Source organism: Nocardia takedensis NBRC 100417 (genome assembly GCF_000308695.1).
Classification (GTDB): Bacteria; Actinomycetota; Actinomycetes; order Mycobacteriales; family Mycobacteriaceae; genus Nocardia; species Nocardia takedensis.
Map to the genome: position 1 here is coordinate 1 of NZ_BAGG01000046.1, position 56722 is coordinate 56722.

Genomic DNA, 56722 nt, shown 5'->3' on the forward strand with positions numbered 1-56722 from the left:
CTACGCCGTCTCGGACCGGGGTGGGGATGTGTCGATTCGGGGGCGCGAGGGTGTCGTCGCGGGATGACCGCCGGGACGCGGCCCCATTGACGAAGGTGATCTGGAATCGGTGGGGGCACATGCGGATTCGGGGCGCAGGGTGTCGTCTGCGGGTATCGGTGGGTTGAGGGCGGGATCGCTGGGTATCGCAGCAGATGTTGTGTTCGGTGCTGCCGTGCCGGGCGGTGGTCGTGTGGGAGAAGGGACGGTGCGCCTACGCCGGGGCAGCGGCAGGTGAGAGAAAGGGGCATGGTGGAGTGATGTCACCGTGGCACGATCGACACCCGTCCACGATCTCGGACTGGGACGACGAACGGCGCAGGGCCCGTTTGCGCGAGTCCCGTCTCGGTCACGACCGGCAGACCCTGCGGCGAACCAGGAGGGTGCTGCTGCGCTTGCTCGCGGTACTGGTCGCGGGGTTGATCCTGTTCGTCCAGTACTGGTCGAACGACGTGCATCCCGAGCAGATGCGGTTGGCGCGCACGGCGCCCGCGGTGCTGCCCGTCGCCGAACCGGCGGACGAACGCGATTGGGACACCGTCGTGGTCGATCTGGTCGGCCTGGGCGGTCTGGACGCCAGTGACACCGCCGAGAGTCTGCCCGCGCTGCGGGACATGGGCGTGGTGTGGGCGATCAAATACGACAACGAAGGTATCGATACCGAGGTGATCGCCGATCTGATCACCCGCGCGGCGTTGATGTCGGGGATGAAGAACGTGATCCTGGTGGGCCACAGCATGGGCGGGGTGATCGCGCTCGAGGTCGGCAAGCACATCCACACCGACAGCGATCGGCGGTTGGTGGCGGTGCTGTTGGACTGCACGCCGGTGGATCTGAACGCGGTGCGCCCGGAGAGTCGCGGTCGCGGCGAGGACATGGTGCGCTGGATGCGCTGGCTGCCGGGCGCGCGGGAGAGTCGGGCGCTGCGGATCGCGGTCGAAACCTACGCCCGCCGTGAGCAGTTCATGGATCGGCACTGGTCGGGGTCGCCGGGTGTGCGGGGTGAGCGCCTGCACGACGTGGTCGAGGAAGTGTTGCAGGACAAGATCTTCTCCACCGACGCGGCGAGCAACGGTCTGATCGAGGCGCAGTTCCTGGCGATCGTCGCCGGGGGCGCGGTCAACGATCTGCGGGCGCTGTCGGAACCGGCGGACGGGAAACCGCGGCCCGCCATCGTGTATCTGCGTCCGCGAAACGCGGCATCGGACAACGTGGTCGACGTGGCCTATTCGCACCGGGTGCTGGTCGACGAGGTCGGCGGGGTGGACGGTGCGCTGCTGGTCGCCTTCCCCCGCAACACCGGCCACGCGAATCCGCGGCAACGGCCGGGGGAGTACAACCGGGTGATCACCGATCAGGTGTTGCCGTTCGTGCAGCGCTATCAGACCCAGGCCCGCTCGACCGAGAGCGCGGCCGCCGCCCCTCGGTGACTGCCGGTGCGCGAATTCCGAGGTCGCAGCGGCGCGGACAGGGTTCGAATCAGATGAAATCAAACCGTATGCTCGCCTGGCACAGGCTGGTTCAATCGCGGTCATGTATCGACCAACAACGTTCCTCTCCGGCCTGCGTGGCCGCACGACAGCCGCGTTGCTCGCCGTGGCTACGGTTGCGAGCCTGGGACTGATCGGGTGCGGGAGCAATGACTCCGCGGTCGGTGCCGACACGGCGAACACCCCGTTACCGACCGAGGTTCCCCAGGGCACCACGCTGATCGTCGCCGATCAGCAGGAGCGGTTGCAGTCGGCGTTGCGCCTGTCCGGCGAGCTGGACAAGCTGCCGTTCAAGGTGGAGTTCGCGAACTTCATCGGCGGACCCGCGATTCTCGAGGCCTTCCGTGCCGGGGCCGCCGACGTCGCGCCGGTCGGCGACGTGCCGCCGATCCACGCGCTCGCCGCCAAACAGGACGTGCCGATCGTGGCGGCCTACCAGACCGCGCCCGAGGCGATGAAACTTGCGGTGGCGCCGGGCCGTTCGATCACCCGACTGGCGGATCTGAAGGGCAAGAAGATCGCCTACGCCGAGGGCACCGCCCAGCAGGCGGCGGTGCTGCGCGCACTGGACAAGGCCGGTCTGAAGACCGGTGACGTCGAGTTGGTGCGGTTGCAGCTCGCCGAATTCCTCGACGCGGTGCGCACCGGTCAGGTGGATGTGGCGCCGCTGCTCGAACCGAATGTGACCCGTTTCCTGCGCACCCAGGGCACCTCGCTGATCCCCGACGCGGAGACCGCGAACATCTACCCGGGTCTGGCCTACCTGTACGCGCGGCGCGAGGTGGTGCGGGATCCGGCGAAGGCGGCGGCGACCCGCGCGCTGGTCGCGGCGTATGTGCGCTCCTACCAGTGGGTGAACACCCATCAGGCCGAGTTCGCGCAGAAGTACTACGTGGACAACCAGAAGGTCACCCCCGAGGACGCCGAGCGCATCGTGGATTCCTTCGGCCAGTTCACCTTCCCGCATCTGGATCAGGCGCTGGTCGACCGGCAGCAGTCCACCATCGATCTGATCGACGCCGCGGGTGAACTGCCCAGGAAGATCCAGGCTTCCGACGGGTTCGACCTGCGTTTCGACGCCGTGATCACCCAGACGGTCACCGAATCGGGGGCCTCGTTCGAGCGAGGGAAGAGCTGATGGCCGTTCGTACCGCCGACGCCGGAGTGTTCGGGCGGGTCCCCCGGGTCCGCCGGTCGACCGCGTCCCCTGTCCTGGCGCGGCGCAAGACCTCGCGGCCGCGACTCGGTCCGGGACGTCCGATCCCGTTCGGGCTCGCGATCGGACCGACGCTGCTGGTCGGCGCGTGGGTGATCGGTTCGGCGACCGAGTCGATCGATCCGGAGACGCTGCCCGCGCCGTGGACGGTGGCCCAGACCGCCGGTGACCTGTGGGCCGACGGGCGCTTGCAGTCGAATCTGCTGACCTCCTTGCAGCGCGCGGCGCTGGGCCTGGGCATCGGCGTGGCGCTCGGACTGGTGCTCGCGCTGGTGGCCGGGTTGAGCCGGATCGGTGAGGCGCTGGTCGACGGACCGGTGCAGATCAAGCGCGCCATCCCGACGCTGGCGCTGATCCCGCTGTTCATCGTGTGGTTCGGCATCGGCGAGGAGATGAAGCTCATCGTCATCACGACCAGTGTCGCGGTGCCGATCTACATCAACACCCACGCGCATCTGCGCAGTGTGGATGCCCGCTACGTGGAACTCGCGCAGACCGTGGGACTCTCGCGGTGGGATTTCGTCCGCAAGGTGGCCCTGCCGGGTTCGCTGCCCGGCTTCTTCACCGGTCTGCGCCTGGCGGTGACGATCGCGTGGCTGGCCCTGGTGGTCGTGGAACAGGTCAACGCCACCAGCGGCATCGGCTACCTGATGACCCAGGCCCGCACCTACGGGCAGATCGACGTGATCGTCGTCGGCCTGGTGATCTACGGCCTGCTCGGCCTGTTCGGCGATCTCGCCGTGCGCGCCTCGGAGAGGAGGGCCCTGTCGTGGCGACAGACGTTGGGCGACTGACCGGCACCGGAGTGGTGCGCCTGCGCGAGCTGAACCGCGGGTTCGGCGAGCGGGTGGTGCTGCGCGGCATCGACATCGATATCGAGGCGGGCGAATTCGTCGCTCTGCTGGGCCGCAGCGGGTCGGGCAAGAGCACGCTGCTGCGCGCGCTGGCCGAACTCGACCACGACGTGCCGGGATCGGGCGAACTGGTCGTCCCCGCCGAACGGGCGGTGGTGTTCCAGGATTCGCGACTGCTGCCGTGGCTGCGGGTGCTCGACAACGTGACCCTCGGCCTGAACGGGGCCGACGCCGACGCCCGCGGTCGCAACGCGCTCGCCGAGGTGGGGTTGGCCGGTCGCGAGAAGGCTTGGCCGCGTGAACTCTCCGGCGGTGAACAGCAGCGTGTCGCGTTGGCGCGCTCACTGGTCCGGGAACCGGAACTGCTGCTGGCCGACGAACCGTTCGGCGCGCTGGACGCGTTGACCCGTATCAAGATGCACGCCCTGCTCCAGGAACTGTGCGCCGAGCACAAGCCCGCGGTGCTGCTGGTGACCCACGACGTCGACGAGGCGGTGGTGCTCGCGGATCGGGTGCTCGTGCTCGACGACGGCCGCATCATTCTCGATCAGCGCGTCGATCTGCCCCGTCCGCGCCGCCACGGCGATCCGGAGTTCGTCCGGTTGCGCGAGGTGCTGCTGGCCGGACTCGGTGTCGACACGGCGCGTGCCACCCCTTCTCGCGAGGAAGCGAAGAACGCCTCATGACCGAGCTACGTCAGCTCAGCCTCAACGCCTTCATCTACCCGTCCGGACATCACGAGGCGGCTTGGCGGCATCCGTGGAGTCAGCCCGAGCGCATCTACGATGTGCGCTACTACCAGGAGATCGGCCGGATCGCGGAGGCCGCGACGCTGGACGCGGTCTTCTTCGCCGACGGTCCCGCGCTGCGCACCGACGTCAAGCACAACGTGGCCTCCGGGCTGGAGCCGATCACGCTGCTGACCGCGATCGCCGCCGCCACCACCCACCTCGGACTGATCGCGACGGCCTCGACCACCTACTACGAGCCCTACAACCTCGCGCGGCTGTTCTCCACCCTCGACCACATCTCCGGTGGTCGGGCCGGCTGGAACATCGTCACCACCGGCACCGATCTGGCCGCGGCCAACTTCGGTCTCGACAAACACCCCGAGCACGCCGAACGGTACGCGCGCGCCCGGGAATTCGTCGACGCGGTGGTGGCGCTGTGGGACAGCTGGGAGGACGACGCGATCCGCCTGGACAAAGAAGCGGGGATCTACGCCGATCCGGACAAGATCCACCCGATCGATTTCGTCGGCGAGCACCTGCGCGTGCGGGGGCCGTTCAACGCGCCGCGCACCCCGCAGGGCCATCCGGTGCTGGTGCAGGCGGGCGCGTCCAACGACGGCCGGGCCTTCGCGGGCAAGTACGCGGAGGCGATCTTCACCGCCCACCAGCGGCTCGAGGACGCGCAGGCGTTCTACGCCGACATCAAGAAGCGGGCGGGCGAGTTCGGCCGCGCCGCCGACCAGGTGAAGATCCTGCCGGGCATCAGTCCGTTCATCGCCGACACCGAAGCGGCGGCCAAGCGGCTCGAACGCGAGTTCAACGAGCTCACCGTGCCGGATTACGGGCTCGAGCAGTTGGAGAGCATCGCTCAGACCAGTCTGCGGCACCTGCCGTTGGACGGGCCGATCCCGCTCGAATTGTTCAGCGACGCGGGCGATGTCACCGACAACGAGCGCAGCCGCCGTCAGGTGGTGGCGGGCATCGTGCAGCGGGAGCGGCCGACCGTGCGCGGTCTGCTGCACCGCCTGGCGGGCGCGCGCGGACACCGGGTGTTCGCGGGCACGCCCGAGCAGGTCGCCGACACCATCGAGGAGTGGTTCCGCAACAGGGCCGCCGACGGTTTCAACGTCATGCCGCCCTACTACCCGGGCGGTCTGGAGATCTTCGCCGAGACGGTGGTGCCGATCCTGCGGGAGCGCGGCCTGTTCCGCACCGAGTACACCGGGACCACGCTGCGCGATCACTTCGGGCTGGCCCGGCCGCAGAGCCGCTACGCACCCGCCCTGGCGCGGTGAGCGAAGGCTGCTGTCGTCGCGGTGACGTGCTCCGCGCGCGGAGAAGATCGGCCGTCGCGGTGCGCGGTCGCGGCGGTGCGGCGGCGTCCGCGCGGGAGCGGGCCGACGCCCTCGGCGCGTCGAATGGGGTTCGCGCCGTGACGGTTCCGCGATGACCGGATCGGTCACCGTGGAACCGTTCGCGCCGCGCACGTTGATGTGGACGGTCTTCGTGCCGATGGCGGTCTACAGCCTCGGCTTCGGCGCCGCCGCGCCCATGTACGTGCTGCGCGCGCTGGATCTGGGCGCTTCGCCGGGGACGGCGGGGCTGATGGTGGGGCTGACCGGGTTCGGGATGGTGTTGGCGGATCTGCCCGCGGGGTCGATCGTCGCCAGGATCGGCGAGCGCGGCGCGATCGTGGTCGGTTCGGCGGTCGGGGTCCTGGGTGTGATCGCGGCGCTCTGGGCGCCCGGACTGGGCGTCTTCGCGCTCGGCATGGTGCTGATCGGGGTGTCCGGCGCGGTGTGGGGGTTGGCGCGGCAGTCGTATCTGGTCGCGGTCGTGGCCCCGTCGCATCGGGGACGGGCGCTGTCGATGATGGCGGGCGCGTCGCGGTTCGGCACGTTCTGCGGGCCGTTCCTCGGTGCGTTGCCGGTGCACGCGCTCGGCCCGGACGGTGCGCTGTGGATGCAGTTGATCACCACGGTGATCTCGGCCGCGGCCATGATGGCCATCTCCGTGGACGGGGATCGCGCCGGGGCGGACACGCGGTCGATGCGGGTCGTCGTCGTGGAGAACCGCCGGGTGCTGGCGACCTTGGGCTCCGGTGCGCTGCTGGTGGGTGCGGCGCGTTCGGCCCGGTTGACGTTGCTGCCGCTGTGCGCGGCGCAGGTCGGCGTCGGTGCGGCGGCCACGAGCGTGATCTTCGGCATCGCGGGGGCGGTGGACGTGCTCATGTCCTATCCGGCCGGCGTGTGGATCGACCGTGGGCCGATCATCGTCGGCGTGATGAGCGCGGTGACGGTGTTGGGCGCGGCGGCGGTCACGATGGCCGCGACCTCCGCGGCGGGCGCGGAGTCCATGCGGCGCTGGTTCCCCGACGTGCCGGAGACGCGAGCCACGGACGCGGGCGCTCGGCGCTGACGATCAGCGCACGCGCGCGCCGAGCAGGTTGCGGATGCCGCCGAGGAACAGGCGCAGGCCGAAGTCGAAGCGGGCGGTGGCGTCGGTGGGGTCCGCGAGCGGGGAGGCGTGCTCGGGCAGCGCGCCGACGGAGTCCATCTGCATGCGCGACTGTTCGTCCACGGTCTGACCGAGGACGTAGTAGAGCAGGGTGAAGGCCGCGGATTCGGCCTCCGGGCGGGTCATGCCCGCGCGCAGGGCCGCGCCGACGACGCGTTCGCGGCCTTTGCTGGTGGTCAGCCGGGAGGCGTAGGTGGCCGAGACCAGTTCCGCGCCGTCGCGGTAGGCGAGCAGGCAGTCGCGCAGACGGTGGGCGAGTTCGGTGATCTGCTCGGCCCAGTCCTCGCCGGTCACGGGCTCGTCCATGGGGGCCAGGATGCGGTCGGCGACGGCGCCGAGCAGGGCCTGCTTGTTGGGGAAGTGCCAGTACAGCGCGCCGGGCTGGACTCGCAGCGAACTCGCGAGCCGACGCATGGTCAGATCCGCGAGGCCGTATTCGTCGAGGATGGCGATCGCGCCCTCGACCACATCCGCCCTGTGCAACTGCACCGATTGCCTCCCGTGTTGACTCGCTGTCCACCGCTACCCTAGCCTGAACGCCGTTCAAGTTTCCTTGAACACCGTTCAAGTCGTGCGGCCCGCTCGGCCGCGGGAGGGATTCGCGTCGTGACCCAGGCACCCGTGACCACCGATATCCTGGCCGTCGCCCGCGAGCAGGTGCTCGTGCGCGGCGAAGGGCTCGATCAGGCGCAGACCCTCGACGTGCTGCGCCTCGGCGACGACCGCCTCGAGGACCTGCTCGCGCTGGCCCACGAGGTCCGTATGCGCTGGTGCGGCCCCGAGGTCGAGGTCGAGGGCATCATCTCGCTCAAGACCGGCGGCTGCCCCGAGGACTGCCACTTCTGCTCGCAGTCCGGCCTGTTCCAGTCCCCGGTGCGCGCGGCCTGGCTCGACATCCCCAGCCTGGTGGAGGCCGCCAAGCAGACCGCCAAGTCCGGCGCGACCGAATTCTGCATCGTCGCCGCCGTGCGCGGACCGGACGCCCGGCTGATGGCCCAGGTCGCCGCGGGCGTGGAGGCCATCCGCAACGAGGTCGACATCCAGGTCGCCTGCTCGCTGGGCATGCTCACCCAGGAACAGGTCGACCAACTCGCCGCGATGGGCGTGCACCGCTACAACCACAACCTCGAGACCGCCCGCTCGCACTTCCCGAACGTCGTCACCACCCACACCTGGGAGGAGCGCTGGGACACCCTGCGCATGGTGCGCGAAGCGGGCATGGAGGTCTGCTGCGGCGGCATCCTCGGCATGGGCGAGACCCTCGAGCAGCGCGCCGAGTTCGCCGCCGACCTCGCCTCGCTGAACCCCCACGAGGTGCCGCTGAACTTCCTCAACCCGCGCCCCGGCACGCCCTTCGGCGATCTCGAGGTGCTGCCCGCCGCCGACGCCCTGCGCGCGGTGGCCGCGTTCCGACTCGCGTTGCCGCGCACCATGTTGCGCTTCGCGGGCGGTCGCGAGATCACCCTCGGCGACCTCGGCGCGCGCCAGGGCATTCTGGGCGGCATCAACGCCGTCATCGTCGGCAACTACCTCACCACGCTGGGCCGACCCGCCGAAGCCGACCTTGATCTGCTGGGCGAGTTGAAGATGCCGATCAAGGCGCTCAACGAAACGCTGTGAGTCGCGACCATGAGTAGTGTCATGGGCATGGACGAGCGCTACAACCCGTTCACCGGACAGCCGGTCGTACCGGGACACGACGACGTGATCCCCGCCGCCGCCTCCCTCGGGCTCGAGCCGCCGCGGTTCTGCGAGCGGTGCGGGCGGCGGATGATCGTGCAGGTGAGCCCGGACGGGTGGTGGGCTCGGTGCTCGCGCCACGGCATGATCGACTCGGCCGACCTGGAACGCCGCTAGTGCGGGCCGTGCGGGAGGGCGGTGTCCGCGGCGAGCTGTGGGGCTGCGCCCTGATCGTCCTGGTGACGACGGCGGTGAGCATTCTCGCGGGTGTCGCCTGGGGTCTGCTCGCGCCCGGTCAGCAGGCGCTGGTGGTCCAGTCGGGTCGTCAGGTGCTGCTGCCGGGGGAGAGCGTGCACGATTTCGACGCGCTGGCGATCTTCGCCTGCACCGGCGGCATGCTCGGGGCGCTGACGGCGGTCGGCGCGTGGCGGTTGCGCTCGGTGCGCGGGCCGCTGGTGCAGATCGGGGTGCTGGTCGCCGCCTTCGCGGGCGCGTTCGGCATGCGGGCCTTCGGCGAACTGGTCGCCCAACTGCGCTACCCGGTGGTCGAGAACGCCGCGGCGGGCCAGATCGTCGACCGCGCACCGGAACTCGGCAGCGCGCTCGCGCTGCTGGCCCAGCCGCTGGTCGCCTCGCTGGTGATGCTGTTCCTCGCCGCGTTGAGCCCGCGCGAGGATCTGGGCACCGGTTATATCGGCCCGATCGGCGCCACCCGCCCCGTTCCCCCCTACGGCCCCAACGGTTCCGTCGACGGCGGCCTCATCCCCTACGGCACCCCGGGGCCGTACGGTCAGTCGGGGTCGATCCCGAGCCATTCCTCGTACTGATCCGCGCCGGGGCCGCCGCGCCAGGGGGGCGGCGGAAAATGCGTGGCCCGGTGGGCCGCCCGTCGTTACCGTCGGAGGAGACGGTGAGCGAGGGGAGGTGTCGGGATGACGTCCGAGTCGAAGAAGTCCGCGCGCGGTGCGGAGGCGGGGGTCGAGCGGCCGGATCTGACCGCCTGGCGGTGGCGGCAGGCGTTGCGCAGCAGTTCGGCCGCCCAGCCGGTGACCAACAAGCGGCGCTACCGGCGCGGCGTGAAACACCGCAAGCAGCACGGGGATTGAGTTCGATCAGGTCGGCGGGCGCAGGGCGGCGAATTCGTCGGTGACGCGCAGGACCGCGTCGGTGAACCGGTAGAGCGCCGCCGGGCGTCCGCCCGTGCGGCCGGGTGGCGCGGTCGCCCCGGTCGGGACGATCACCTTGCGGCGGGTCAGGACTCGTTGCAGGTTGGTGGTGTCCACGTCGTAACCCAGTGCGGCGCAATAGATCGCGCGCAGGGTCGACAGCGTGAAGTCCGCGGGGGCCAGCGCGAAGGCGATATTGGTGTAGGACAGTTTCGCGGCGAGTCGGGTGCGCGCGTGCTCGACGACCACGCTGTGGTCGAACGACATCGTGGGCAGCGCGGAGACCGGATGCCAGGCGGTGTCGGCGGGCAGTTCGGGTTCGGCGGTGAGCGGAACCAGACCCAGGTAGGCCGAGGCGATGCGGCGCGGGGCGGGCACCCGGTCGGGTGCGCTGAAGACGGCCAGTTGTTCGAGGTGGGTGAGTTCGCGGACGTCGACCTTCTCGGCGAGTTGACGGCGCGCCGAGACGTCGAGGTCCTCGTTGTCGCGCAGTCGCCCGCCGGGGAGCGACCAGGTGTCCTTCTGGGGGTCGAGCGCGCGCTCCCACAGCAACACCGCCAGTTCGGTGCGTAGGCACCCCCGATCGCCGGTGCGGAGCTTCTCCGCGAGGTCTGCGGTGCCGCTACCTGCGGATTCGCCGTCGGAGAAGCGGCGAACCTGGAACACCGCGGTGAGCGTTTCGTGGATGGTGCTACTATGGGGCATGTTTTCGATTGTAAGTCGAAAACCTGGTTGGGTGCGAATCGGCGAGTACGCCGACCGCACGAGGAAGGGAGCCATCATGGCGACGATCGGTGCGCTGATGGAACAGGTGGTCGACGGACCCCTCGGATTCGACGGTGTCGAGGCGACGCCGGACTGGGCGCGGGAAGTGCGGCGACTGGCCGAACAGCGCAACGCGACCATCCTGGCGCACAACTACCAACTGCCCGACATCCAGGACGTCGCCCACCACGTCGGCGACTCGCTGGCCCTGTCGCGGATCGCGGCCGAGGCCGCCGAGGACACCATCGTGTTCTGCGGCGTGCACTTCATGGCCGAGACGGCCAAGATCCTCAGCCCCGACAAGACGGTGCTGATCCCCGACCAGCGCGCGGGCTGCTCGCTGGCCGACTCGATCACCGCCGAGGAACTGGGCGCCTGGAAGGCCGAATTCCCGAACGCCGTGGTCGTGTCCTACGTCAACACCACCGCCGAGGTCAAAGCCCTCACCGACATCTGCTGCACCTCCTCCAACGCCGTGGACGTGGTGGCCTCGATCGACCCCGAGCGCGAAGTGCTGTTCCTGCCGGACCAGTTCCTCGGCGCGCACGTCAAGCGGGTCACCGGCCGCGCGAACATGCACATCTGGGCCGGTGAATGCCACGTGCACGCGGGCATCAACGGCGACGAACTGACCGAACAGGCGCGCAGCCACCCCGACGCCGAACTGTTCGTGCACCCCGAATGCGGGTGCGCCACCTCCGCGCTCTACCTCGCGGGCGAAGGAGCGTTCCCGGCCGACCGGGTGCACATCCTGTCCACCGGCGGCATGATCGACGCCGCCAAGGCCGCGAAATCCTCGCAGGTGCTGGTCGCCACCGAGGTCGGCATGCTGCACCAACTGCGCAAGGCCGCACCGGGAATCGACTTCCAGGCCGTCAACGACCGGGCCTCGTGCAAGTACATGAAGATGATCACCCCGGCCGCGCTGCTGCGGTGCCTGACCGACGGCGCGGACGAGGTGCACGTGGACCCGGAGACGGCCGCGCGCGGTCGCCGGTCGGTCCAGCGGATGATCGAGATCGGCAATCCCGGTGGCGGGGAGTGACCGCCGGATCGACTGGGAGGCCGCGGCCGATCTGGTCGTGATCGGCGGCGGGGTCGCCGGCCTCACCGCCGCCCGCACCGCGTCGCTGCGCGGCGCGCGGGTCCTGGTGCTGAGCAAAGGCGGCCCCACCGACACCGCCACCCAGTACGCCCAAGGCGGCATCGCCGTGGTCGCCCCGCGCGGCGATTCGGTGAATTCACACGTCGAGGACACCGTCGCCGCGGGCGCGGGCCTGTGCGAGGTCGAGGCGGTGCGGTCCGTCGTCGCGGGCGGACAGGACGCCGTGGCGGCGCTGACCGACCTCGGCGCGGTCTTCGACCTGGGCCGCGACGGCGAGATCTCGCGCACCCGCGAGGGCGGCCACAGCACCCGGCGCATCATCCACGCGGGCGGCGACGCCACCGGCGCGGAGGTGCAGCGCGCGCTCAACGCCGCGGGGCTGCCCGCGGTGTTCGGCGCGGCGGCCTGCGAGGTGGTGACCGGTCCGCGCGGCGTGCGCGGGGTTATCGCGGTGTCGGAACGGGGGTTCGGCGTCGTGCACACCCCGGCGGTGCTGTTGGCCACCGGCGGTCTCGGTCAGCTCTACGCGCTGAGCACCAACCCGCCCGGCGCGACCGCCGACGGCCTCGCCTTGGCACTGTGGGCGGGCGCGGCGGTGGCGGATCTGGAATTCGTGCAGTTCCACCCCACCGTGCTCTACACCCCGGGCGGCACCGGGCGGCGTCCGCTGATCAGCGAAGCGGTGCGCGGCGAAGGGGCCGTGCTGGTCGACGCGGCGGGCGAATCCGTGACGGCGGGTGTGCATCCGCGCGGCGACCTCGCACCGCGCGACGTGGTGTCGCGGGCCATCGCGGCCCGGATGCGCGCGCTCGGCGCCGATCACGTCTACCTGGACGCGCGCGGCATCGCCGGTTTCGCCCGGCGGTTCCCGACCATCACCGCTTCGTGCCTGGCGGCCGGACTCGATCCGGCGGTCGACCTCGTCCCGGTCGCGCCCGCCGCGCACTATCAGTGCGGCGGCGTCGTCACCGATCCGCACGGACGCACCGGAGTGCCCGGTCTGTACGCGGCGGGGGAGGTCGCGCGCACGGGCCTGCACGGCGCGAACCGGTTGGCGTCCAACAGCCTGCTCGAGGGGTTGGTGGTCGGCGAACGGGTCGGCGTCGCGGTGGCCGAGCGGCGCGAGGAGCCCGCCGAGGTCACCGAGATCCGCACCCGCACCATGCCGCGCGCGCCCCGTGCCGCGCTGCAACAGGTGATGACCGGGGCGGCGTCGGTGGTCCGCGACAGCGCCGGACTGGCCGAGGCCACCGAGCGCCTGGACCGGGCCGTGCTGCGCGGCATGTCCTCGCGGTTCACCCAGTCGGTGCGCGAACGCGGGGCGGCCGCCGTCCCCGCCGCCCCGCGGGTCCTGGCCGCCCAGCGCATCGCCGACCTCGAGGACGGCGCGCTGACCCTCACCGCGCGCGTCCTGCTGCTGGCCGCGAGCGCGCGCACCGAGAGCCGCGGCTGTCACACCCGATCCGATCATCCCGACGCCGATCCGGCCCTGCGCCACAGCATCCCGATCCGGCTCGACCACGACGGACACCCCGACGCCCGCCCGATGGCGGGCGCGCCGGAAGGGCCGCTGCTGGCCACCCGGCTCGCCGCCGACCCGGACGGTCCGGCGCTGTCGGTGGCCGTGCCGTGACCGTCGGCGAACACCAGAGGAGAACACGATGAGCACCGATCCGGCCTTGGACCCCGCCCTCGACCTCGACGAAGTGCGCGCGCTGATCCGTACCGCCCTGGACGAGGACCTGCGCTACGGCCCCGACGTCACCACCGCCGCCACCGTGCCGGCCGACGCGACCAGTAAGGCCGCCGTGGTCAGCAGGCAGGCGGGCGTGCTGGCCGGCCTCGACGTCGGCCTGCTGGTCCTGGACGAGGTGCTCGGCGCGGGCGGCTACGAGATCACCGACCGGGTTCCCGACGGGACGCGGCTCGAGCCTGGCGCGCGGGCGCTGGGCCTGATCGCGCCGACGCGCGGACTGCTGACCGCCGAGCGGACGATGCTGAACCTGGTGTGCCACCTGTCCGGCATCGCCACCGCCACCGCCGCCTGGGTGGACGCGGTCGCCGGCACCGGCTGCCGTATCCGCGACAGCCGCAAGACCCTGCCGGGCCTGCGCGCGTTGCAGAAGTACGCGGTGCGGGTCGGCGGCGGCGTCAACCATCGGATGGGTCTGGGCGACGCGGCCCTGATCAAGGACAACCACGTGGTGGCGGCCGGTTCGGTGGTCGAGGCGCTGCGCGCCGTGCGCGCGCTGGCTCCCGAACTGCCCTGCGAAGTGGAGGTCGACAGCCTCGACCAGCTCGACGCCGTCCTGGCCGAGGGCGTGCAGTTGGTGCTGCTGGACAACTTCCCGCTGTGGCAGACCCAGGCCGCCGTGCAGCGCCGCAACGCCGTCGCGCCCGACACCGAACTCGAATCCTCCGGCGGCCTGACCCTCGCCGACGCCACCGACTACGCGCGCACCGGCGTCGACTACCTCGCCGTGGGCGCGCTCACCCACTCGGTGCGCGTCCTGGACCTCGGCCTGGACATGTGAGATCGCCTAGGCGGTGAGTTCCTTCTCCAGCGGGGTGCGGAAGCGGGGGATGGCGCGGACGGGGCCGTACCAGGCGGCCATGCGATCGGCTTCGGCGGCGATGGCCGCTTCGGCCTCGGCGCCGACGTCCTCGAGCAGGCGGTGCACGACTTCGCCGTCCTTGCGCTGGGCCCAGCCGCCGACGATACGACCGTCCCACCAGACGCTCGGACCGATGTTGCCGTTGCGGTCGAACAAGGACGGGGCGTGCGGACCCAGGTACCAGTCCCGTTTCTGCCAGCCCATCGGCGTCGGGTCCAGCGCCGGGAGCAGCGCGGCCCACGGCGCGGGCGCGGGCACGGGGTCGAGATCGTCGGCGAGCAGCAGACCGGGTGTCCCGTCGAGATCGACCTCGACCACCTCGATCTCGGCCAGCGCCGCGCGCACCTGCGCCAGCGTCCACCCCGTCCACCACTTGAGGTCGGCGAGCGGGGCGGGGCCGAAACGGTGCAGCCACCGCCGGACCAGTTCGCCGCGGGCCTCGGCCACCGGCAGGGTCGCGACCCCATCGGGCAGCCACGTTTCGATCGGCGCCCAGCTGTACTGACTGCTGGTCCAGCCGCCGTTGGGCCTGCCGCGCACGATCCGCCCGGTGCAGCCGAGGGTGACCAGAACCCAGGTGGTGATGTTGGTCGGCCGCGAATAACTCTTCTCCGGCGCGGGATTGACCTGCGTGCGCAACCGCGGCACATCCTTGCTCAACTGCGCGCCGGTGGCCGCGCCACGCGCCAGCAGCGCCGCGTGGGTCTGCTCCTCGACCTCGGCGAGCCAGGGGCCGACCTCGCCGTCGATCACGCCCTCCAGTTCGAGATAGCGGCCGTAGGTGCGCCGCTGTTTGACCGCCAGGTCGTCGGCGCACGCCGCCTGCAACGCGGGCAGCAGGTCCGTCGGCGCGACGAACATGGTGCGCCGCATGGCGAGCAGGCGCAGCAGCGAACGCTGCTCGTAGAGGGCGGCTTCCACGTGCGCGGGCGTCAGCGTGCGCGACCGCGCGGCGATCGAGAGGAACACCGTCGCCGGATCGGTGGCGTGCAACACCACCAGGGAGCGCACCACCTCGGCCACGTCCTCGCCCCGCGCCTCGGCCGCCAACCGGTGTCGGAGGCCGAGCCTGGCCCGCCGTTCGGCGGCATCGATCGAACGCACGGTCGAATACTAGCGAAAGGCGCGGCTCACAGACCGAACTGGCACGGGTCCAGGCGCAGCGCCTGGCACGCCTCGCGCACCGCCGCCACCTCGGCCTGGTCGAAGTTGCCGTCGGCGTTGCCGATCAGGATGCCGATCTGCACGACCGCCTCCGCTTCGGTGGCCTTGCCGGCCACCTTCGCGATCTGCTGGAGCACGTGCGCGCGACCGAAGGCCGGGTCGGCGGTGATCCGGGCGCAGTTGTCCTCGAACAGCGCGCGCAGTTCGTCGGCGGCGAAATTGCCCAGCGCGGGTTCGGTGCCGATCAGGCCCGCGACCCGGACCCGTTCGTTCTGGTCGACGGACCCGTCGGCGGCGGCGACCAGCGCGCACATGCCCATGGCCGCGTCGCGGAACGCGCCGCCGCGCAGTTCGTTCTTCTTGCTCAGCAACTGCTTACGCCACCGCGGCGCCTTGTCCACGACATCCATCAGGCGGCCGAAGGTGTGCGCGTTGGACACCAGCTTGTTCAGGAAGGCCATTGACCCGCTCCCCGGGACGAGGGTCCGCGCCGACGGCGTTCGGAGCCCGAATCGATATGCGCGTCCGCCGGGAATCGCCGGACGCGCCTCATTATCGACCGGATCGGGCCCGGTGTTAATCCGGCGCGCGTCCGAATCGTGTCGCCACGCCGGGGAATCGCCCGGTCGGGGCTGACCTGCGCGCGGGGACCGCGCGGATACAGTCGGCCGGGTGCGTACCCAACGGAAGCTTCTCGCCCTGTTCGCCGCACCCGCGCTGCTGCTGTCCGGTTGCGGTTCCGGTCCCGACCAACCGGAGACGGTGGCGCACCGATTCATCGAGGCCCTCGATCGCGACGATCTGGCGGCCGCGGCCGAACTCACCGACGACCCCGCCGCGGCGGGCGCGGCGCTGACCAAGCTGTACGACGGGCTCGGCAAGGACGTCGACTTCGAGGTCGGCGGCGTCGACGGCGACGATTTCACCCTCGCCGCGACGTGGAAGTTCGGCGCGGGGCAGTGGACCTACACCACGAAGGGGTCCGCGATCTCCGGCGAGGACTGGAAGATCCGCTGGAATCCGAGCACGGTGGCTCCCGGCCTGGAGACCGGCCCGTTGCAGTACCTGCCGGTCGCGCCGACACCGGCGCGGGTGCTGGACGCGGCGGGCGCGGAGATCATGGGCGAACAGGTGGTCACGCTGGTGAACGTCGCCTCCGGGGCGGACCTCGCGGCGGTCGCGAACCTGGTGGCCCCGCTCGCGCCCGGGATCACCGCCGATTCGCTGCGGGCCGATCTGTCGGCCGCCGAGGGCGCGCCGGTCACCGCCATCAGTCTGCGCGCGAGCGACCTCGCGCCGATCGAACCCGCGGTGGCCGCGCTGCCCGGTGTCACCCTGAGTCCGCAGACCCGGCTGCTCAGCACCGACAAGGCGCTGGCTTCGCCGACGCTGTCCGGTCTGGCCGAGTTGTGGCAGAGCGAATCCGCCGCCGCGACGGGGTGGACCGTGCGCGCGAGCACCCCCGAGGGACCCCGCACGGTCGCCGGACAGGACGCGAAACCGACCGCCGACCTGCGCACCACCCTCGACCTCGCGCGTCAGCGCGCCGCCGAGGACGCCCTCGCCCCGATCGCGCAACCCGCCGCGATCGTCGCGCTGCGCCCGTCCACGGGCGAGGTGGTCGCGATGGCCCAGAACGCTCCCGCCGACGCGCTGGGACCGCTCGCGCTGACCGGTCTCTATCCGCCGGGCTCCACCTTCAAGACGGTGACCGCCTCGGCCGCGCTGCAAGCGGGGATCGTCACCCCCGACACCGTGCTGCCCTGCCCCGGCACCGCCGACATCGAGGGTCGCCGCATCCCCAACGACGACAACTTCGACCTCGGCCAAGTGCCGTTGCACACCGCCTTCGCCCGCTCCTGCAACACCACGATGGGCGCGCTGGCCGCGCGGTTGCCCGCCGACGCCTTGACGAAGGCCGCCGAACAACTCGGACTCGGCGTCGACTACGTCACCCCGGGGCTGACCACGGTGACGGGCGCGGTCCCGCCCGCCGAGACCCCGGCCGAACGAGTGGACGACAGCATCGGTCAGGGACGGGTGACGGCGTCCCCGTTCGGGATGGCGCTGGTGGCCTCCTCGCTCGCGCACGGTTCGGTGACCGCGCCCACGCTGGTCGCGGGCCGACCCGGCGTCGCCGACCGTGTCCCGGCCCCGCTGCCGCCCGCCGTCGACCAGCAGATCACCGGGATGATGCGCGAGACCGTCACCGGCGGCACCGCCACCCAACTCGCCGACATCCCGGGTCTGCTCGGCAAGACGGGCACCGCCGAGTACGGCGACAACACCCACGCGCACGGCTGGTTCGTCGGGATCGACGGCGACCTCGCCTTCGCCGTCCTCGTCGCCGACGCGGGCGGATCCGGGCCCGCCGTCGAGGCCGCCGGACGCATGCTGCGCGCGTCGCGCTGAGCCGCGTCGCGACCGGTCCGAGACGTCCGGATGACGATCCGATGACCTCCGGGTGGTGCGAAGACACAGCGTGGTGTCGGCGAACCGCCGTGTTCTTCGATGGCCGTCGGAAATATCTACTGGCTGACGCGTGGGACGGCCCGTGCGCCCGCTACACTCGTCGGCGGGCCGCTGTGGCGGTCAATATGCGGGATGTCACGATTTCGAGAAGGTTCGGAGTAGGCGCCATCGATACCGGTCAGTTGATCGCGGAGCATTACCGCCTGGTCGAGCGGATTGGTAGCGGCGGCACAGGCGTGGTCTGGCGTGCCGTCGACGAGCGCCTGCAACGCTCGGTGGCGGTCAAGCAGATCCACATCCAACCGAGTCTGCCCGAGCACGAACGCGACGTGGTGCGCCAGCGCGCCATCCGCGAGGCCCGCAACGCGGCGCGGTTCCAACACCCCAACGCCATCGTCGTGTTCGACATCACCGAGCACGACGGCGATCCGTGCCTGGTGATGGAGTACATGCAGTCCAAGAGCCTGGCCGCGGTCCTGTCCGCGCAGGGCACCCTGGCGCTGACGCAGGTGGCCCGGATCGGCGAACAGGTCGCCTCGGCGCTGATCGCCGCCCACCAGGCGGGCATCGTGCACCGCGACGTGAAACCGGGCAACGTCCTGCTCGACGACAACGGCAACGTCAAGATCACCGACTTCGGCATCTCCCGCGCCACCGGCGACGTGACGCTCACCGAGACCGGCCTGATCTGCGGCACCGCCGCCTACCTCGCCCCCGAGGTGGCCCGCGGCGCCGATCCGACGCCCGCCGCCGACGTGTTCGCCCTCGGCGCGACGCTGTTCCACGCCCTCGAGGGCGAGCCGCCCTACGGCGCGAGCCCCAACCCGCTCGCGGTGCTCTACGCGGCGGCCAACGGGCAGGTCAGCGAACCGCGCAACGCGGGAGCCGCCACCGATTTCCTGCTGCGACTGCTCAGCCCCGATCCCGAGGAACGCCCGACGATGCGGGCCTCGCGCGATCACCTGGCCGCCTTCGCCGATTCCGTCGCCGCGCCCGTCCCGGCGATGTTCGTCCCCGCCAGCGAGGCTTACGCGCGTCGCCAGAGCAACGGCAACGGGCACGAGGCGGCCACCCGCGCGCTGCGCACCCCGCCGCCGTCGAACCCGCGGCACACCCCCGGGCAGCACAACGGACGCCCCGCGCCGTCACCGCAGCGCAACGGCCACTACGACACTGCCGCGCATCCGAGCACCGCCGCCCATCCGCGCACCTCGGCCCAGCCGCGCCCGGACACCTCCGAGGGCTCCGGCAAGTCCGGCGGCAAGCGGGGCGCGATCCTCATCGGCGGTGTGGTCGGCGCGAGCGTCGCGGTGGTGGCGCTGCTGCTCGGCGCGCTGAACCAGTCCGATTCCGACAGCCCGAGCCCCCAGGCCGGTCCGACCACGGTCACCACCACGACCGGCGCGCCCACCACCTCGGCCACGCCCGCGCTGGGCGCGACGCCCAGCACCGGTTCGGTGGGCCTGGGCCCGGCGGGCGAACTGATCGTCGACTTCTACAGCGATCCGGCGAGTTCCTATTCGCTGCTCACCCCGGCCGCGCAGCAGGTCTACGGCGGCGAGCAGGGTTTCCGCCAGTACTGGGGTTCGCGGACCATCGACACCTTCGCCGACATCAACGGCGCGGGTCGGGGGGCTTACCCGGACGGCTCGCTGGACATGCGTTTGGCCCAGCTGACCATCGACGGGCGCACCTCCTCGCTGGTGCTGCACGTTGTCAACAGCGGCGGTCGCCTGCTGATCGACAGCGACACCCGCCCCAACTGAGCGGAGGCGGGACCGGGACGGACCGGCCCCGCGCTCACCCTGGGTCTCAGGCCATCGCGAAACGCAGCAGCGCCTGCTTGTCGCCCTGCTTGATCTTGCCCTTGCGGTTGAGGACCTCGAGCTGCCACACCGGGCCGTTGCGGAACGCGCGGGCCACCGCGTTGCCGTTCTCGTTGCCCAGCAACGAGGGCCAGATGTCGGCGACCTGCTGGGTGGTGCCCCCGCTGGCGTCGTAGACCTTGAACGAGATGTTGTTGGCCTTCTCGAAGGAACTGCCCTTCTTGAACGCGGCCGCGACGAAGATGATGGCGTCGATGCCGCCGGGCACCGCGTCGAAGGTCACCGTGACGGTCTCGTCGTCGCCGGTGGCCGCGCCGGTCTGCTCGTCACCGGAGTGCAGCACGGAGCCGTTGCCGAGCGGGTCCAGCGAATCCAGGCCGGCGAAGCGGACCGGTTCGGCGCCCTGCATGAGGATGGCGATCAGGTCGAGATCGACACCCTTCTTCCGGCGCGCCCACCCGAGCGCGCCGCCGCTGGTCCCCGCCGACGGATCCCAGCTCACCCCGACACTCAGCTTGGTGATGCCCGCGAGATCCGCGGCCCCGTCTTCTTTCTTGAGCGTGATCATGGCAACAGACTACCGGCGTGACCGAAATGTCGTGGCCGACAGTATTTTCACTGGTCAGGGCGGATTTCGGCAAAAGTTCGGACCGCGAAACCGTACTGCCCGCACAGATTTCGGGGCGGTGCGCGACCTGGAAGATCACCGCTCGCGGCCGGGCGGATCGCTGACAGCGACCGGGTAGATCACAGCCCCGGCCCGCCCGCCGTCGCGGCTCGCCCGCGGGCGATGTCGCGCGGGGTCGACCGGGGCGGAAATGCGGTGGCGCCGCCCATTAGGCTGGTAGCCGACGTGACGAAAGGACCGCACACCGCCATGACATCCCGTATCGAGCTCGCCCGCGTAGATCTGCGCGGCCGCACTCCTTCCGCCGCCGAGCTGCGCACCGCGCTGCCGCGCGGGGGAGTCGACGTGGACTCGGTACTGCATCATGTGCGTCCGGTGGTCGAGGCGGTACGCGATCGCGGTGTCGAGGCGGCCCGCGAGTTCAGCGAGAAGTTCGACGGCGTGGCCCCCGTGGCCGTGCGCGTCCCCGCCGAGGCGATGGCCCGCGCGCTGGCCGAGCTCGATCCGGCCGTGCGCGCGGCCCTCGAGGCGGCGATCGAGCGCACCAGGAAGGTGCACGCCGACCAGCGGCGCACCGACACGGTCACCGAGGTGGTGCCCGGCGGCACCGTCACCGAGCGCTGGGTGCCGGTCGAGCGGGTCGGGCTGTACGTGCCCGGCGGCAACGCCGTGTATCCCTCCAGTGTCGTGATGAACGTGGTGCCCGCCCAGGCCGCCGGGGTCGATTCCCTGGTGGTGGCCTCCCCGCCGCAGGCCCGTTTCGACGGCCTGCCGCACCCGACCATCCTCGCCGCGGCGGAACTGCTCGGCGTCGAGGAGGTGTGGGCCGTCGGCGGCGCGCAGGCCGTGGCGCTGCTGGCCTACGGCGGCCTCGACACCGACGGCGCGCCGCTGGACCCGGTCGACCTGATCACCGGCCCGGGCAACATCTACGTCACCGCCGCCAAGCGGCTGTGCCGCGGACTGGTCGGGATCGACGCGGAAGCGGGTCCCACCGAGATCGCGATCCTGGCCGACGCCACGGCCGACGCGGTGCACGTCGCCGCCGACCTGATCAGCCAGGCCGAACACGACGTCCTCGCGGCCAGTGTGCTGGTCACCGACAGCGCGGAACTCGCCGACGCGGTCGACGCCGCCCTCACCGCGCAACTGCCGGTGGTCAAGCACGCCGACCGCGTCCGCGAGGCGTTGACGGGCAGGCAGTCGGGCACGGTGCTGGTCGACGACATCGCCCAGGGCCTGCGCGTGGTCGACGCCTACGCGGCCGAACACCTGGAGATCCAGACCGCCGACGCCGCCGCGGTCGCCGCGAAGGTGCGCAGCGCGGGCGCGATCTTCGTCGGCGCGTACGCACCGGTCAGCCTGGGCGACTACTGCGCGGGCTCCAACCACGTGCTGCCCACCGCGGGCTGCGCGCGGCACTCCTCGGGGCTGAGCGTGCAGACCTTCCTGCGCGGCATCCACGTGGTCGAGTACACCGAGGCCGCGCTGAAGGACGTCGCCGGACACGTGGTGGCCCTGTCCACCGCCGAGGATCTGCCCGCCCACGGCCAGGCCGTCACGGCGCGATTCGAGGCGCTGCGGTGAGCGTCGAGGTGAGCGCGCCCGGCGCGGGGATCGGTCTGGACGATCTGCCCCTGCGCGCCAATCTGCGCGGCAAGAAGCCCTACGGCGCACCGCAGTTGACGGTGCCCGTCCAACTGAACACCAACGAGAATCCGCATCCGCCCTCCGCGGCGCTGATCGATGACGTCGCCGAATCCATCCGGGCCGCCGCCGCCGATCTGCACCGCTACCCGGATCGCGACGCGGTCGCGCTGCGCGCCGACCTGGCGGCCTACCTGCGCGCCCGCACCGGCGTCTCGGTGGACACCGCCAACGTGTGGGCGGCCAACGGCTCCAACGAGATCCTGCAACAACTGTTGCAGGCCTTCGGCGGTCCGGGCCGCAGCGCGCTGGGTTTCGTGCCGTCCTATTCGATGCACCCGATCATCTCCGAGAGCATCGACACCGCGTGGGTCGAGGCGCTGCGCACACCCGACTTCTCCCTCGACGTGGACGCCGCGCTGGCCGTCATCGCCGAGCGCGCGCCGAATGTGGTGTTCGTGACCAGCCCGAACAATCCCACCGGGCAGAGCATCGCGCACTCGGACCTGATCCGGATCCTGGAGGCCGCGCCCGGCATCGTGGTGGTGGACGAGGCGTACGGCGAGTTCTCGGCCCAGCCGAGCGCGGTGGCCCTCATCGACCGCTTCCCGGCCAAACTCGTGGTCAGCCGGACGATGAGCAAGGCGTTCGCGTTCGCGGGCGGACGACTGGGCTACTTGGTCGCCGCGCCCGCCTTCATCGACGCCCTGCTGCTGGTGCGCCTGCCCTACCACCTGTCGGTGGTCACCCAGGCCGCCGCGCGCGCCGCGCTGCGCCACGCCGAGGAGACCTTGGGCAGCGTCGCCGAACTGGCCGCCGAGCGCGACCGGGTGGTGGCCGCGCTGCGTGATCTCGGCTACGACGTGGTCCCCAGTGACGCCAATTTCGTGCTGTTCGGCCGGTTCGCCGACGCGCCGCGGGCCTGGGGGCACTACCTGGACGAGGGCGTGCTGATCCGCGATGTCGGCATCCCCGGCCGCCTGCGCGCCACCATCGGGTTGGCCGCGGAGAACGACGAGTTCCTGCGGGTCAGCGCGGGCCTGGCCGCCGCCGAACTCGCCCGATGAACGAGCCCGATCGCCGGTACGGCGGGAGCGAGGAAGCAGCATGAGCAGGACCGCGCGGGTCGAACGCGTGACCAGGGAATCCAGCATCGTCGTGGAACTCGACCTGGACGGGACGGGGCAGACCGACATCTCCACCGGCGTCCCGTTCTACGACCACATGCTCACCGCGCTCGGCGCGCACGGCAGCTTCGACCTGACGGTGCGCGCCGAGGGCGACATCGAGATCGAGGCGCACCACACCGTCGAGGACACCGCGATCGTGTTCGGTCAGGCGCTCGGTCAGGCGCTGGGCGACAAGGCGGGCATCCGCCGTTTCGGCGACGCGTTCATCCCGATGGACGAGACCCTCGCGCACGCCTCGGTCGACGTGTCGGGCAGGCCGTACTGCGTGCACACGGGTGAACCGGATCATCTGCTGCACGCGGTGATCCCGGGTTCGGGGCCGGGCGCGCCGTATTCGACGGTGCTCAACCGGCACGTGTTCGAGTCCATCGCGCTCAACGCCCGCATCGCCCTGCACGTGCGCGTGCTCTACGGCCGCGACCAGCACCACGTCACCGAGGCCGAGTTCAAGGCCGTGGCGCGCGCGCTGCGGGCCGCGGTCGAACCCGACCCGCGCGTGCGCGGCGTCCCGTCCACGAAGGGGACACTGTGAGCAACCGGACGGTCGCGCTGCTGGACTACGGCTCCGGCAACCTGCATTCGGCCGAGCGGGCGCTGGTGCGCGCCGGCGCGAAGGTCGAGGTGACCGCCGACCCGCAGATCGCCTTGGCCGCCGACGGACTGGTGGTTCCCGGCGTCGGCGCGTTCGCGGCCTGTATGGCGGGCCTGCGCGCGGTGCGCGGTGAGCGGATCATCGGCCAGCGCTTGGCGGGCGGGCGTCCGGTGCTGGGGATCTGCGTCGGCATGCAGATCCTGTTCGAGCGCGGTGTGGAGTTCGGCGTCGAGACCGACGGCTGCGCGGAATGGCCGGGCACCGTCGAACGCCTCTCGGCCCCCGTCCTGCCGCACATGGGCTGGAACACGGTCTCGGCCGCCGCCGACAGCACGCTGTTCGCCGGGATGGACCGCGACACCCGCTTCTATTTCGTGCACTCCTACGCCGCGCAGACCTGGGATCTGCCGCCCAGCGAGCATTTCGCCAACCCCCGGCTCACCTGGGCCGAACACGGCGTGCCGTTCCTGGCCGCGGTGGAGAACGGCGCGCTCTCGGCCACCCAGTTCCACCCGGAGAAATCCGGTGACGCGGGCGCGCACCTGCTGCGCAACTGGATCGATGCGCTCTGAGTCCGCAGCCCCGGCCCGGGGCTCGAATGCGGGAGGGTTGCCGCTAAGCTCGTGTGAGTGAGTCTTGTGCTGCTGCCCGCCGTCGATGTCGCCAATGGAGAGGCCGTGCGCCTCGTGCAGGGAGAGGCCGGTAGCGAAACCAGCTACGGTTCGCCCCGCGACGCGGCGCTGGCCTGGCAGGAAGCCGGCGCGGAATGGGTCCATCTGGTCGACCTGGACGCGGCCTTCGGGCGCGGCTCCAACCGGGAACTGCTCGCGCGGGTCGTCGGTGAACTCGACGTCAAGGTGGAACTGTCCGGCGGCATCCGCGACGACGAATCGTTGCGCGCCGCGCTGGCCACCGGCTGCGCCCGGGTCAACCTGGGCACCGCGGCCCTCGAGGATCCGGTGTGGTGCGCCAAGGCGCTGGCCGAACACGGCGACCGGATCGCGGTCGGCCTCGACGTGCGGATCGTGGACGGCGAGCACCGCCTGCGCGGGCGCGGCTGGGTCAGCGACGGCGGCGATCTGTGGGAGGTGCTCGAGCGGCTCGAACGTGACGGCTGCTCGCGCTACGTGGTCACCGACGTCACCAAGGACGGCACGTTGACCGGCCCGAATCTGGAACTGCTGAGCGAGGTCTGCGCGGCCACCGACGCACCGGTCATCGCCTCGGGCGGGGTGTCGACGGTGGCGGATCTGGTGGCCATCGCCGGCCTGGTCGGCGAGGGTGTCGAAGGCGCGATCGTCGGCAAGGCGCTCTACGCGGGCCGGTTCACCCTGCCCGAGGCGCTGGACGCGGTGCGCTGACACCGGATATGACCGCCGACCCGCTCGCCGACCTCCCAGCCCTGCTCGCGCTGGCGAGCGATGTCCTCGACGCCGCCGCACCGCGTTTCGTCGAAGGCATCGGCGCGCCGAGCGCGGTCAGCAAGGGGCGCAACGATTTCGCGACCGAACTCGACCTGGAGTTGGAGCGCACCATCTCGGCCACGCTGCGCGGCGAGACCGGGATCGAGGTGCACGGCGAGGAATTCGGTGGGCCGCAACTGAGTTCGGGCACCGCCTGGGTGCTCGACCCGATCGACGGCACCTTCAACTACTCCCAGGGGCATCCGCTCTCGGGCATGCTGCTCGCGCTCGTCCACGAGGGCGAACCGGTGCTCGGGCTGACCTGGCTGCCGCTGCTCGGTCAGCGCTACGCGGCCGCCGCGGGCGGTCCGGTGCTGCTGAACGGACAACCGCTGCCGCCGCTTCCCCACGCGCGGTTGGCGGAGGCGATGATCGGTTTCGGCGCGTTCAACATCGACGCCACCGGCCGCATCCCCGGCCGGTTCCGTTTCGATCTGCTCGGTCCGCTGAGCAGTCTGTCCTCGCGGGTGCGCATGCACGGGTCGACCGGGATCGACCTGGCCTACACCGCCTCGGGCATCCTGGGCGGCGCGATCGTGTTCGGCCACCACCCGTGGGACAACGCGGCGGGGGTGGCGCTGGTGCGCGCGGCGGGCGGCGTGGTGACCGACCTGGCGGGCGAGCCGTGGCACATCGGTTCCGGTTCGGTGCTCGCGGCGGCGCCGGGGGTGCACGAGGAACTGCTCGAGATGATCTGCGCGGTGCGCACGGTATGAGCCGGTGCGCGCCCGGTGACGAAGGGTGAGGCAATGACGGTGGCGGTACGCGTGATCCCGTGTCTGGACGTCGACGCGGGCCGGGTGGTCAAGGGCGTCAATTTCGAGAATCTGCGCGACGCGGGCGATCCGGTGGAACTGGCGGCGCTCTACGACGCCCAGGGCGCGGACGAGCTGACCTTCCTCGACGTCACCGCCTCGACCGGTGATCGCGGCACGATGATCGACGTGGTCACCCGGACCGCCGAGCAGATCTTCATTCCGCTGACCGTCGGCGGCGGTGTGCGCACGGTCGAGGACGTGGACCGGTTGCTGCGCGCGGGCGCGGACAAGGTGTCGGTGAACACCGCGGCCATCGCCCGCCCCGAGGTGCTGCGCGAGATGAGCGAGCGGTTCGGTTCGCAGTGCATCGTGCTGTCGGTGGACGCGCGCACGGTGCCCGACGGGCAGCCCGACACCGCTTCGGGCTGGGAGGTCACCACGCACGGCGGCAGGCGCGGCACCGGCATCGACGCCGTCGAGTGGGCGGTGCGCGGCGCGGAGTTGGGCGTCGGGGAGATCCTGTTGAACTCGATGGACGCCGACGGCACCAAGACCGGCTTCGACCTGCCGATGATCCGCGCGGTGCGCGCGGCGGTCGCGGTGCCGGTGATCGCCAGCGGCGGCGCGGGCGCGGTGGACCATTTCGCGCCCGCCGTGCACGCGGGGGCCGACGCGGTGTTGGCCGCGAGCGTGTTCCACTTCGGCGAACTGACCATCGGTGAGGTCAAGGATTCGCTGCGCGAGGAGAAGGTCGTCGTCCGATAGCGGGGGATGTGCCTGTTATAACGGTGGGATGAGTTTGGATCCCGCCGTCGCCGCCCGCCTCAAGCGCAACGAGGCGGGGCTGGTGGCCGCCGTCGCCCAGGAGCGCGCGACGGGTCAGGTGCTGATGATGGCGTGGATGGACGACGAGGCGTTGGCCCGTACGCTGGCCACCCGGCGGGCCACCTACTTCTCCCGGTCGCGGGGCGAGTACTGGGTCAAGGGCGAGACCTCGGGCCACACCCAGTTCGTGCACGAGGTGCGGTTGGACTGCGACGGTGACACGGTGCTGCTGGTGGTCGATCAGGAGGGGGCGGCCTGTCACACCGGCACGCACACCTGTTTCGACACCGACGTCCTGCTCGACGCGCCCGCCTGAGCGCGGGGCTCAGTCGTCGGTGAGGTCGGCGGAGTCGGCGTCGAGGACTTCGGCCAACCGCGCGGCCAGGGTCTCGCTCAGATCCGCCAGGCGCACGGTCGCGTCCGGGTCGAGTCCGTCGAAGACCAGCCTGCGCACGGCGGTGAGATAGCCGGGGGCGGCCTCGACGACCTTGAGGTATCCCTCGTCGGTCAGTTGGGCGTGCACGCCGCGGCGGCCCTGGGTGACGACCCGGCGGGCCAGGCCCATGCGCTCGAGTTTGGAGATCACGTGGGACAGTCGGGATAACGAAGCGTTAGCTTTGTGGGCCAGATCACTCATCTGTAATCGGTGCCCGGGTTCCTCCGACAGCAGCGTCAGCACCCAGTACTCGAAATGCGTGACACCCGATTCCCGCTGGAGTCGAGTGTCGAGCGCACTCGGCAGCCGCGTCATCAGCGCGACTATCGCGCGCCATGCCCGCTGTTCGACGGGATCCAGCCACTTCGTCACTGCGCGCCTTCTTTCGAGCCGAGTGACGTGGAGGTTCGGTCGCCGGTCCGTTGACCACGGAATCAGTGGAAGTCATATGCCCAGTCACCCGCGCCCCTGAGTTTGCCACGACTTCGCTCGACCGTCATGGAGATGCCCGAGGTCGTGAGTTCATTCACACGAAACGGACACCGCGTCCCGGCACGCGAAACGACCGGCCGCATCGAACGCGACCGGTCGTTGCTGGGCGTCGAGGGGTCAGGAGGCCGCGCGCTCGGTGAGGAAGGCCAACGCCTGATCGGCGTGCGCGTCGGCGCGCAGTTCGCTGGCGATCACCTTCAGCACCGTCTTGTCGGTGTCGATGACGAAGGTCTGGCGCTTGACCGGGGCCAGCTTGCCCAGCAGTCCGCGCTTGACGCCGAACTGCGCGGCCACCGCGCCGCCGGTGTCGGACAGCAGCGGGTAACCCAGGCCCTGCTTGGTGGCGAAGCCCGCCTGGGTGTCGACCGTGTCGGTGGAGATGCCGACGCAGGTCGCGCCCACCTTCTGGAATTCGGCCGCCAGATCGCGGAAATGGCACGCCTCGGCGGTGCAGATGGGGGTGTTGGCGCCGGGATAGAAGAACAGCACCAGGGGGCCGTCGGCCAGCAGGGCCTCGAGCGAGCGGGGTGTTCCGGACTGGTCGGGGAGCTCGAAGTTCGGGGCGAGCTGGCCTGTCTGCATACCCGGACCCTACCGGGCGCGACCGAATCACCCCAGCCCCAAGGCGATAGCCGCGCGAGCGCCCGACCGGACACGCCGACCGCGTCGACGGACACCGCCGGCGGCGGCGGGGACACCGGCTGGGATGATGGTCGGCATGTCTGGCGCGTCGACCTCCTCCACAACGACCCGCGATCAATTCCACGCACTGGCCGCGGAGCACCGGGTCGTCCCGGTCACCCGGAAAGTGCTGGCGGACTCGGAAACCCCCCTGTCGGCCTACCGCAAACTGGGCGCCGACCGGGCGGGCACCTTCCTGTTCGAGTCCGCGGAGAACGGCCGGTCCTGGTCGCGATGGTCGTTCATCGGCGTCGGCAGCCCTTCGGCGCTGACCGTGGTCGACGGCGAGGCCGCCTGGCTGGGCCACATCCCCGCCGACGCGCCCTCCGGCGGTGACCCGCTGGTGGCGCTGCGCGAGACCTTGGAACTGCTGCGCACCGAGCGCCTGCCCGGCCTGCCCCCGCTGACCGGCGGCATGGTCGGCTACCTCGGCTACGACGCGGTCCGCCGGATCGAGCGTCTGCCGGAACTGGCCGAGGACGACCTGCGCCTGCCCGAGATGGTGCTGCTGTTGGCCACCGACCTGGCCGCCTTCGACCATCACGAGGGCGCGATCACCCTCATCGCCAACGCCGTGAACTGGAACGGCACCGCCGAACGCGCCGACGAGGCCTACGACGACGCCGTGGCCCGACTGGACCGGATGACCGCGGCGCTGGCCGCCCCCGCCGTCTCGACGGTGTCGGTCTTCGACCGCCCGGAGCCCAGCTACCGGCGCAGTCGCACCTCCGAGCAGTTCGGGGCGGGCGTGCGCCGCCTGGTCGCCGAGATCGAGGCGGGCGAGGCGTTCCAGGTGGTGCTCTCCCAGCGCTTCGAGATGGACTACGACGGCGCGCCCGTGGACCTGTACCGGATGCTGCGGGCCTCCAACCCGAGCCCGTACATGTATCTGATCCACATCCCCGACGGCACGGGCGGCACCGCGTTCTCCATCGTCGGCTCGAGCCCCGAATCGCTGGTCACCGTGAAGGAGGGCGTCGCCACGACCCATCCGATCGCGGGCACCCGGTGGCGCGGGATCACCGAGGAGGACGATCTGCTGCTCGAGAAGGACCTGCTGGCCGACGAGAAGGAGAACGCCGAACATCTCATGCTCGTCGACCTGGGCCGCAACGATCTGGGCCGGGTCTGCCAGCCGGGCACGGTGCGGGTCACCGAGTACCGCCACATCGAGCGCTACAGCCACGTCATGCACCTGGTCTCCACGGTGTCGGGCAGGCTCGCCCCGGGCAAGGTCGCGCTGGACGCGGTCAACGCCTGCTTCCCGGCGGGCACGCTCTCGGGTGCGCCGAAGGTGCGCGCGATGGAGTTGATCGAGGAGTTGGAGCCCACCCGGCGCGGGGTCTACGGCGGCGTGGTCGGCTACCTGGATTTCGCGGGCGACGCCGACACCGCGATCGCCATCCGCACCGCCTTGCTCAAGGACGGTGTGGCCTACGTGCAGGCGGGCGCGGGCGTGGTCGCCGACTCCGATCCCGACTACGAGGACGTGGAGTCGCGCAACAAGGCCATGGCGGTGCTCAAGGCCGTCGCCGCCGCGCGGACGGTGCGCGCCTACGCCGACTCGGCCGCCAGCGCCGACACCGCGGCGCCCGATCCGGTCGCCTCGGCCGCGGCGGGGGTCGAGGGCGGCCCGCGATGACCGAGGCGCAGCCACGCGCGCCGCGCCGCTACCCGGTCGGCGCGATCGTCCTGCTGGCCCTCGCGGCGGCGGCCATGTGGGGCGCGTCCCGCCTGACCTGGGTCACGGTGTCCTCGAGCGACGGCCTGACCGAGCCGAGGACCGACGAACTCGTGGGCGCGACCTGGTTCGGCGCGCTCACCCCGCTGGCGCTGGTCCTGCTCGCGGCCATCGCCGCGGTGCTGGCCACCCGAGGGTGGTTGCGTCGCCTGGTCGGCATCCTGATCGGCCTGGTCGCGGCGGTCACCGCCGTGCCGCCCTTCGCCCTGCTGACGGGCTCCGGCGCGACCGAGGACCGGGCCGCGACCCTGGCCGAACTGCCCGGCCGCGCCACCGTCACCTCGGTCGAGACGGCCGCGTTCCCGGCCTGGCTGACCCTGGTCGCCGCGCTGGCGGCTTTCGTGGCGGCGGTGCTGCTGGCGAAGATGCCCGAGGACGCCGCCCGACTGTCCGGCAAATACGACAATCCGGTCGTCCGTCGGGCCGCGGCCTCCGACGAGGTCGCCAAGCGACGCGGCGAGGCGGCGGGCGAGAACGAGGACCTGAGCCAGCGTGTGCTGTGGGACGCACTCGACGCCGGCGCCGACCCGACCGAGGACACGCCCGAACCCGGCGCGGAAACCGGGGAGTCGGGATCGAAGCGGCGCGGCGGAAACGGCGCTTGACGTGAGCAGAACCAGGTTACCGGGCCTCCTCCGCGACCGAATCGGACCGACCCACCCCAACCCCGGCGCGATCGGACCCGAGCACGCCATTTATTCTTTGTCAGCATCGGTGAGACAGCGCCTGGGGGGATTCTCAGGCAGCAAGTCCGTCTCCCCAGAAAGGATTCGAGCCAGATGACGGTACTCGACTCGATTCTCGACGGGGTCCGCGCGGATGTGGCCGCTCGCGAAGCCGTCCTGGATTTCCAGGCCATCAAAGCCGCCGCGACCAAGGTTCCCGTCGCTCTCGACGCGCGCGCCGCCCTGCTCGAAGACGGCATCGGCGTCATCGCCGAGGTGAAGCGGTCCAGTCCGTCCAAGGGCGCGCTCGCCGACATCCCCGACCCCGCCAGCCTGGCCAAGGCCTACGAGGACGGCGGCGCGCGGATCATCAGCGTGCTGACCGAGGGCCGCCGCTTCGGCGGTTCGCTCGACGACCTCGACGCGGTCCGCGCCTCGGTGAGCATCCCGATCCTGCGCAAGGATTTCGTGATCGGCCCCTACCAGATCCACGAGGCGCGCGCGCACGGCGCCGACGTCATCCTGCTGATCGTGGCCGCGCTCGAACAGGACGTGCTGTCCTCGCTGATCGACCGCACCGAATCGCTGGGCATGACCGCGCTGGTCGAGGTGCACACCGAGGAGGAGGCCGACCGCGCGCTGGAAGCCGGCGCCTCGGTGATCGGCGTGAACGCCCGCAACCTCAAGACCCTCGAGGTCGACCGCGACGTGTTCGCCCGCATCGCGCCGGGCCTGCCCACCGAGGTCATCCGCATCGCCGAGTCCGGCATCCGCGGCACCGCCGACCTGCTCGCCTACGCGGGCGCGGGCGCGGACGCCGTCCTGGTCGGCGAGGGCCTGGTCACCAGCGGCGACCCGCGCGCGGCGGTGCTGCAACTGGTCACCGCGGGCACCCACCCGTCCTGCCCGAAGCCCGCCCGCCGGGGCCGGTGATGGCGCAGAACTCCCTCCCGCAGGCCAGTCGCGGCGTCCACGAACGCAGCGCGCACGAACCCGACGCGGGCGGCCACTGGGGCGTCTACGGCGGCAGGCACGTGCCCGAGGCGCTGATGGCGGTGATCGAGGAGGTCACCGCCGAATACGACAAGTGCCGCCTCGATCCGGCCTTCCTGGACGAACTGGACCGGTTGCAGCGCGACTACACCGGACGACCCTCGCCAGTGTTCGAGTGCACCCGACTGGCCGAGCACGCGGGCGGCGCGCGCATCCTGCTCAAGCGCGAGGACCTGAACCACACCGGTTCGCACAAGATCAACAACGTGCTCGGCCAGGCCCTGCTGGCCCACCGCATGGGCAAGACCAGGGTGATCGCCGAGACCGGCGCGGGTCAGCACGGCGTCGCCACGGCCACGGCCTGCGCGCTGCTCGGGCTGGAATGCGTGATCTACATGGGCGCGGTCGACACCGCGCGCCAGGCCCTCAACGTCGCCAGGATGCGGTTGCTCGGCGCCGAGGTCATCTCGGTGACCAGCGGTTCGCGGACGCTCAAGGACGCGATCAACGAGGCGCTGCGCGACTGGGTCACCAACGCCGAGAACACCTACTACTGCTTCGGCACCGCCGCGGGCCCGCACCCGTTCCCGATGATGGTCCGCGATTTCCAGCGCATCGTCGGCCTGGAGGCCCGCGCGCAGGTCAAGGCGCTGACCGGGCGGCTACCCGACGCGGTGGCGGCGTGTGTGGGCGGCGGCTCCAACGCCATCGGCATCTTCCACCCGTTCATCGACGATCCCGGCGTGCGCCTGCTCGGCTTCGAGGCCGCGGGCGACGGCGTGGCGACCGGGCGGCACGCGGCCACCTTCACCGGCGGCACCCCGGGCGCGTTCCAGGGCGCGTACTCCTACCTGTTGCAGGACGAGGACGGCCAGACCATCGAATCGCATTCGATCTCGGCCGGTCTGGACTACCCGGGCGTCGGGCCCGAACACGCCTACCTCAAGGACATCGGCCGCGCCGAATACCGCCCGGTCACCGATACCGAGGCGATGGACGCGCTGCTGCTGCTCAGTCGCACCGAGGGCATCATCCCGGCCATCGAGTCCGCGCACGCCGTGGCGGGCGCGCTGACGCTGGGCCGCGAACTCGGCCCAGGCGCGATCGTGCTGGTCAACCTGTCCGGGCGCGGGGACAAGGACATGGACACCGCCGCGCGTTGGTTCGGCCTGTTCGACGACGAGGCCCAGGAGTCCGACCGATGAGCACCCAGTCCCGCCTGGCCGCCACCTTCGCCGCCGCGCGCGCCGACGGACGCGCCGCGCTCATCGGCTACCTGCCCGCGGGCTATCCCGATCTGGCCGGGTCGATCGAGGTGTGCCGGACGATGGTCGAGGCGGGCTGCGACATCGTCGAGGTCGGCGTGGCCTACTCCGATCCGGTGATGGACGGGCCGGTCATCCAGGCCGCCGCCGAACAGGCGTTGCGCGGCGGGGTCCGGGTCCGCGACGTCTTCTCGGTGGTCGAGGCGATCACCGGCGCGGGCGGCCAGGCCGTGGTCATGAGCTACTGGAACCCGGTGCTGCGCTACGGCATCGACCGTTTCGCGCGGGATCTGGCGGGCGCGGGCGGCGCGGGCATCATCACCCCGAACCTGATCCCCGAGGAGGCCGACGAGTGGTTCGCCGCCTCGGCCGCGCACGATCTGGACCGCATCTTCCTGGTCGCCCCGTCCTCCACCGAAGAACGCCTGGTGAAGACGCTGGAAGCCTCGCGCGGGTTCATCTACGCGGCCTCCACGATGGGCGTCACCGGCGCGCGTGAGGCGGTCTCCTCGGCCGCGCCCGCCCTGTGCGCCCGGGTACGCGCCCACTCCGACATCCCGATCGGCGTCGGACTCGGCGTGCGCTCGGGCACGCAGGCCGCCGAGATCGCCGCCTACGCCGACGGCGTCATCGTGGGTTCGGCCCTGGTGAGCGCGGCGGGCGAGGGCCTGGACGCGGTGCGCGCGTTGACCGCCGAACTCGCCGACGGAGTGCGTTCGGCCGCCGTCGCGTCCTGATCGCGGGCCGCCATCGGGTGGCCGCGACGCATGTCCTCCTCGACACTGGGCTACGGTGGCGACCGTGACCTTACGAGTCCTGGCAGACAGTGTGGTAGCCGACAGCGATGTCCTCGCCTACCTTCCCAGCCCGCCGCAGGGCGTGTGGGACCTCGGTCCGTTCCCGTTACGCGCGTACGCCCTGTGCATCATCGTGGGCATCGTCGTGGCGATCTGGTGGGGGGAGCGGCGGTGGCAGGCCCGCGGCGGCCAAGCGGGCACGGTGCTCGACGTCGCGATGTTCGCGGTCCCCTTCGGCCTGATCGGCGGTCGGCTCTACCACGTCGCCACCGACTACCAGAAGTACTTCGGCGAGGACGGGAACCCGCTCGACGCGCTGAAGATCTACCAGGGCGGCCTCGGCATCTGGGGCGCGGTGTTCCTCGGTGGCATCGGCGCGTGGATCGGTTGCCGCGTCTACAAGGTTCCGCTGCCCGCTTTGGGTGACGCCATCGCTCCGCCGATCCTGTTGGCGCAGGCCATCGGACGCGTCGGCAACTACTTCAACCAGGAACTCTACGGTCGCGAGACGGATCTGCCGTGGGGCCTGGAGATCTACCGCCGGTTCGACCCGGACGGCAAGCTGGACATGATGAACGGCGTGTCGACCGGCGTGGTCGACAAGGTCGTGCAGCCCACCTTCCTCTACGAACTGGTGTGGAACGTCCTCGTGGTGATCCTGCTGGTGCAACTGGACCGCCGGTTGCGCATCGGGCACGGTCGCCTGTTCGCGCTGTACGTGGCGCTGTACTGCGTGGGCCGCTTCGTGGTGGAACTGCTGCGCGACGACGAGGCCACCCAGATCGCGGGCATCCGGATCAATTCGTTCACCTCCGCGCTGGTCTTCCTGGCGGCCATCGCCTACGTGATCTTCGCCACCAAGGGGCGCGAGACGCCGGAGTCGTTGCAGCCCGGTGTGGCGAAACGGCCGTGGCCCTGGCAGCTCGGGCAACTGCGCGCGGTCGGCGCGGAATCCGAGGCCGCCGCGGCCGCGGGCACGAAGACCGAGGTCGCGGCCGCCGAGAAGTCCGAAGACACGGCCGGTGACGTCGAGGCCGACACGGACGCCGACGGGAAGGCCGAGTCGTCCGGGACAACGACTCCCGCGAAGTCCGACGAGCTGATCGAATCCCCCGAAGGCGCGAAGTCCGGCGGGGACGCGGAGTCCGGCGCGGGCGCGAAGGTCGACGCCGCGAAAGCCGACGCGGGTGCGAAGTCCGGTGACGCCGCGACCGCCGGCGAGTCCGGCGTGACCGCGAAGGGCGTGGCCGTCACGAAAGACGAGGGTTCGGCCATCGCGAAAGACACTGCCCCGTCGGCGAAGGCAGATCCCGACACGGCATCCGCGGCGGAGGCGACCGAGAAATCCGCTGGGACAGTCGAATCGGCGGCGTCCGTGTCGCCGACCGCCGGCGAGACCGCGGTGACCTCGGCCGACGCTGGGGGTTCCGCCGTCACCGGCAAATCCGGTGACGCGAACGAGCCCGGCGCGGAGGCGGATTCCGCCGGGGAGAGCGCCGCGGCGAGTTCCGGGCGGGGTTCGTCGAACAAGTCCTGACCTTCCAGGCAACGTTCGGTCCATTTCCCGCGATAATCACGGCGGAGCCCGGCGATTCGTCGCCGGATGCCGCCTCCGTCGGGGTGGGCGTCGCGGCTCGGGAGACAGTAGAGTCTGGCGGGTTCGCTCGCCCGAGCCGCTGACGCCCGTTCGCGCGTGTCCGGATCGACGGCGAACGATGCCATCAGGCGGGGGAGCCCGCACAAATGAGGAGGACATTTCGTGACCGACCCCTACCAGCAGAACCCCGGACCGCAGTACGGCCCGCCCGGAACCGGCCCGGATCTGAGCAAGTCCGGTGGCGCGCCGGGTCAGCCCGCCTATGGTCAGACCTCGGATCCGTACGCGCAGCAGCAGTCCTACGGTCAGACCTCGGACCCGTACGCCCAGCAGCAGCCCTACGGCCAGCAGCAGCCGGCCGGCTACTACCCGCCCGCCCAGTACGGCGGCCAGCCCGGTGGTTACAACCCGGGTGACCCGGATGCCCCCTACGGGCGCGACATGTACGGTGCGCCGCTGTCGGACAAGCAGAAGCTGACCGCGGGTCTGTTGCAGATCTTCCTCGGCGCGTTCGGCGTCGGCCGTTTCTACCTGGGCTACACCGGCCTGGGCATCGCGCAGATCGCGGTCGTCTGGCTGACCTGTGGCATCGGCGGAATCTGGCCGCTGATCGACGGCATCATGATGCTGACCGGCAAGGTGCCCGACAGCGACGGCCGTCCGCTGCGGGACTGATACCGGTTGGTACCAGAACCTTTCGGGGTTGTGCCGGGGGCGCTTCGCGAATGCGGGGCGCCCCCTCGCCGTTCACCTCCGGCGCACGGCTGTCTGCGACGGTCGGGCATTTTCTTCACCCAGGTTTCACCGAGGCCGACGGGGGTCGGGCAACCCCAACGGGATTAGGCTTCTATCCGTGATGCGACGGACGAAGATTGTGTGCACGCTCGGCCCGGCCACTGCCACCGAGGACCGTATCCGCGAACTCGTCGAGAGCGGTATGGACGTTGCCCGGCTGAACTTCAGCCACGGTGAGCACGCCGACCATGCCGAGAACTACAAGAAGGTGCGTCAGGCCAGCGACCACCTCGGCAGAGCGGTCGGGATCTTAGCCGACCTACAGGGCCCGAAGATCCGGCTCGGCCGGTTCCTCGAGGGCCGCACCGTCTGGGCGACCGGTGAGGAAGTGCGCATCACCGTCGAGGAGATCGACGGCACCCACGACCGCGTCTCCACCACCTACAAGGAACTGGCCAAGGACGCCAAGGCGGGTGACCGCCTGCTGGTCGACGACGGCAAGGTCGGGTTGACCGTCACCGGCGTCGAGGGCGACGACGTCATCTGCCGGGTCACCGAGGGCGGCCCGGTCTCCAACAACAAGGGCGTGTCGCTGCCGGGCATGAACGTCTCGGTGCCCGCGCTGTCGGAGAAAGACATCGAGGATCTCGAGTTCGCCCTGGAACTCGGCGTGGATTTCATCGCGCTGTCGTTCGTGCGCTCGCCCTCGGACGTGGAACTGGTCCACGACGTGATGGACCGCGTCGGCCGCCGGGTGCCGGTGATCGGCAAGCTGGAGAAGCCCGAGGCGATCGACAACCTGGAGGCCGTGGTCCTGGCCTTCGACGCGGTCATGGTGGCGCGCGGTGACCTCGGCGTGGAACTGCCGCTCGAGCAGGTGCCGATCGTGCAGAAGCGCGCGATCCAGATGGCCCGCGAGAACGCCAAGCCGGTCATCGTGGCCACCCAGATGCTGGAGTCGATGATCGAGAACTCCCGCCCGACCCGCGCGGAGGCTTCCGACGTGGCCAACGCCGTGCTCGACGGAGCGGACGCGGTGATGCTGTCGGGGGAGACCTCGGTCGGCGCGTACCCGATCGAGACGGTGCGCACGATGGCGCGCATCGTGCACGCGGTGGAGACCGAGTCGACCCGGGTGCCGCCGCTGACCCACGTGCCGCGCACCAAGCGCGGGGTGATCTCCTACGCCGCGCGCGACATCGGCGAGCGGCTCAACGCCAAGGCGCTGGTGGCCTTCACCCAGTCCGGCGACACGGTGCGCAGGCTGGCCCGCCTGCACACCCCGCTGCCGCTGCTGGCCTTCACCCCGCTGCCGGAGGTGCGCTCGCAATTGGCGCTCACCTGGGGCACCGAGACCTTCATCGTGCCGATGGTGGAGACCACCGACGCCATGATCCACCAGGTCGATGTAGCGCTGCTGTCGATGGGGCGATATGCCAAGGGTGATCTGGTCGTCATCGTGGCGGGCTCCCCGCCGGGTACTGTCGGGTCCACCAATCTCATCCACGTGCACCGCATCGGCGAGGAGGACCATTAAATGTCGGCTGCCCTAGGCGGCTCCGTCGATCTCGAATCGACTCCGGGGTCCGATCTGGACGTGCTTCTGGGTCTGCTCGATCTCGAGCAGACCGACGAGAACGTATTCGTCGGTCATCATCCGGAGAAGGTGTGGAGCCGGACCTTCGGCGGCCAACTCGTCGCGCAGGGGATCGTCGCGGCCGGTCGGACGGCGGGCGATCGGCCGTTGCACGTCGTCAACGCGCATTTCGTGCGCGGCGGTGACGTGAAGCAGCCGATCGAGTACCACGTCGACCGGCATCGCGACGGTCGCTCGCTGGCCAACCGGACGGTCACCGCCGTCCAGGACGGTCAGGAACTGTTCGTCATGCTCGCGGCGTTCCAGGAGTGGGGCAAGGGCCTCGAGCACGCCCACGACAAGCCCGAGGTGCCCGATCCGGAGTTGCTGCCCCGGGTGGAGGAGAGTTTCGCCGGTCTCGAGGACAAACTCGAGATGTTCGTGAAGGCGCCGCATCCGATCGATATGCGCTACACGAACGATCCGGCGTGGATTCTCAAGGGCACCGGCGAACAGTTGAATCACAATCGCGTGTGGATGAAGGCGGACGGGGAATTGCCCGACGATCCGCTGATCCACGTGGCGACGCTGGGCTATTCCTCGGACACCACGATCCTGGATTCCATCATCACCACCCACGGTCTGTCCTGGGGGCTGGATCGGATCGTCGCCGCGACGGTGAATCATTCCATCTGGTTCCACCGCCCGTTCCGTTTCGACGACTGGGCGCTGTACGCGACCGAATCCCCGGTCGCGGCGAATTCGCGCGGATTGGCCACCGGCCGTTTCTATTCGCGCAGCGGCGAATTGTTGGCGACCACGGTGCAGGAAGGCATGATCCGGCACTTCCCGTCGCGTCGCTGAGTCGCCGCGGCCCCGAACGACCCGACCCCGCGAGCCATGGGCCCGCGGGGTCGGTTCATCTCGGGTTCACCTGCGTCACAGGCTTTCCCGCTCGATCTCGAAATCGAAGCTGTCGCGTCGTTGGGTGCGGATGACGCGGGGGATGGCGGGGTCGGCGAGACCGGGCGCGGTGGCCGTCATCAGCCGCCGTTCCAGCGCGGCCAGGCCGGGGGCGGTGAGATCGCGCGGCGCGCCGACCAGACTCAGCGCGATCTCATAGGTGCGCCGGTCGAAGGGTTCCTGCTCGGGATGGTCCATCCGCCACTGGGTTTCGAGCAGCAGGTGGGTGGGGTCCTCGGCCTCGACGGGCAGCGTGAAGCGCCAGGCGAAGACATCGCGGTCCTGTAGGTGATCGTCGACAACCCCGCGCACCGTCTCCACGACGCGATCCAGGGTTTCCGGTGTCACATAAACATGGAGCGAAACATCCGAAATGCGTTTCGGCATGTCTGATTCCTGTCGTGTGTCGGACCATCAACGGCGGAAGTGTGTCCGCGGGGAGTGTAGACCGTGACCGGGCTTCCGCGACACCGTCGGGGTCGAATTGTCGCGTGAATCCCAATTCAGCGGATTCGCATCGCCGCCAGGAATGGGCGTTGCGCGGGCCGGGCGGGGCGCTGGGCGGCGAGCGGAGGGCGTCCGGTGGGTGCGGGCAGCGGCGCGGGGGCCCCGTAGCCGCCCGCGCGGACCGGCGCGGGCGTCGGCACCGGCGGCGGGGCCGGTTCGGGTCGGGCCGCCACGCGCGGGGCCAAGGCGAGCAGCAGCGGGACCAGTGCCTCGGCGATCCGATCGCCGACCTCGCAGAACGCGGCCTCCGAGAGTCCGACGGGGTCCGCGATGTTCTCCCGACCGACCAGGGACAGGTCGTCGCGGGCCCGGTGCAGGTCCGCGACCGTGCGCGCGCCGGTGACGCGGGCGATGCGGTGCGCCTCGAGCAGCGTGAAGGTGCGCGGACCGGCGCCGAAGCCCATGTCGGCGGCCTGGTCGCGTAGCTGTTCGGTCATGGTGAGGACCAAGTCGGCGCGGTCGATCATCTCCGGCTTCAATCTGCGCGCCTTGAACCCCTCGGGGTCGGCGCCGAGTCCGGCGATCGTCTTCGCGGCCAGCGGTTCCGGCGGGAACCCGACCAGGGCCCGCGTGCCCGCGCTCTCGGCGGTGAGCTCGCGCAGGTCGTGCTCGGCCGCGACGGCGCGCGTGAGTCGCTCGGCGATCACCGAGCGGCAGACATTGCCGTTGCAGACGAACAGGACGTGCATGGATATACCGTAATCCGCCCGTTATCGGTCCAGAAGATCCGAACGAGTGAATCACGCCCGCGCGAGCATCAATTCATCTGCGAGTCAGCGGCCGTACACGAAATTCCCCCGGAACTTCGCGTATCCGCACGCTGTCGGTCACGAACATCACCGGGAGTGTCGTTCCAATGCCTACCCGCCGCATCGGCGCGTCAATCGGGTGAAGACGAAAATGTGCCGCCGGTCACTCGTATTCGAGGGGCGGATGAAGAAAAACTGAACGTTCACACAAACGACACACCGGGGGTGTCGCGGCCGTCCGCCCGCGACACGCGGGAGAATCCGGCGGATCCGCCTTCGAAACGGCCGACGGTCTCGCGCCCACGTCGCCGTGGCCGCGAGACCGTCGTGCACTCGGTGCCGAGTGTGGGACTCGAACCCACACGTCCTTTCGGACAACGGTTTTTGAGACCGTCGCGTCTGCCAGTTCCGCCAACCCGGCGCACCGCTGCTGAACTATAGCCGGTCCGGGGCGTCGGAAGCCAACGGGTTCGCCCCGACCGGCCGCACGATGTCTTTACGCAGGGTATATGCATTCGTCGTGGAGCTGAAAGGTACTCTCTACATCACTCGAATGCGTTCGGGTGGGGGCGATGGCAGGCCGGTCTCGACGGGAGACCGCATGGCGGGCCATGGCTCCTTTCCGCGTTTTCGGGCCAGGCATCGGAATCAGAGGGGTCTACGTATGAGAGAGCGCAGCGAGCCGATCGTGTGCCTGCCCGCCGGGCGCGTGGCGCGGCCGAGTGTCGGCGGGGTGCGGGCATGAGTGCGACAGGGGCCGGGAAGCAGGCGGGGGCCAAGCGGGTCGTCGTCGCGGAGGACGAGGCGCTCATCCGGATGGACCTGGTGGAGATGCTGACCGAGGAGGGGTACGAGGTCGTCGGCGAAGCGGGTGACGGTCAGCAGGCGGTGGATCTGGCGGTCGAGCACCGACCGGATCTGGTCATCATGGATGTGAAGATGCCGCGCCGCGACGGCATCGACGCCGCCGCCGAGATCGCCTCCAAACGCGTTGCGCCGGTGGTGATCCTGACCGCGTTCAGTCAGCGCGACCTGGTCGAGCGGGCCCGCGACGCGGGGGCGATGGCGTATCTGGTCAAGCCGTTCACCAAGTCGGATCTGGTGCCCGCGATCGAATTGGCGGCGAGTCGCTTCCACGAGATCACCGCGCTCGAGAGCGAGGTCGCGAATCTGTCCGACCGGCTCGAGACGCGCAAGCTGGTGGAGCGTGCGAAGGGTGTGCTGATGCAGACCCAGGGGTTGTCGGAACCGCAGGCGTTCAAGTGGATCCAGCGGACCGCGATGGATCGCCGGACCACGATGAAGGCGGTTGCCGAAGTGGTGCTGGAGAATCTCACGCCGAAGTGATGTCGGGCCGTTTCGCGGGTGCGGTCGTGGAAATGTAACGCGGTCGAAACGTAATCGTGAAACGGAATTCGACACGTGGTCGTCCGCATGGTCCGAATGTGATGCGGAGCCGACGTAGCGACGCTATGTTTCTGACCGGGCTGACGTGGTCGGCCCCCTCGGTCACCCGGGGAGTACAGGACGTAGAGGTGAGACGTTGATTGGTTCGACATGGCGCAGTCGTTCGACGCGCGGCGTAGTGGTTCTCGGCGCCGCCGCGGCGCTGGTGCTGTCGGGGTGCAGTGACAAGTCGACCGACAGCGGCGGCGGTGGCGGCAGCGCCGACCTGTCCATCAAGCCGGTGGTCCAGCTCGACACCGCGGGCAACGAGGTCGCGGCGACCGATTCGGGCGCGGCGGCCGATCCGGCGGGCGACGGCAAGGCGACCTGCGCCCCGCTGACCCTCGGTATGGCGGGCCCGCTGACCGGTGGCAACGCGGCGCTCGGTATCAACGTGGTGATGGGCGTGAAACTGGCCCTGGATCAGCACAACAAGGCCAATCCGGGCTGTCAGGTCACGGTCAAGCAGTTCGACACCGAGGGCAAGGCGCAGATCGCCTCCGGCGTCATCCCGACGATCACCGGCGATCCGAGCATCGTCGCGCTGATCGGCCCCACCTTCTCGGGTGAGACCAAGGCGACCGGTCAGCAGCTCAACGACGCGGGCATGCCGTTTCTGACCGCCTCGGCCACCAACCCGACGTTGACCCAGAACGGCTGGCGGACCTTCTTCCGCGGCCTGGGCAACGACAACTCGCAGGGTCCGGCCGTCGCCAAGTACCTGACCGGCAAGCTGGGCTACAAGAAGATCTGCGTGGTCGTCGACAACACCGACTACGGCAAGGGTCTGGCCGACGCGTTCACCGCGGCCGCCGGTTCCGCGGTCGACCCGAGTTGCGGCGTCGGCGTGAAGGAAGGCGACAAGGACTTCTCCGCGGCGGTGTCCTCGCTGGCCGCGGCCAAGCCGGACGCGATCTTCTACTCCGGCTACTACGCCGAGTCCGCGCCGTTCGTGCAGCAGTTGCGCACCGGCGGGGTGACCTCGACCTTCGTCTCCGCCGACGGCTCCAACGATCCCGAATTCGTCCGCCAGGCGGGCAACTCGGCCAAGGACGCCTACCTGTCGTGCCCGTGCAGCCCGGCCCCGGCGAAGTTCACCGAGGAGTACCAGGCGTTCAACGGCCAGGCTCCCGGCGTGTACTCGGTCGAGGGCTACGACCTGACGACCATCGTGCTCAAGGCGATCGCCGCGGGTAAGGTCACCCGCGCCGACATCACCGACTACGTCCGCAACTACGACGGCGCGGGCGTGGCCCGCCAGTACAAGTGGAACGAGAACGGTGAGCTGTCGAACATCCAGATCTGGATGTACCAGGTCAAGTAGTTCACCTACGAGTGTTGACGGCGTGTGCGGGTCCTCCCGGGATCCGCACACGCCGTTTTCCCGACGCGAGAGATACGAATGACTTCAACCGCATCGGTCGGTGTGGCCCTGCTCGCCAACGGGTCGATCGACTTCAACGTCTCCGGGGTGGTGGACCAGTTCTGGCGGCTCACCGTCGACGGTCTGACCTACGGCTCGATCTACGCCCTCGTCGCGGTCGGGTACACCCTGGTCTACGGTGTGCTGCGCCTGATCAACTTCGCGCACTCGGAAATCTTCATGCTGGGCATGTTCGGCACGTACGTGGGGCTCGAGATCCTCGGGTTCGCGCCCAGCGGCGACGTCTATTCCCAGGGCGTGGTGATGACCGTGGTCTTCCTCGGTCTGGCCATGTTGTTCGGCATGTTCGTGTCGGGTGCGGCCGCGGTGGGCCTGGAGCGGGTCGCCTACCGGCCCTTGCGTAAGCGCGGCGCGAAACCGCTGGCGTTCCTGATCACCGCGATCGGCATGTCCTTCGCGATCCAGGAGTTCGTGCACTACATCCTGCCCAAACTGAAGCCGGGCCTGGGCGGCACCAACGCCCAGACCGGTATCCGGTTGGTGGAACCCAAGATCCAGTTCAGCTTCCTCGGCGCGGACGTGACCAACGTCGCGATCGTGATCGTGGTCTCGGCGGTGGTGCTCGCGCTGCTGACCGAGATCCTCATCAACCGCACCAAATTCGGCCGCGGCATCCGCGCGGTCGCCCAGGACCCCGACACCGCGACGCTGATGGGCGTCTCGCGCGAGCGGGTCATCGTGTTGACGTTCCTGATCGGCGGTGTCCTCGCGGGCGCCGCCGCGCTGCTGTACACGCTGCGGGTGCCGACCGGCATCATCTACTCCGGCGGATTCATCCTCGGCATCAAGGCGTTCAGCGCGGCGGTGCTCGGCGGTATCGGCAATCTGCGCGGCGCGCTGCTCGGCGGACTGTTGTTGGGGGTCGCCGAGCAGTACGGCCAGATCCTGTTCGGCACCGAATGGCGTGACGTGGTGGCCTTCGTCCTGCTGGTGGCGGTGCTGATGATCCGGCCGACCGGCATTCTGGGGGAGAGCCTCGGGAGGGCACGAGTATGACGACCACGACTCCCGCGCCCGAGTCCGCGCCTGCCAAGGCGGGTCTCGGCGAGCGCGTCGGCGAATGGTGGGGCGGCCTGTCGCGGCCCGGCCAGTGGGCGGTCGGGGTCCCGGTGATCCTGGTGCTGGCCCTGCTGCCGCTGTACCCGCCGCCGCTGCTGGACACCCCCGGCGTCAGTTTCGGTTTCGTGATGGCCACCGTGGCCATGTACGCGTTGATCGCGATCGGCCTGAACGTGGTGGTCGGTCAGGCGGGTCTGCTCGATCTGGGCTACGTCGGCTTCTTCGCGGTCGGCGCGTACTCCGTCGGCCTGCTGACCAGCCCGGACAGTCCGTGGAATCAGACCGACGGATGGTTGAACAGCGGATGGGCGTGGCTGGCCTGCGTCCCGATCGCGATCGTGGCCACCGCGATCTCGGGTCTGATCCTGGGCACCCCGACCCTGCGGTTGCGCGGCGACTACCTGGCGATCGTGACGTTGGGCTTCGGCGAGATCGTGCGGTTGATGTCGGACAACCTCGGCGAGGTCACCAACGGCAGCCTCGGCCTCTCGCGCATCGCCTACCCCGACGTCGGCGAGTCGACCCGCTTCCCGGACGGCGTGTTCGCCCAGGGCAACGTCGGTGACACCAGTAGTTGGAATCCGCTGGTGCGCGCCGACCACAACACCTGGTGGTACTGGCTGGGCATGGTGCTGGTGATCCTGGTGCTGCTGTTCGTGGGCAACCTCGAGCGCAGCCGGGTCGGCCGCGCCTGGGTCGCGATCCGCGAGGACGAGGACGCCGCCGAGATCATGGGCGTGCCCACCTTCAAGTTCAAGCTGTGGGCCTTCACCATCGGCGCGGCCATCGGCGGCATCTCCGGCGCGATGTTCGCGGGCCAGGTCACCTACGTCAATCCGCGGCAGTTCGACATCATCTCCTCGATGCTGTTCCTGGCCGCGGTGGTGCTGGGCGGCAAGGGCAACAAGCTCGGCGTGATCGTCGGCGCGTTCCTGGTCGCCTACCTGCCGCTGCGGTTGCAGTCCTCGCAGTTGGTCTCCGACGAGGCGACCGGCTACATCCTGCTGGTGATCGACGCGGCGGTGTTCGTGGCGCTGCTGGTCGCCTGGCGGGTCAAGGTGCAGTACCTGGGACCGTGGCCGCAGCGCGCGGTCATCGTCGGCACGGTGGTCACCGGCGTCCTCGGTCTGCTGCTGGTGGGCAGCGTCCTGCTGTTCCGTCCCGGCGGCGCGCAGTCGCTCGGTGACCTGAAGTATCTGTATTTCGGTATCGCACTGGTGGTGATGATGATTCTGCGGCCGCAGGGCCTGTTCCCGGCCCGTCAGAAACTGCTCGCCTACGGCAGGCAGGTGTACCGGGCGGTCCGCAGGCCCGTGCCCGAGCGGGTCGGAGCGGAACGATGACCGGTCCCGGCGCGGGTGACGCGCTGTTCGACAACGAGGACATGGCCGCCGGTTACGCCGATCGGGCACCGGAGCCCAGCGCGGGCATCGTGGACGTCACCGAGGTGATTCCCGCCCTCGGTGACGCCGAGACGGTGGCCGAGGTGGTCGCCACCCAGCGCGACATCCACACCGAGGTGGGCGCGCCGCTGCTGCGCACCGAGGAGCTCACCGTGCGCTTCGGCGGTCTGACCGCGCTGGACAAGGTGAGCTTCGAGATCCGCCGCGGCGAGATCCTCGGACTGATCGGCCCCAACGGCGCGGGCAAGACCACCTGCTTCAACGCGATCACCGGCGTCTACAAACCCTCGGCGGGGTCGGTGCACTTCGACGGCGCGCCGCTGACGAAATCCTCGCGCAACGAGATCACCCGACTCGGCATCGCCCGCACCTTCCAGAACATCCGGCTGTTCGGTGAGATGACGGCGCTGGAGAACGTGGTCGTCGGCACCGACGCCCGACACCGGACCTCGGTGCCGGGCGCGGTGTTCCGCACCAAGCGGCACCGCCGCGAGGAGCACGACGCGATCGAACGCGGGATGGCGTTGCTCGAGTTCGTCGGGATCGCGCCGCACGCGGTGGAGAAGGCGCGCAACCTGTCCTACGGCGATCAGCGCAGGCTCGAGATCGCCCGCGCGCTGGCCACCGAGCCGAAACTGCTGTGCCTGGACGAGCCCGCCGCGGGATTCAATCCCAGCGAGAAGGCCGCGCTGATGGAGCTGATCCGCAAGATCCGCGACGACGGCTTCACGGTGCTGCTCATCGAGCACGACATGCGCTTGGTGATGGGGGTGACCGACCGGATCGTGGTGCTCGAGTTCGGTCGCAAGATCGCCGACGGACTCCCCGCCGAGATCCGCGAGGACCCGAGTGTGATCGCGGCCTACCTCGGCGTGCCCGACGAGGACGCCGCGCGGGGGGCGGGCGGCGCGAAGACGCCGAGCGCGCCCGGGTCGCCGATGTTCGTCGCGCCCGAGCAGCCGACCGAGAAGCTCACGCTGCCCGTGCCGGGGCGGGAGCCGACCGAGGTGCGCGAACCGGCGGGCCCCGCCGAAGCCGCGCCCGCCCGCGATTTCGCGGACGCCCCGGCGTTGCTCGAAGTCGAGGACATGGTCGTCAACTACGGCAGGATCCAAGCGCTGCACGGGATCTCGCTGCGGGTGGCCGAGGGCGAGTTGGTGACGTTGCTGGGCGCCAACGGCGCGGGCAAGACCACCACGATGCGCGCGCTGTCGGGCCTGCTGCCGCTGACCAAGGGCCGCATCCTGTTCGAAGGCCGCGACATCACCAAGGCCAAGGCGCACGAACGGGTGCTCGACGGGCTGATCCAGGCTCCCGAGGGTCGAGGGGTCTTCCCCGGCATGACGGTCCAGGAGAACCTGGACATGGGCTGCTACGGCCGCACGTTCCCGCAGCGCGAGGAGTACACCAAGACGCTGGACTGGGTGTTCGACCTGTTCCCGCGGTTGGCCGAACGGCGCAAGCAGGTCGGCGGCACCCTCTCCGGCGGCGAACAGCAGATGCTGGCGATCGGCCGCGCGCTGATGGCCCGCCCGCGCCTGCTGCTGCTCGACGAACCGTCGATGGGCTTGGCGCCCATGGTGATCCAGCAGATCTTCCGGATCATCAGCGAGATCAACCAGCAGGGCACCACCGTGCTGCTGGTGGAGCAGAACGCCCAGCAGGCGCTGGCCCGCAGTGACCGGGCTTACATCCTGGAGACCGGCGAGGTCACCAAATCCGGGGCGGGCTCGGCGCTGCTGACCGACGCGTCGGTGAAATCGGCCTATCTGGGCGTGGGCTGACGCGCACCGTTCGCCGATCCCGGCGGTGAGGTTTGCCGGGATCGGTGATCGGGGGCACATCCAGTGCCTTCTTCGGTTGCGGGAAAGTATTTCCCGAGTTGCGGGGAGTCGACCGATCGGGTTCCATGTGGGTTCGTTCTGATGCTCGGTCGAGGGATGAGGCATGGACAACCCGCTGACGGTCCTTCCGGACCGGGTCCGGCGTGGGCGGATGTCCTCGATCCTGGTGTACGGGGTGGTGGCCACCGTGCTGGCCGCGGCGATCATGCTCACCGGCCGCTCCTGCGGTCGCGCCGAACAACCGCAGTCCGCGCGCACGGCCGCCGCGGTCGACGGCATACCGGGTTTCCACGGACTGCCCTCCGAGGGGGTCGATCCGGTCCGCGACGCGGCGCCGCCCGTGGCGGGCGCGCCGCTGGCGGGGGAGGTCGCCGAGGATCGCGCGGTGCACGCGCTGGCCGATCATCCGCTCTTCGCCCGCCATGTCGGCGTGCACCGGGTCGACTGCGCGCTGCCGTCCTGGCGTGACGACCAGTCCGGCGCGCGGGCCTTCTACCTCGCGGCGATCGCCTGCCTGGACGCCTCCTGGGAGCCGACGCTGCGCGGCGCGGGCCTGCCGTTCCGCTCGCCGCGACTCCAGGTGCCCGAATCGATCCCGGCGGTCCGCGGCCTGTGCGCGCCGGGGGACACCGAGATCCGGGTCGGCCACTACTGCCCGAGCACCGAGACGATCCTGCTGCCCATGGCGACCGTGCGGCCCGCCGTCGCCGATTCCCGCCGCGGCGCGCAGTTGGCGGCGCTGGCCCACGAATACGGCCACCACATCCAGTCGGTGATCGGCGTCACCCGCGCCTACCGGGACCGCCGGACCTCCGTGGGCTGGGACTCCGCGGCGGGCCTGGAGTTGAGCCGACGCCTGGAATTGCAGGCGGCCTGCTTCTCGGGCATGTTCCTGGGCACCAACGCCGGGCGCGTCGACCTCGACGAGTCGAGTTGGACCGAGGCCGCCGCGGCCAATCGCGCCGCGGGCGACCGACCGGGGGAACCGCGTGCGCGCGGCACCGACGCGACGGTGTGGGGCTGGTGGAAATGGGGTTCCGACACCGGCGACACCTGGGAGTGCAACACCTGGTACGCCGCCGCCGCGCACGTCGACTGAGCGGCCGCGCGCACCCCGCACGGGTGTCGAGGTCGTGGCCTGTCGGTGTCGGTCCCTAGACTCAGCGGCGTGAGTTCACCCACGACCGCGCAGCGCCAGGCCACCGGTTCGAGCGATCCGACCGACGCGGACCGCCCGACACTGCTCCTGCTCGACGGGCATTCGATCGCCTACCGCGCGTTCTTCGCGCTACCGGCGGAGAACTTCAAGACGGTGACGGGCCAGACCACCAACGCGGTCTACGGCTTCACCGCCATGTTGATCAACCTGCTGCGCGACGAGAAACCCACCCACGTGGCGGCCGCCTTCGACGTCTCGCGCAAGACCTTCCGCGCCGAGAAGTATCCGGAGTACAAGGCCAATCGGGCCCAGACCCCCGACGAGTTCCGCGGGCAGGTCGAACTCACCAAAGACGTGCTCGGCGCGATGGGCATCCCGGTCATGGCACTGGAGGGCTACGAGGCCGACGACATCATCGCCACCCTCACCACCCGGGCGGCCCCGCAGGGTTTCCGGGTGCTGATCGTCACCGGCGATCGCGACGCGATCCAGTTGGTCACCGACGACGTCACGGTGCTCTACCCGCGCAAGGGCGTCTCGGACCTGACCAGGTTCACCCCGGAGGAGGTGATGGCCAAATACGGTCTCACCCCGGCCCAGTACCCGGATTACGCGGCGCTGCGCGGTGATCCGAGCGACAATCTGCCCGGCATCCCCGGCGTCGGTGAGAAGACCGCGGCCAAATGGGTGCGCGAATACGGCGATCTGGCGACCTTGGTCGACCGGGTCCCCGAGGTGAAGGGCAAGGTGGGCGACGCGCTGCGCGACAATCTCCAGAACGTCATCCGCAACCGTCAACTCACCGAACTGGTCAAGGATCTCCCGCTGCCCTACACTCCGGATCAGCTGGCCAAACAGCCCTGGGATCGCAACAAGATCCACCAACTCTTCGACGACCTGGAATTCCGGGTGCTGCGCGACCGACTGTTCGAGACGTTGGCCCCGCCGGAGCCCGAGGCCGAATCCGGTTTCGAGATCAGCGGCGGCGCACTGGAAGTCGGCGCGGTCGCGGACTGGCTGGCCGAGCACGCGCCGCCCGGCGAGCGGCACGGCGTCGCGGTGGTGGGCACCGGCGCGCCCGCCAACGGTGACGTGCGCGCTTTGGCCATCGCCGCCGCCGACGGGGAAGGCGGCTACATCGACGTCACGGTGCTGACCCCGGAGGACGAGGCGGCGCTGGGGGCCTGGCTGGCCGATCCCGCGGTGCCCAAGGCGCTGCACGAGGCGAAATCGGCCATGCACGCGCTGCGCGGGCGCGGCTGGACCCTGGGCGGGCTCACCAGCGACACCGCGCTGGCCGCCTATCTGGTCCGTCCCGGGCAGCGCACCTTCAACCTGGACGACCTGTCGCTGCGGTACCTGCACCGCGAACTGCGCGCCGAGACCGAGGCCGAACCGCAGTTGTCGCTGCTGGACGACGAGGAAACGGTCGACGCCGAGCAGGCCCAGGCCGAGATGCTGCGCGCCAGGGCGGTGCTGGATCTGGCCGCCGCGCTGGACACCGAATTGGCGAACATCGAATCGGTGCCGCTGCTGGCCGAGATGGAGTTGCCGCTGCTGGGCGTGCTGGCGGATCTGGAGAATTCGGGCATCGCGGTCGACATCGCGCAGTTGGAGGCGTTGCAGCGTCGCTTCGCCGATATGGTCGCCGCCGCCGCCGACGCGGCGTACGGGGTGATCGGCAAGCAGATCAACCTGGGTTCGCCCAAGCAGTTGCAGGTCGTGCTGTTCGACGAACTGGACATGCCGAAGACCAAGCGCACCAAGACCGGCTACACCACCGACGCCGACGCCCTGGAATCGCTGTTCGAGAAGACAGAACATCCGTTCCTGCGTCATCTGCTCGAACACCGCGACGCCACCCGGTTGAAAGTCACCGTGGACGGATTGCTGAAATCGGTGGCCGAGGACGGGCGCATCCACACCACGTTCAATCAGACCATCGCCGCGACCGGCAGGTTGTCCTCCACCGAACCGAACCTCCAGAACATCCCGATCCGCACCGACACCGGGCGCGAGATCCGCGACACCTTCGTGGTGGGTCCGGGTTACGCCGAACTGATGACCGCCGACTACAGCCAGATCGAGATGCGCATCATGGCGCACCTGTCCGGCGACGAGAACCTGATCGAGGCGTTCAACTCCGGCGAGGATCTGCACAGTTTCGTGGCCTCCAAGGCGTTCGACATCCCGATCTCGGAGGTCACCCCGGAGGTGCGCAGGCGGATCAAGGCGATGTCCTACGGTCTGGCCTACGGGTTGAGTTCTTTCGGCTTGGCCGCGCAGTTGCGGATCAGCACCACCGAGGCCAAGGAGCAGATGGACGTCTACTTCGCCCGGTTCGGTCGCATCCGCGACTACCTGTACGAGGTGGTCGAACAGGCCCGCAAGGTCGGCTACACCGAGACGTTGTTCGGCCGCCGCCGCTACCTGCCGGACCTGGATTCCGGCAACCGCCAGCGCCGCGAGGCCGCCGAGCGCATGGCGTTGAACGCGCCCATCCAGGGCACCGCGGCCGACATCATCAAGGTCGCGATGATCGGGGTGAACACGGCGATCGACCAGGCGGGTCTGTCCTCGCGGATGCTGTTGCAGATCCACGACGAACTCGTCTTCGAGGTCGCCGAAGGCGAGCGGGAGCGGTTGGAGACCTTGGCCAGGGAGCGGATGTCCGCGGCGATCTCGTTGTCGGTGCCGTTGGACGTGTCGGTCGGCACCGGCCGCAGTTGGGATTCCGCCGCGCATTAGCAGGACACCGGAATCAAGCCGGAATGGGCGGCCGAGGCGTTCAGCGATCTGGAAGCCGATGTGCGCCAGTCGATCGCGCGGATCAAGGACAGCGCCTTCATCCCGCACAAGGACAATATCCGCGGTTTCGTCTTCGATGTGGCCACCGGTGCGCTGAACGAGGTATCCGCTCAATCCGACTCCGCGCGCGGGCGCAGGCCGAGCATGACGTGATCGATGGTGTCGTCGAGCCAGGCGTCCGCGTCGCCGGGGGCGACGAGTCCCGAGCCGAGGAAGGTGGCCAGCCCTTGCAGGGCCGCCACCCAGGCCAGCGCGATCCGTCGGGGATCGCCGGGGATGACTTCGCCGAGATCCTGGGCGCGGGCGATGAGCGCGACGGGGGTGGCGAAGGCGCGATCGACGGCACGGGCCATCTCGTCGCCCGCGACGGGGCTGTGCCGTCGGGCGAACATCAGCGCGAGCAGCGCGGAGTTCTCGGTGGCGAAGCGCAGGTAGGCGCTCGCCATCGCGCGCATGGGTTCGTCCAGGCGGGCGTGGGTATCCAGGTCTCCGAAGGAGGCCGCGAGACGGTCGAAGCCCGCGACGGCGAGCGCGTCCATCAGGGCTTGTCGGTCCTTGAAGTGCCGGGTGGGGGCGGCGTGGCTGACGCCGATGTCGCGGGCCAACCGGCGCAGCGACAGACCGTCCACCCCGGACTCCCGCAAGGTGGCCTCGGCGCGCTGGAGGATCTCGGCGCGCAGGTCGCCGTGGTGGTAGGCGCGGGTGCGGGTGAAGGACATGGTGGGAGCAGGATAACAAAATGTAGGCATTGACTACTTTGTTGGCACTGCCTACATTTTGCTCCATGACGGTTCGGACCTTCACCGCCCCGATCGCGCTGCTGTCGCTGTTCGCCGCGCTCATGGCCACCATGTACCTCGGCTATGCCGCCAACACCGAGAAGAACCTGCACGACTTCCCGATCGCCCTGGTGAATCAGGATGTGGGGGAGACCGTCGACGGCGCGCCCGCCAACTTCGGCGCGCAGATCACCGACGCGCTGCGCGAGGGCATCCCCGCCGACAAGGTCGACCTGCGCGTCCTCGGGATCGCCGAGGCCCGAGCGCAATTGAAATCCGGGCAGGTCTACGGCGCGATCGTCATCCCCTCCGATTTCACCAAGCGACTGGTGCTGCTGGGCACGGGCGCGGTGGTTCCCGGCGACATCGAACCGCCGGCGATCACGGTGTACACCAACCCGCGGGTCGGGCCGTACACGACCGGGATCACCCAGCGCATCACCGATCAGGCGCTGACCCGGGTCTCGGAGACGGTGGGGCGCAACCTCACCGAGCGCGTGCACGCGGCGCTGGCGGCGGGCGCGCCCGATCCGGCCAAGGCGGGGGACCAGATCAGCGCGGCCGCGCGCCTGGTGCTGGCCGATCCCGTCCACGTCGTGGAGGCGCCCTACCGCCCGATGCCCGACGGTGCCGGTCAGGGCCTCGTGGCGTTCTTCTACACGCTGATCCTCCTGCTGGCCGGTTTCACCGGCGCGATGATCGTCAACACGCTGCTGGACTCGGCGCTGGGCTTCACGCCCACCGAATACGGGCCGTGGTTCGTGCACCCGCCCGCCTCCGGGCTCAGCAGGTTCCGCACGCTGCTGGTGAAGTGGGCGGTGATCGGCGCGGCGGCCCCGATCCTGTCGGCGGTGTTCCTCGGCGTCGCGCGCCTGCTGGGCGTCCCGTTGCCCGGCGCGCTGCTGCTGTGGCTGTACGGGACGCTGGCGATTCTCGCGGTCGGCATCACCGCGCTGTCGGTGCTTGCCACCTTCGGCACCGCGGGACTGATGGTGAACCTGGTGCTGTTCGTGGTGCTGGGCCTGCCGTCCTCGGCGGCCACCGTCCCGCTCGAGGCCGTGCCCGGCTACATCGCGGTGCTGGCCCGGTTCGAGCCGATGCACCAGATCTACCTGGCGGTGCGGGCGATCATGTTCTTCGACGGTGACGCCGGATCCGGTCTGGGGCACGGACTCTGGATGACGGCGGCCGGACTCGCGGTGGGTCTGCTCCTGGGAACCGCGGCCACCGTCGGCTACGACCGGGTGGGCCTCGCGCGCACCCCGGCCGCGGAATCCGAAGCGGCGCGGCGCGATCCGGAGCCGGTCAGCGCGCGGGCGTGACCGGCGCGCCGGCTGTCTCCGCGCGGCGCACCCAACCCGCGCCCCCGGCGAGATCGATGTCGTCGCGGGGCGGCGCGCCGACTGTGAGCAACGGTACTCCCGACCGCGCGGTCCGAACGATACCGCCGAGTAGCCTCGACGGGTGGTCTGAGCTGCGACGATGAATTTCGCGATTGGCGGAAAACGGGCATCGAATGAGGTTGCCTTCGGCCTCGGATGTGCCTATTCTCGATCGCGTGCCGAATCCCGCCCCGAGCCACAGTGCCGCGCTGACTGTCGCAGACCGCGACAGCGTGGTGCTACTCCCGCTTACCGCGATGGTGGCGCAGGCGCGACTTCTCGTAGTAACCCGCCGTAGCGGGGTCTGATTCGGACCGGCCCCCTCGCTGCGGGCTGTTGATTGTTGATGCTGGTCCCCCTCCACCGACATTCTTCGGGAAGACCTCTACTGCAATGACGATCCTGACAAGTGACACCATGACCTTCTTCGATGCCGCCCCCAAGAGCCTGCGCGCCGAGACAGCCGGGCTGACCCCGGCGGAGTTCTACGACCGGTACTGCGCGCAGACCGGTCCCGTCCGGCTCAGCGAATGGGCAGGCGGACAGGATTCGGCCAGCACCGTGACGCTGGCCTTCGCCGATCGGTTCCGCTCGGTCCACACCACCGGAAGTCCCGTCGCCGCGCTGACCTCGGCGCTCTACGACGAGGGCTTCCCGGTCGAGATCCTGCAATTCCACCAGCGCCGCACCGAGGACGGCACCGCCACGTTCGTGCGGTGCGAGTTCGAGGGCAAGCGCGGGTGGGGTGCGGCCCTGGCCGCCGACGGCACGGAATCGACTGTCCGCGCGATGATTTCGAGTATCAACGGACTGGGTTCCTGAACCCCGCCCGTCGCTGAGTCCGACACGCGGCACAGGACCGGGCCCGCGCACCGAATTCGGTGCGCGGGCCCGGTCAACTGCGTGGTGGGACGCGGGACGCCGTCGCTTATTCGGACGCGGCCTGCTGCTCGGCGAGCTGCTTGCGGACCTCGTCCATGTCCAGGGCCTTGACCTGGGTGACCAGATCCTCGAGCGCGGCGGCGGGCAGCGCGCCGGGCTGGGCGAAGACGAGCACGCCCTCGCGGAAGGCCATGATGGTCGGGATCGAGCGGATGTTCGCCGCGGCCGCGAGACCCTGTTCGGCCTCGGTGTCGACCTTGCCGTGCACGACGTCGGGATGCTGGTCCGAGGAAGCCTCGAACGTCGGGGCGAAGCTGCGGCACGGTCCGCACCAGGAAGCCCAGAAATCCACCAGCACCACGTCGTTGCCGGTGACTATGTCGTCGAAATTCTTCTCCGTCAGCGTCTGGGTGGCCATGAGGTCCTCTCGTCTCGTGTCTCGCAGGCTGTAACGCCGTACGTCCCGCTTATCTTCCCCGTCGCCGCGTGCGTCGGGTCGCCCGCGCCCGATGACAGCGGTGATTCGGCCCGTCGTGGGGCGTTCCCGCCCGGGTACCCGCTCGCGGCGCGCCGGAACCGTCGGATCGGCGTGTCCGCGGGGACGGTGCCGGTCGGTCCGGTGCGCGCGGGCGAGGATGACCGGGTGGATGTCGTAAACAGAACGGTGCGGTTGGGCCTGATCGAGGGCGACGGGATCGGTCCGGAGGTGGTGGCCTCGACGCGCGCGGTGGTGGACGAGGCGATGGCCGCGGTGGGCGCGGCGCCGGTCGACTGGGTGCCCGCGCTGATCGGGCACCGCGCGATCGAGGAGTTCGGCCATCCGGTGCCGGAGGCGACGCTGCGGACGCTGGAGGAATTGGACGCCTGGATTCTCGGCCCGCACGACAACGCCTCCTACCCGCCCGAGTTCCGGCGCACCGTGGCTCCCGGCGGCGCGATCCGCAAGCATTTCGGCCTGTTCGCCAATATCCGGCCCGCGCGGGCCTTCGCCGGCGTGCGCGCGGCGGCCCCGGACATCGACCTGGTGATCGTGCGGGAGAACAGCGAGGGCTTCTACGCCGACCGCAACATGGTGGCGGGGTCGGGGGAGTTCCGGCCGACCGCCGAGGTCGCGTTGGCGGTGGGCGTGGTCACCCGGCGCGCCACCGAGTCGATCGCCCACGAGGCGTTCCGGCTGGCCGCGACGCGGCGCAAACGCGTCACGATCGTGCACAAGGCCAATGTGCTGCCGATGACGATGGGGTTGTTCCGCGACGTGTGCCGCGAGGTCGGTCACGCCTACCCGGGCGTGGAGGTGCTCGACGAGCACGTGGACGCGGCCGCCGCGCACCTGGTGCGCGCCCCCGCGGATTTCGACGTCGTCGTCACCGAGAACATGTTCGGCGACATCCTGTCGGATCTGGCGGGCGAACTGGCGGGGTCGCTGGGGACCGCGCCGTCGCTGAACTGCTCGGCGACGCGCGCGATGGCCCAGGCCGTGCACGGCGCGGCCCCGACGCTGGCGGGCCACAACCGGGCCAACCCGGTCGCCTCGCACCTGTCGGCGGCGATGCTGCTGCACTGGCTGAGCGCCCGCGACGGCGACCCGGCGCTCGGCCGGGCCGCTACCCGCATCGAGAACGCCGTGGCGGCGGTCTTCGCGGCCGGGATCGCGACCGCCGACCTGGGCGGTCAGGCGTCCACGAGCGAGTTCACCGAGCAGGTCCGCGCGCGGGTGCACAAGCGCTGAGCCCCGTGGGCGTCCTCGGAGGTGGCCCACGTCACGGTGTTTCCGGGCGCCGTCGGTGCGCGTTTGAACAGGGAGACGCGGGTTATGCCGTCCTTCGACAACCCGATACTCCGAACACGGGAGGCAGCAGTGGCCGAGCACGGAAGTGGACCCAAGGAAGCCGTGGAAGGCGTCGTCGAGGACATCAAGGGACGGGCCAAGGAAGCCGCGGGCGCGGTGACCGGTAACGAGAACCTCCGCGAGGAGGGTCGCGCCCAGCAGGACAAGGCCGAATCGCAGCGTGAGGCCGCGCGCAAGGAGGCCGAGGCGGAGGCCGCACGGTCCGCGGCCGACGTCAACGAAGCCCGTCAGGCCGCCAAGCAGCACAGCGACTGACGCGTCCGCGACGGCCCGGTTCGATCCCGGTGGCCCGTCGAAGCGTTTCGCCTCGACCCACGCCGCCGGCTCGAACCGGGCCGTCGCGCGTCAGCGGCGAGTTCCCGTGGTCAACTGGTACGACGACGTTCCGCCCGCCGACGCTATCGTGAGTGCGTGGGTGGTTCAGGGCACGGTGGTTCAGGGCACGACGCGCAGTCGGAACAGATCCTCGCTGTGGTGCTCGAACTACTCGAGGACGACGGCTACGACGCGGTGCAACTGCGCGAGGTCGCGCGGCGCGCGCGGGTGTCGCTGGCGACCGTCTACAAGTGGTTTCCCACCCGCAACGAGATGATCGTGGCCGCTGTCGAACGCTGGATGGCCGAGCACAGCTACTCCACCGTGACCGCGCCCGAGCCGGGGGAGAGTCTGCGCGCGGGCCTGATGCGCCTGCTGCGCTGTGTCTTCGAGCCGTGGGAGCGCGATCCGC

General features: G+C 70.3%; 56 protein-coding genes, 1 tRNA gene and 2 pseudogenes (1 of these 59 cut by a window edge). 47 read left to right on the top strand and 12 right to left on the bottom strand.

The window, feature by feature from the left end; translation table 11 throughout:
* The first annotated feature begins 299 nt into the window (after positions 1–299).
* The 6 genes from ON30_RS09780 to ON30_RS09805 all read left to right on the top strand — a co-directional run bounded on the left by ON30_RS09780 (position 300) and on the right by ON30_RS09805 (position 6748).
* Entirely contained in the window at positions 300–1469 is a 1170-nt protein-coding gene (locus ON30_RS09780) for an alpha/beta hydrolase (protein ID WP_040705943.1), read from the top strand.
* A gap of 103 nt (positions 1470–1572) precedes the next feature.
* Positions 1573–2667 (top strand): ABC transporter substrate-binding protein, encoded by a 1095-nt coding sequence (locus ON30_RS09785; RefSeq protein WP_083911277.1) that lies wholly within the window; start codon positions 1573–1575, stop codon positions 2665–2667.
* Positions 2667–3539, top strand: coding sequence for an ABC transporter permease (locus tag ON30_RS09790; protein ID WP_040705944.1), 873 nt, complete (start codon positions 2667–2669; stop codon positions 3537–3539). The genes ON30_RS09785 and ON30_RS09790 overlap by 1 nt, the downstream gene beginning before the upstream one ends.
* On the top strand, positions 3515–4285 hold the full coding sequence (locus tag ON30_RS09795; protein ID WP_083911278.1) for an ABC transporter ATP-binding protein: 771 nt from the start codon (positions 3515–3517) through the stop codon (positions 4283–4285). The genes ON30_RS09790 and ON30_RS09795 overlap by 25 nt, the downstream gene beginning before the upstream one ends.
* The gene (locus tag ON30_RS09800) at positions 4282–5625 is read left to right on the top strand and encodes an LLM class flavin-dependent oxidoreductase (protein ID WP_040705945.1); all 1344 of its coding nucleotides are present in this window, start codon (positions 4282–4284) and stop codon (positions 5623–5625) included. Before ON30_RS09795 ends, ON30_RS09800 begins: the two co-directional genes overlap by 4 nt.
* Before the next feature lie 151 nt (positions 5626–5776).
* Positions 5777–6748: an MFS transporter gene (locus tag ON30_RS09805; RefSeq protein WP_051029138.1), complete on the top strand. Its 972-nt coding sequence runs from the start codon at positions 5777–5779 to the stop codon at positions 6746–6748.
* 3 nt (positions 6749–6751) lie between these two features.
* Here the strand turns inward: ON30_RS09805 and ON30_RS09810 are convergent, their stop codons facing one another.
* Complete coding sequence (locus ON30_RS09810) at positions 6752–7336, bottom strand: TetR/AcrR family transcriptional regulator C-terminal domain-containing protein (protein WP_040705946.1); 585 nt, start codon at positions 7334–7336, stop codon at positions 6752–6754.
* A gap of 117 nt (positions 7337–7453) precedes the next feature.
* Here ON30_RS09810 and bioB point away from each other — a divergent pair, with 117 nt between their 5' ends.
* The 4 genes from bioB (at position 7454) to ON30_RS40080 (ending at position 9633) form a co-directional block, all read left to right on the top strand.
* The gene (gene bioB, locus ON30_RS09815; RefSeq protein ID WP_040705947.1) at positions 7454–8467 is read left to right on the top strand and encodes a biotin synthase BioB; all 1014 of its coding nucleotides are present in this window, start codon (positions 7454–7456) and stop codon (positions 8465–8467) included.
* Positions 8468–8476: 9 nt separating this feature from the next.
* Positions 8477–8704 (top strand): biotin synthase auxiliary protein BsaP, encoded by a 228-nt coding sequence (gene bsaP, locus ON30_RS09820; protein ID WP_083911279.1) that lies wholly within the window; start codon positions 8477–8479, stop codon positions 8702–8704.
* A gap of 8 nt (positions 8705–8712) precedes the next feature.
* Complete coding sequence (locus tag ON30_RS09825) at positions 8713–9354, top strand: DUF2567 domain-containing protein (RefSeq protein ID WP_063719855.1); 642 nt, start codon at positions 8713–8715, stop codon at positions 9352–9354.
* Between the two features lie 105 nt (positions 9355–9459).
* The gene (locus tag ON30_RS40080; RefSeq protein ID WP_169334899.1) at positions 9460–9633 is read left to right on the top strand and encodes a hypothetical protein; all 174 of its coding nucleotides are present in this window, start codon (positions 9460–9462) and stop codon (positions 9631–9633) included.
* Positions 9634–9639: 6 nt separating this feature from the next.
* On the opposite strand, the gene ON30_RS09830 is transcribed toward ON30_RS40080, so the two are convergent.
* Entirely contained in the window at positions 9640–10398 is a 759-nt protein-coding gene (locus ON30_RS09830) for an NUDIX hydrolase (RefSeq protein WP_040705950.1), read from the bottom strand.
* Positions 10399–10474: 76 nt separating this feature from the next.
* Here ON30_RS09830 and nadA point away from each other — a divergent pair, with 76 nt between their 5' ends.
* Genes nadA through nadC form a run of 3 tightly spaced genes read left to right on the top strand, consistent with a single transcriptional unit; the run spans position 10475 to position 14097 of the window.
* Positions 10475–11503: a quinolinate synthase NadA gene (gene nadA / locus ON30_RS09835; protein ID WP_040706005.1), complete on the top strand. Its 1029-nt coding sequence runs from the start codon at positions 10475–10477 to the stop codon at positions 11501–11503.
* Entirely contained in the window at positions 11490–13196 is a 1707-nt protein-coding gene (locus ON30_RS09840) for an L-aspartate oxidase (protein WP_040705951.1), read from the top strand. The genes nadA and ON30_RS09840 overlap by 14 nt, the downstream gene beginning before the upstream one ends.
* 28 nt (positions 13197–13224) lie before the next feature.
* Entirely contained in the window at positions 13225–14097 is an 873-nt protein-coding gene (nadC, locus tag ON30_RS09845; protein ID WP_040705952.1) for a carboxylating nicotinate-nucleotide diphosphorylase, read from the top strand.
* 6 nt (positions 14098–14103) lie between these two features.
* On the opposite strand, the gene ON30_RS09850 is transcribed toward nadC, so the two are convergent.
* Together ON30_RS09850 and ON30_RS09855 are read right to left on the bottom strand one after the other, a co-directional pair.
* The gene (locus tag ON30_RS09850) at positions 14104–15282 is read right to left on the bottom strand and encodes a winged helix DNA-binding domain-containing protein (RefSeq protein WP_040705953.1); all 1179 of its coding nucleotides are present in this window, start codon (positions 15280–15282) and stop codon (positions 14104–14106) included.
* A 26-nt stretch (positions 15283–15308) separates the two neighbouring features.
* Complete coding sequence (locus ON30_RS09855; protein WP_083911280.1) at positions 15309–15803, bottom strand: tellurite resistance TerB family protein; 495 nt, start codon at positions 15801–15803, stop codon at positions 15309–15311.
* Between the two features lie 211 nt (positions 15804–16014).
* Here ON30_RS09855 and ON30_RS09860 point away from each other — a divergent pair, with 211 nt between their 5' ends.
* The gene (locus ON30_RS09860; RefSeq protein ID WP_040705954.1) at positions 16015–17754 is read left to right on the top strand and encodes a penicillin-binding transpeptidase domain-containing protein; all 1740 of its coding nucleotides are present in this window, start codon (positions 16015–16017) and stop codon (positions 17752–17754) included.
* Between the two features lie 242 nt (positions 17755–17996).
* Positions 17997–19580, top strand: coding sequence for a serine/threonine-protein kinase (locus ON30_RS09865; RefSeq protein ID WP_040705955.1), 1584 nt, complete (start codon positions 17997–17999; stop codon positions 19578–19580).
* 46 nt (positions 19581–19626) lie between these two features.
* Here the strand turns inward: ON30_RS09865 and ON30_RS09870 are convergent, their stop codons facing one another.
* A complete protein-coding gene (locus ON30_RS09870) occupies positions 19627–20208 on the bottom strand; it encodes a TerD family protein (RefSeq protein ID WP_040705956.1) in 582 nt (193 codons plus the stop codon).
* A 17-nt stretch (positions 20209–20225) separates the two neighbouring features.
* Between ON30_RS09870 and ON30_RS38975 the strand changes: the two genes are divergently transcribed.
* The 9 genes from ON30_RS38975 (at position 20226) to hisI (ending at position 27059) form a co-directional block, all read left to right on the top strand.
* Complete coding sequence (locus ON30_RS38975; RefSeq protein ID WP_157183677.1) at positions 20226–20372, top strand: hypothetical protein; 147 nt, start codon at positions 20226–20228, stop codon at positions 20370–20372.
* A 145-nt stretch (positions 20373–20517) separates the two neighbouring features.
* The gene (gene hisD, locus ON30_RS09875) at positions 20518–21855 is read left to right on the top strand and encodes a histidinol dehydrogenase (protein WP_040705957.1); all 1338 of its coding nucleotides are present in this window, start codon (positions 20518–20520) and stop codon (positions 21853–21855) included.
* A complete protein-coding gene (locus ON30_RS09880) occupies positions 21852–22982 on the top strand; it encodes a histidinol-phosphate transaminase (protein WP_373282531.1) in 1131 nt (376 codons plus the stop codon). The genes hisD and ON30_RS09880 overlap by 4 nt, the downstream gene beginning before the upstream one ends.
* A gap of 40 nt (positions 22983–23022) precedes the next feature.
* On the top strand, positions 23023–23637 hold the full coding sequence (gene hisB / locus ON30_RS09885) for an imidazoleglycerol-phosphate dehydratase HisB (RefSeq protein WP_040705958.1): 615 nt from the start codon (positions 23023–23025) through the stop codon (positions 23635–23637).
* Complete coding sequence (gene hisH, locus ON30_RS09890; protein ID WP_040705959.1) at positions 23634–24269, top strand: imidazole glycerol phosphate synthase subunit HisH; 636 nt, start codon at positions 23634–23636, stop codon at positions 24267–24269. The genes hisB and hisH overlap by 4 nt, the downstream gene beginning before the upstream one ends.
* Before the next feature lie 57 nt (positions 24270–24326).
* Positions 24327–25058, top strand: a complete 732-nt coding sequence (gene priA, locus ON30_RS09895; RefSeq protein WP_040705960.1) for a bifunctional 1-(5-phosphoribosyl)-5-((5-phosphoribosylamino)methylideneamino)imidazole-4-carboxamide isomerase/phosphoribosylanthranilate isomerase PriA — start codon at positions 24327–24329, stop codon at positions 25056–25058.
* 8 nt (positions 25059–25066) lie between these two features.
* Positions 25067–25876, top strand: coding sequence for an inositol monophosphatase family protein (locus ON30_RS09900; RefSeq protein ID WP_040705961.1), 810 nt, complete (start codon positions 25067–25069; stop codon positions 25874–25876).
* 33 nt (positions 25877–25909) lie between these two features.
* Positions 25910–26683, top strand: coding sequence for an imidazole glycerol phosphate synthase subunit HisF (hisF, locus tag ON30_RS09905; RefSeq protein WP_040705962.1), 774 nt, complete (start codon positions 25910–25912; stop codon positions 26681–26683).
* A gap of 28 nt (positions 26684–26711) precedes the next feature.
* Positions 26712–27059 (top strand): phosphoribosyl-AMP cyclohydrolase, encoded by a 348-nt coding sequence (hisI, locus tag ON30_RS09910; RefSeq protein WP_040705963.1) that lies wholly within the window; start codon positions 26712–26714, stop codon positions 27057–27059.
* A gap of 9 nt (positions 27060–27068) precedes the next feature.
* Here the strand turns inward: hisI and ON30_RS09915 are convergent, their stop codons facing one another.
* Together ON30_RS09915 and ON30_RS09920 are read right to left on the bottom strand one after the other, a co-directional pair.
* The gene (locus ON30_RS09915; protein ID WP_083911285.1) at positions 27069–27494 is read right to left on the bottom strand and encodes a MarR family winged helix-turn-helix transcriptional regulator; all 426 of its coding nucleotides are present in this window, start codon (positions 27492–27494) and stop codon (positions 27069–27071) included.
* A 294-nt stretch (positions 27495–27788) separates the two neighbouring features.
* The gene (locus ON30_RS09920) at positions 27789–28253 is read right to left on the bottom strand and encodes a peroxiredoxin (protein WP_040705965.1); all 465 of its coding nucleotides are present in this window, start codon (positions 28251–28253) and stop codon (positions 27789–27791) included.
* 136 nt (positions 28254–28389) lie between these two features.
* On the opposite strand from ON30_RS09920, the gene ON30_RS09925 reads away from it, so the two are divergent.
* The 9 genes from ON30_RS09925 to ON30_RS09965 all read left to right on the top strand — a co-directional run bounded on the left by ON30_RS09925 (position 28390) and on the right by ON30_RS09965 (position 38585).
* Entirely contained in the window at positions 28390–29994 is a 1605-nt protein-coding gene (locus ON30_RS09925) for an anthranilate synthase component I (RefSeq protein ID WP_051029144.1), read from the top strand.
* Complete coding sequence (locus tag ON30_RS09930; protein ID WP_040705966.1) at positions 29991–30698, top strand: TIGR02234 family membrane protein; 708 nt, start codon at positions 29991–29993, stop codon at positions 30696–30698. The genes ON30_RS09925 and ON30_RS09930 overlap by 4 nt, the downstream gene beginning before the upstream one ends.
* 174 nt (positions 30699–30872) lie before the next feature.
* Entirely contained in the window at positions 30873–31691 is an 819-nt protein-coding gene (trpC, locus tag ON30_RS09935) for an indole-3-glycerol phosphate synthase TrpC (protein WP_040705967.1), read from the top strand.
* Positions 31691–32956 carry a tryptophan synthase subunit beta gene (gene trpB, locus ON30_RS09940; RefSeq protein WP_040705968.1) on the top strand — a complete coding sequence of 422 codons (1266 nt, stop codon included), beginning with the start codon at positions 31691–31693 and terminating at the stop codon, positions 32954–32956. Before trpC ends, trpB begins: the two co-directional genes overlap by 1 nt.
* Entirely contained in the window at positions 32953–33753 is an 801-nt protein-coding gene (gene trpA, locus ON30_RS09945) for a tryptophan synthase subunit alpha (RefSeq protein ID WP_040705969.1), read from the top strand. Before trpB ends, trpA begins: the two co-directional genes overlap by 4 nt.
* A gap of 64 nt (positions 33754–33817) precedes the next feature.
* Positions 33818–35350 (top strand): prolipoprotein diacylglyceryl transferase, encoded by a 1533-nt coding sequence (lgt, locus tag ON30_RS09950; RefSeq protein ID WP_083911286.1) that lies wholly within the window; start codon positions 33818–33820, stop codon positions 35348–35350.
* A 222-nt stretch (positions 35351–35572) separates the two neighbouring features.
* The gene (locus ON30_RS09955; RefSeq protein WP_040705971.1) at positions 35573–36085 is read left to right on the top strand and encodes a TM2 domain-containing protein; all 513 of its coding nucleotides are present in this window, start codon (positions 35573–35575) and stop codon (positions 36083–36085) included.
* A gap of 178 nt (positions 36086–36263) precedes the next feature.
* Positions 36264–37682, top strand: coding sequence for a pyruvate kinase (gene pyk, locus ON30_RS09960; protein ID WP_174387447.1), 1419 nt, complete (start codon positions 36264–36266; stop codon positions 37680–37682).
* On the top strand, positions 37683–38585 hold the full coding sequence (locus ON30_RS09965; RefSeq protein ID WP_040705972.1) for an acyl-CoA thioesterase: 903 nt from the start codon (positions 37683–37685) through the stop codon (positions 38583–38585). It abuts the gene before it with no gap.
* A 75-nt stretch (positions 38586–38660) separates the two neighbouring features.
* Here ON30_RS09965 and ON30_RS09970 read toward each other — a convergent pair whose 3' ends face one another.
* From ON30_RS09970 to ON30_RS09980, 3 genes are all read right to left on the bottom strand, one after another.
* Positions 38661–39032, bottom strand: coding sequence for a hypothetical protein (locus tag ON30_RS09970; protein ID WP_245553989.1), 372 nt, complete (start codon positions 39030–39032; stop codon positions 38661–38663).
* Positions 39033–39187: 155 nt separating this feature from the next.
* Positions 39188–39880: an arsenate reductase/protein-tyrosine-phosphatase family protein gene (locus ON30_RS09975; RefSeq protein ID WP_083911282.1), complete on the bottom strand. Its 693-nt coding sequence runs from the start codon at positions 39878–39880 to the stop codon at positions 39188–39190.
* A gap of 397 nt (positions 39881–40277) precedes the next feature.
* Positions 40278–40361 (bottom strand) — tRNA-Leu (locus ON30_RS09980).
* A gap of 320 nt (positions 40362–40681) precedes the next feature.
* Here ON30_RS09980 and ON30_RS09985 point away from each other — a divergent pair.
* The 9 genes and pseudogenes from ON30_RS09985 to ON30_RS40965 all read left to right on the top strand — a co-directional run.
* Positions 40682–41287, top strand: coding sequence for an ANTAR domain-containing response regulator (locus tag ON30_RS09985; RefSeq protein ID WP_040705974.1), 606 nt, complete (start codon positions 40682–40684; stop codon positions 41285–41287).
* A 199-nt stretch (positions 41288–41486) separates the two neighbouring features.
* The gene (locus ON30_RS09990; RefSeq protein ID WP_063719856.1) at positions 41487–42710 is read left to right on the top strand and encodes a branched-chain amino acid ABC transporter substrate-binding protein; all 1224 of its coding nucleotides are present in this window, start codon (positions 41487–41489) and stop codon (positions 42708–42710) included.
* Positions 42711–42788: 78 nt separating this feature from the next.
* The gene (locus ON30_RS09995) at positions 42789–43826 is read left to right on the top strand and encodes a branched-chain amino acid ABC transporter permease (RefSeq protein ID WP_040705976.1); all 1038 of its coding nucleotides are present in this window, start codon (positions 42789–42791) and stop codon (positions 43824–43826) included.
* Complete coding sequence (locus ON30_RS10000; RefSeq protein WP_040705977.1) at positions 43823–45232, top strand: branched-chain amino acid ABC transporter permease; 1410 nt, start codon at positions 43823–43825, stop codon at positions 45230–45232. The genes ON30_RS09995 and ON30_RS10000 overlap by 4 nt, the downstream gene beginning before the upstream one ends.
* Positions 45229–46185, top strand: a pseudogene (locus tag ON30_RS40955) (ABC transporter ATP-binding protein); the annotation flags it as partial. The gene ON30_RS10000 and the pseudogene ON30_RS40955, both read left to right, overlap by 4 nt.
* Positions 46186–46380: 195 nt before the next feature.
* Positions 46381–47076, top strand: a complete 696-nt coding sequence (locus tag ON30_RS40960; RefSeq protein ID WP_245553993.1) for an ABC transporter ATP-binding protein — start codon at positions 46381–46383, stop codon at positions 47074–47076.
* A gap of 163 nt (positions 47077–47239) precedes the next feature.
* A complete protein-coding gene (locus ON30_RS10010; protein ID WP_051029139.1) occupies positions 47240–48235 on the top strand; it encodes a neutral zinc metallopeptidase in 996 nt (331 codons plus the stop codon).
* A gap of 69 nt (positions 48236–48304) precedes the next feature.
* Entirely contained in the window at positions 48305–51043 is a 2739-nt protein-coding gene (gene polA, locus ON30_RS10015) for a DNA polymerase I (RefSeq protein WP_040705978.1), read from the top strand.
* 3 nt (positions 51044–51046) lie between these two features.
* Positions 51047–51256, top strand: a pseudogene (locus tag ON30_RS40965) (carbonic anhydrase); the annotation flags it as partial.
* Here ON30_RS40965 and ON30_RS10020 read toward each other — a convergent pair.
* Positions 51214–51822 carry a TetR/AcrR family transcriptional regulator gene (locus ON30_RS10020; protein ID WP_040705979.1) on the bottom strand — a complete coding sequence of 203 codons (609 nt, stop codon included), beginning with the start codon at positions 51820–51822 and terminating at the stop codon, positions 51214–51216. The pseudogene ON30_RS40965 and the gene ON30_RS10020 overlap by 43 nt on opposite strands.
* A 65-nt stretch (positions 51823–51887) precedes the next feature.
* Here ON30_RS10020 and ON30_RS10025 point away from each other — a divergent pair, with 65 nt between their 5' ends.
* Complete coding sequence (locus ON30_RS10025; RefSeq protein ID WP_051029140.1) at positions 51888–53204, top strand: YhgE/Pip domain-containing protein; 1317 nt, start codon at positions 51888–51890, stop codon at positions 53202–53204.
* Between the two features lie 477 nt (positions 53205–53681).
* Positions 53682–54086: a 2-isopropylmalate synthase gene (locus tag ON30_RS10030; RefSeq protein ID WP_245553991.1), complete on the top strand. Its 405-nt coding sequence runs from the start codon at positions 53682–53684 to the stop codon at positions 54084–54086.
* A gap of 106 nt (positions 54087–54192) precedes the next feature.
* Here the strand turns inward: ON30_RS10030 and trxA are convergent, their stop codons facing one another.
* Positions 54193–54564 (bottom strand): thioredoxin, encoded by a 372-nt coding sequence (trxA, locus tag ON30_RS10035; RefSeq protein WP_040705981.1) that lies wholly within the window; start codon positions 54562–54564, stop codon positions 54193–54195.
* Between the two features lie 225 nt (positions 54565–54789).
* On the opposite strand from trxA, the gene ON30_RS10040 reads away from it, so the two are divergent.
* The 3 genes from ON30_RS10040 to ON30_RS10050 form a co-directional block, all read left to right on the top strand.
* A complete protein-coding gene (locus ON30_RS10040) occupies positions 54790–55875 on the top strand; it encodes an isocitrate/isopropylmalate dehydrogenase family protein (RefSeq protein ID WP_040706014.1) in 1086 nt (361 codons plus the stop codon).
* Positions 55876–56004: 129 nt separating this feature from the next.
* Positions 56005–56250, top strand: a complete 246-nt coding sequence (gene mbp1 / locus ON30_RS10045) for a microaggregate-binding protein 1 (RefSeq protein ID WP_040705982.1) — start codon at positions 56005–56007, stop codon at positions 56248–56250.
* Positions 56251–56469: 219 nt separating this feature from the next.
* On the top strand, positions 56470–56722 hold the beginning of the coding sequence (locus ON30_RS10050; protein ID WP_051029145.1) for a TetR/AcrR family transcriptional regulator. It continues 341 nt past the right edge of the window; the window shows 253 of its 594 coding nt (coding positions 1–253); the start codon lies at positions 56470–56472; the stop codon falls past the right edge of the window.

Coding starts and splice junctions, on each gene's coding strand:
- ON30_RS09930 (WP_040705966.1), top strand. CDS start 29,991: ATGACCGAGGCGCAGCCACGCGCGCCGCGCCGCTACCCGGTCGGCGCG.
- hisD (WP_040705957.1), top strand. CDS start 20,518: ATGACATCCCGTATCGAGCTCGCCCGCGTAGATCTGCGCGGCCGCACT.
- ON30_RS09790 (WP_040705944.1), top strand. CDS start 2,667: ATGGCCGTTCGTACCGCCGACGCCGGAGTGTTCGGGCGGGTCCCCCGG.
- ON30_RS40080 (WP_169334899.1), top strand. CDS start 9,460: ATGACGTCCGAGTCGAAGAAGTCCGCGCGCGGTGCGGAGGCGGGGGTC.
- hisF (WP_040705962.1), top strand. CDS start 25,910: ATGACGGTGGCGGTACGCGTGATCCCGTGTCTGGACGTCGACGCGGGC.
- ON30_RS09925 (WP_051029144.1), top strand. CDS start 28,390: ATGTCTGGCGCGTCGACCTCCTCCACAACGACCCGCGATCAATTCCAC.
- ON30_RS10010 (WP_051029139.1), top strand. CDS start 47,240: ATGGACAACCCGCTGACGGTCCTTCCGGACCGGGTCCGGCGTGGGCGG.
- ON30_RS09975 (WP_083911282.1), bottom strand. CDS start 39,880: ATGCACGTCCTGTTCGTCTGCAACGGCAATGTCTGCCGCTCGGTGATC.
- trpC (WP_040705967.1), top strand. CDS start 30,873: ATGACGGTACTCGACTCGATTCTCGACGGGGTCCGCGCGGATGTGGCC.
- ON30_RS10025 (WP_051029140.1), top strand. CDS start 51,888: ATGACGGTTCGGACCTTCACCGCCCCGATCGCGCTGCTGTCGCTGTTC.
- ON30_RS09780 (WP_040705943.1), top strand. CDS start 300: ATGTCACCGTGGCACGATCGACACCCGTCCACGATCTCGGACTGGGAC.
- ON30_RS09785 (WP_083911277.1), top strand. CDS start 1,573: ATGTATCGACCAACAACGTTCCTCTCCGGCCTGCGTGGCCGCACGACA.
- trpA (WP_040705969.1), top strand. CDS start 32,953: ATGAGCACCCAGTCCCGCCTGGCCGCCACCTTCGCCGCCGCGCGCGCC.
- hisB (WP_040705958.1), top strand. CDS start 23,023: ATGAGCAGGACCGCGCGGGTCGAACGCGTGACCAGGGAATCCAGCATC.
- ON30_RS10000 (WP_040705977.1), top strand. CDS start 43,823: ATGACGACCACGACTCCCGCGCCCGAGTCCGCGCCTGCCAAGGCGGGT.
- ON30_RS09985 (WP_040705974.1), top strand. CDS start 40,682: ATGAGTGCGACAGGGGCCGGGAAGCAGGCGGGGGCCAAGCGGGTCGTC.
- ON30_RS09915 (WP_083911285.1), bottom strand. CDS start 27,494: ATGACGCGGCTGCCGAGTGCGCTCGACACTCGACTCCAGCGGGAATCG.
- ON30_RS09995 (WP_040705976.1), top strand. CDS start 42,789: ATGACTTCAACCGCATCGGTCGGTGTGGCCCTGCTCGCCAACGGGTCG.
- trpB (WP_040705968.1), top strand. CDS start 31,691: ATGGCGCAGAACTCCCTCCCGCAGGCCAGTCGCGGCGTCCACGAACGC.
- nadA (WP_040706005.1), top strand. CDS start 10,475: ATGGCGACGATCGGTGCGCTGATGGAACAGGTGGTCGACGGACCCCTC.
- ON30_RS09800 (WP_040705945.1), top strand. CDS start 4,282: ATGACCGAGCTACGTCAGCTCAGCCTCAACGCCTTCATCTACCCGTCC.
- ON30_RS09900 (WP_040705961.1), top strand. CDS start 25,067: ATGACCGCCGACCCGCTCGCCGACCTCCCAGCCCTGCTCGCGCTGGCG.
- ON30_RS09805 (WP_051029138.1), top strand. CDS start 5,777: ATGACCGGATCGGTCACCGTGGAACCGTTCGCGCCGCGCACGTTGATG.
- ON30_RS09855 (WP_083911280.1), bottom strand. CDS start 15,803: ATGGCCTTCCTGAACAAGCTGGTGTCCAACGCGCACACCTTCGGCCGC.
- bsaP (WP_083911279.1), top strand. CDS start 8,477: ATGAGTAGTGTCATGGGCATGGACGAGCGCTACAACCCGTTCACCGGA.
- ON30_RS40960 (WP_245553993.1), top strand. CDS start 46,381: ATGGTCGTCAACTACGGCAGGATCCAAGCGCTGCACGGGATCTCGCTG.
- ON30_RS09830 (WP_040705950.1), bottom strand. CDS start 10,398: ATGCCCCATAGTAGCACCATCCACGAAACGCTCACCGCGGTGTTCCAG.
- ON30_RS09870 (WP_040705956.1), bottom strand. CDS start 20,208: ATGATCACGCTCAAGAAAGAAGACGGGGCCGCGGATCTCGCGGGCATC.
- ON30_RS09920 (WP_040705965.1), bottom strand. CDS start 28,253: ATGCAGACAGGCCAGCTCGCCCCGAACTTCGAGCTCCCCGACCAGTCC.
- ON30_RS10020 (WP_040705979.1), bottom strand. CDS start 51,822: ATGTCCTTCACCCGCACCCGCGCCTACCACCACGGCGACCTGCGCGCC.
- hisI (WP_040705963.1), top strand. CDS start 26,712: ATGAGTTTGGATCCCGCCGTCGCCGCCCGCCTCAAGCGCAACGAGGCG.
- ON30_RS10030 (WP_245553991.1), top strand. CDS start 53,682: ATGACCTTCTTCGATGCCGCCCCCAAGAGCCTGCGCGCCGAGACAGCC.
- nadC (WP_040705952.1), top strand. CDS start 13,225: ATGAGCACCGATCCGGCCTTGGACCCCGCCCTCGACCTCGACGAAGTG.
- ON30_RS09965 (WP_040705972.1), top strand. CDS start 37,683: ATGTCGGCTGCCCTAGGCGGCTCCGTCGATCTCGAATCGACTCCGGGG.
- trxA (WP_040705981.1), bottom strand. CDS start 54,564: ATGGCCACCCAGACGCTGACGGAGAAGAATTTCGACGACATAGTCACC.